This is a genomic window from Enterovibrio sp. QJM3NY_24, assembly GCF_057786035.1.
Genome location: NZ_CM173519.1, coordinates 3,342,746 through 3,400,416, shown reverse-complemented (window position 1 = coordinate 3,400,416; position 57,671 = coordinate 3,342,746). Strand labels below are relative to the sequence as shown.

The window sequence follows — 57,671 nt, the reverse complement described above, 5'->3', positions numbered from 1 at the left end:
TTGGAATGCGCCAGAAGCAATAAACAGAATATGGTCAGTTTTCACCATACCGTGTTTGGTTGATACTGTGCTGCCTTCTACCAAAGGAAGGAGGTCGCGCTGAACACCTTCACGGGAGACATCCGGGCCTGAGCTTTCGCCGCGTTTACAGATTTTGTCGATTTCATCAATGAAGACGATCCCGTTGTTTTCTGCTGCGCTGATCGCTTGCTCTTTCAGTTCTTCTTGATTAACAAGCTTCGCCGCTTCTTCTTCAGCTGCCGCTTTTAGCGCATCTTTCAGTTTCATTTTGCGCTTTTTCGCTGTGTTACCACCACCGAGGTTTTGGAACATGCTTTGCAACTGGCCGGTCATTTCTTCCATGCCAGGAGGTGCCATGATTTCCATGCTCATTTGCGGGGTAGCCAGATCGATTTCGATTTCTTTGTCGTCTAACTTGCCTTCGCGGATTTTCTTGCGGAAGCTTTGGCGTGTGTTTGAATCTGCTTTTGGCTCTTCAGATTGGCCCCAAGCATCACGTGCAGGAGGTAAAAGCACATCGAGAATACGCTCTTCTGCTAACTCTTCCGCACGGTATTTTACTTTTTCCATCGCTTGCTGGTGGGTCATCTTGATCGCGACATCAGTCAGATCGCGGATGATCGTTTCCACTTCTTTGCCGACGTAACCCACTTCAGTGAACTTGGTGGCTTCAACCTTAATGAAAGGCGCGTTCGCGAGCTTGGCCAGACGACGTGCAATTTCGGTTTTACCGACACCCGTTGGGCCAATCATTAAGATATTTTTTGGCGTGACTTCTGCGCGCAGATCTTCATCAAGCTGCATGCGACGCCAGCGGTTACGGAGTGCAATGGCAACGGCACGTTTGGCTTTGTGCTGACCGACAATGTGATTGTCGAGTTCAGAGACGATTTCGCGTGGGGTCATTTCAGACATGCTGGGGATCCTGCCTTAGTAATCTAGTTCTTCGATGGTGTGGTGCTGGTTGGTGAAGACACAGATGTCGCCAGCGATAGTAAGTGACTTTTCCGCGATTTCGCGTGCGTCTAACTCGGTGTTTTCAAGCAGTGCAATAGCAGCAGCTTGCGCAAAGTTACCGCCTGAGCCAATCGCAATCATATCGTGCTCTGGCTGAACCACATCACCGTTACCGGTAATGATGAGAGAAGCGGTTTCATCAGCCACACAAAGTAGGGCTTCTAGCTTGCGCAGTGCACGATCGGTACGCCAATCTTTAGCGAGTTCAACCGCGGCTTTGGTCAAATGACCTTGGTGCATTTCAAGCTTACGCTCAAAACGTTCGAATAGGGTGAAGGCATCTGCGGTGCCACCAGCGAAACCTGCTAATACTTGGTTGTTGTATAGGCGGCGTACTTTGCGGGCATTGCCTTTCATTACGGTATTACCCAGTGACACTTGGCCATCACCGGCGATTACTACTTTGCCGTTGCGGCGAACAGAAACGATAGTCGTCACGGAAGAACCTCTTCTTTGCTCTCTGGTTGAGCGTTATGGCTGAAACCAGTATGGGTTGTTAAAAGCAAAGGTGGGGATGGGAAAACGTAAATTCAAGGGTAAAGCCGTGAGATGTCCGGCTTTGCCCTTATTTTCTTTGTGAGGAAAGGTAAATCAGTTCCAGTACCAGATGGCGCAAGGTTCAATACCTGCACGGCGTAGCAAGTTTCGGTCACGCTCTGCTTCACGCTTAAGCGGATAAGGCCCCATGACGACGCGATACCAAATGCCTTTTTCGCCTTGGCTGGCTTTGATATGACTTTCTAAGCCTTGGAAGGCAATCATGGCTTTGCGTTCGTCCGCCTGACTGGCGCTTCGGTATGCACCACACTGCATTAGATAAGGACGACTCGACACTTCCTGCTCATTGGCCTCGACCTGAACTTGTTTATTTTCCAGCTCTTCAATGTAGCTCCATTGTTCCTCGGGCTTAGGAGGAATGACTTTTTCCTCTTTTTTCTGAGGCTTGGATGGTTTGGTTGCTGGCTTAGTCACCGTTTTGGGCGGCTCAGATTGTGCTGGCGGTTCGCTGGTAGTGAGGAAGTAGAGACCATAGCCAAAGCCGGCCACCAACGCCAATGCGATCAACGCCCATTTAAACGGGAAACCCTGTTTAGGCGGTGGCTTCTTGGCATTTCGGGTGGGTTTACGCGGTGCTTTTCCGCGTTTGACATAATCTCGGGTTGCCACTGATTCGGGTATCTTTTTCTGTGAGTTGGGGCTATATGGTACTGGCTTGCTCGAAAGCGCGCCAGTACCTAGCTTGTCAGTTTAACGTGATGGCGGTGCCACACTCTCCCTGATCACCAATTGTGCATCGAGCAAACGTGAACCTGCCTGCACATCATTGCCTTTCAGTATCTTCAACAACATGAGCATAGCCTGACGACCAATATCATAGCGAGGTTGTGAGACAGTGGTCAGAGCTGGGTCACAATACTCAGCAAACTGAATGTCATCAAAACCAACGATAGAGATGTCGTGTGGGACACGAAAGCCCAGTCGCTTCGCTTGTTGAAGTGCACCAATTGCCATGACATCAGAGTGGCAGAATACCGCTGTAGGTGGTGTGGGCAGTGACAACAAAGTGGTCATTGCGCGCGCACCCGCTGCGAAAGTGAAATCTCCCGCAACCGTATAAGCCGGATTCACCGTCACGCCGCCGCGACGCAGAGCTTGTTGATAGCCCTGAACGCGAAATCGTGTCAGTGCAGCGCTAGGATCACCTGTGATCTGTGCGATCTGCTTATGACCGACTTGAGTCAGGTAATTGACCGCTTCAAACGCTGCGGTTAGGTTATCAATGTGCACCGTCGGCAACTCTAGTTCTGGCGCGTATTCACAGGCCATCACGAGAGGGGGTAGGTTCTTTTGCTCCGGTTTGCTGACATCAAAAGGAAGATCGGTACCTAAAAGAAGCATGCCGTCAGCTTGTTTAGTAAACACCAAATTCACAAATGAGCTTTCACGACTTGCTTGCTGTCCGCTGTCGCCAAGTAGCACTAAATAGCCGTGCTCCATAGCCGCTTCTTCGATGCCACGAATGATCTCCGTGAAATAGGGATCACAAATATCTGGAACAATAGCCACAATGGTTTTCGATTCATTGCGACGTAAATTTCTTGCGAGCGAGTTAGGGCTATAGCCCGCTTCCATCACCGCCTGCTCGACTTTCTTGCGGGTCGACGCTGATACCTTCTCCGGGTTCATCAACGCACGCGAAACTGTCGCCGTAGAGACGCCAGCCAGATGGGCAACATCCTTCATTGTCGCCATAGTGCTATTCCTCTTGCTCGTTATATGTGGCAATGCATCCCGTTAGGGAACTTCAGCAATAAGACTTTATATTGTTAACAGGCCATATCTTAATCTGATGGCGGTGTATTAAACATGGTCATGTTAACAGTTATTACAAGAATATTGTGATCTTGGTCGGCTTAAGCGAATGAAATTTGTTCAGCTCATGTCTTGGGGTTCGATATCCAGCGACCAACGCACTTTCTTCGACAAAGGCAGTTGGCGTATTGCTGGCAAAGCGGCTGACAATCTTTGTTGTAACATCCGGCGGTTAGGTGCTTGAAAAATTAATTGCCAACGGTAACGACCTGCTCGTCGTGGCAATGGCGCTGGAGCTGGCCCCATGACGGCGCAGTCGTCATCAGGAACGGGAGACGCATCCAGGATGGTTCGCACTTGCTGAAGAAACTGTTCAACTTGTTCGCTGTGGTTGGCTTCAGAGCGAAACAGGGCGAAGAAACTGTACGGCGGCAGGTTGGCTTGCTGACGTTCTATCAGCGCTTCCGAGGCAAAGCAGTCGTAGCCTTTGTGAATGAGTGATTGCAACAAAGCATGTTCAGGGTGGTGAGTTTGCAGCAAGACAAACCCTGGCTTACTGGCGCGTCCTGCGCGTCCGGCGACTTGCACAAACAATTGAGCTAATCGCTCAGGGGCGCGAAAGTCATTGCTGAAAAGGGCGCTGTCGACATCCACCAGTGCCACCAAGGTCACATCGGGAAAATGGTGGCCTTTTGCCAGCATTTGGGTGCCAATCAGAATTTGATACTCTTTGTTGTGTATGGCATCCAAGTAGGCCTCTAGTGAGCCTTTTCGACGGGTATTGTCGCGATCAATACGAATCGTTTTGAACTCTGGAAATAGCGTCGCCAGTTGCGCTTCTAGTTGCTCTGTACCGACCCCGACCCCGATAAGCTGCGTCGAGCCACATTGACCACATTGATGGGGAATTGGGCGCTGAGTGCCACAATGGTGACAGCGCAGTTCATTGCTTTGCTGGTGCAAAGTGTAATAGGCATCGCAGCGTTTACACTCTGCCAACCAACCACATTCGTGACACATGAGAGCAGGAGCGTAGCCGCGTCGGTTTAAAAACAACATGACTTGATTGCCATCAGAAAGGTGTTTTCGCATCTCAGCAATTAAGGGCGCAGATAAACCAGCTTCTAAGTACAAACCGCGAATATCGAGCACACCATGTTTGGCTTTGATGGCGTTACCTGCTCGAATAGACAAGGTAAGGTGATGGTATTTGCCCGTTTTGGCATTGTGTAGGCTTTCTAAGCAGGGCGTGGCAGAGCCAAGTATTACAGGCACGTTTTCTTCATGACCGCGCATAACGGCGAGATCACGTGCGTGATAGCGAAAAGAGTCCTGCTGTTTATACGAGGCGTCGTGTTCTTCATCCACAATGATGATGCCGAGTGATTTGAACGGCGCAAACAAGGCAGAGCGAGTGCCAATGATGATAGCCGCTTCGTTGTCTCGGGCGGCGAGCCAAGCATTGAGTCGTTCGGTGTCATTTAAACCGGAATGCATCACCTCGACAGGCACATTAAAGCGACGTTTAAAGCGATTAATTGTCTGCGGCGTCAAACCAATTTCGGGCACTAAAATCAGCGCTTGCTGACCACGAGCCAGAACGGGTTCGAGTGCATTGAGGTAGACCTCTGTTTTACCTGAGCCAGTCACCCCTTCAATTAAGTAACAGCCAAATTCAGGACTGGCATTGATGGTCGCAACCGCTAAGGCCTGCTCGTGATTGGGCGTGGGTTTGTCTTCGACGACCCGATAGTTTGGCATCCAAGGTTTGGCACGCACATTCTGTACGATGTCGATCCAGCCTTTTTCCTCAGCGGTTTTGATCACAGCGGCAGTCAGATCACTTTCAAGTAAATCGCTGTGTGCCATAGCGCCGCTGCGCAACATCGTCAGGATCCGCGCTTGCTTAGGTGCACGGGTCAATGCCGTGATGGGTTGATCTTTTCCTGCTTCTGTTAGCTGCCACACACGCTCACGCTCGCGATGCGCAGGTTTACCTTTTCTTAGGCTGCCGGGCATGACGGTAGCTAGCGCGTCACCTAATGGATATTGATAGTAGCGACTCGCCCAATTTAATAGCTTATATAAAGCCGGAGCCCAAAGGGGGGCGTCATCTAATACGGCATTAATAGGTTTAAGTTGCGTTAAAGGAAAAGCAGATTGATCAGCAAGGGCCGTCACAATTCCGATTTTGTATTGCTTGCCAAATGGCACGCGAACGCGTCCACCTACAACTGGCATATCATTGCCAATGAAGTAATCAAACGTCTTGTGCAAAGGGACAGGTAATGCCACTTGAGCGATTGTTGGGATCATGAGGTGCTAGCGTCTTAGGTAAATAGACAAATCATCGCGACAGTGTACCTAGGGTAAAGGGGGGCGCAAAGGGGCGTATCACTTTCTTTTGAGCCGCGTGACGAAAGCGTCTCAGCATAACTTTCAAATGAATTGAACAAAAAAGTTGCTATCAAAGGTCTCCTTGATTAGAATTTCGCGCCTTACAAAATGTTTGTTAACGACGTGTGGTGCCCGATAGGCTCGGGAGAGCGACACGGCCTATATTAGAGGTTATCCCTATGAAAGCTGGTATCCATCCAGAATACGCTGCAGTAACTGCAAAATGTTCATGCGGCAACACTTTTGAATTCAACACTACTCTAGGTAAAGATATTAACCTGGACGTATGTGACAAATGCCACCCATTCTACACTGGTAAGCAACGTGTAGTTGACACCGGTGGCCGCGTTGACCGCTTTAACAAGCGTTTCGGTGCATTGGGTAGCAAGTAATATTGCTGACTCGAAAAAAAGGGTGCGAAAGCACCCTTTTTTTATTGCTGTTACAGCTTGTAAGACCCTTTCCAAGGTTCAATATCGGTAGACTATGACAGTTTATCTGAGCGAACCGATAGCCTCGCTACCCTCGCTGCGTTAACATTTAATAATTCCTTATATATCTTGATGTCATTGACCTCGTAGCGTCATAGACACTGCGCACACTTATCTATTGTAAAATTCACTACACTCAAGATAAGGGGACGTGCGAAGTGCTTTATTGCTATATCAATTACTTGGGATAGACGGATCGCGTTTTGGCGTGAGAAATACTTGGCACTAAGGTGACAAGATCATCTCGACATATAAAACGTATTCCGCACCTTGTTGTTCACCTTTACCTATGCTTGTGGGCTCGGTTGGCAACAAGATTAATCAGCCAATAACTAATAAAGTCAGGAAAACAGAAATGTCTGAAGACAAACGCCAACAGGCGCTGGATTATCATGCCTATCCAGTCCCTGGCAAAATCTCGGTAGAACTTACCAAACCAGCAGATACGGTTGAAGATCTTGCGTTGGCATACAGCCCTGGTGTGGCAGAGCCTGTTCGTGAAATCGCACAAGACGCTGATAATGTTTATAAATACACAGCGAAAGGCAACATGGTTGCGGTTATTTCAAACGGTACCGCTATTCTTGGTTTGGGCAACTTAGGCCCTCTAGCGTCTAAACCTGTGATGGAAGGCAAAGCGCTTCTGTTCAAACGTTTTGCAGGTCTTGATTCGATTGATATCGAAGTGAAGCACCGCACGATTGAAGAATTCGTTGATACCGTTGCGAATATCGCGGATACCTTTGGTGGTATCAACCTAGAAGACATTAAAGCGCCAGATTGCTTCGAGATAGAAAAGCAGCTGATTGAGCGTTGTAACGTCCCAGTATTCCATGATGATCAACACGGTACGGCCATCGTGACATCGGCGGGTATGCTGAATGCGTTGGAGCTTCAGGGTAAAGAGATCGGTGAAGCGGTGATTGTGTGCTTGGGGGCAGGTGCTGCTGCCGTTGCATGCATGGAACTTCTGATCAAATGTGGGGCACAGCGTGAGAAAATCTACATGCTGGACCGCAAAGGCGTGATCCACACTCGCCGTGATGACATTAACGAATACAAACAATTGTTCGCCAACAACACAGATAAGCGCACGCTTGAAGATGTGATTGAAGGTGCGGATATTTTCCTTGGTGTATCAGGCCCTGATCTGTTACCGCCAGACGCGCTGAAACTGATGGCAGACAAGCCAATCGTGTTTGCGTGTTCAAACCCTGATCCAGAAATAAAACCTGAGCTTGCGCATGCAGTGCGTGACGATTTGATCATGGGAACGGGTCGTTCGGATTACCCGAACCAAGTGAATAACGTGCTGTGTTTCCCGTTCATTTTCCGCGGTGCGCTCGATGTGCGTGCAAGTCGAATTAATGACGAGATGAAACTGGCTGCCGTTGAGGCAATTCGCACGCTGGCGAAAGAACCTGTGCCTGCGGCAGTATTGAAAGCGGCGGGTGTAGACAAGCTGAGCTTTAGCAAGGACTACATCATCCCTAAACCGATGGACCCGCGTTTGCTGCCTCGCGTAGCCAAAGCCGTTGCGGTCGCAGCAGTAGAGTCGGGCGTCGCGCGCATCGAGATGCCTGAAAACTACATGTTAGATAAGTAACTGAAGTCGGCTAAATATCTGACAGGAAAATAAGGCGAGGTGAGAAAACGCTCTGTGCTTTTTCCTCAAAAAAAGCCATTAAAAAACCAGCCAAGCGGCTGGTTTTTTTGTCATTACGATGACGGAATTAATATTCTTCTTCGTTAAACTCGATGCCAAGCTCTTTCATTATGCGCTTCACTTCTGCCGGAACGCTATCCGCTTTATCCTTGCGAATATCGTCATCTGTTGGCAGTGGTTGGCCGGTGTAAGCATGCAAAAAGGCTTCACACAACAGTTCGCTGTTGGTGGCGTGGCGTAAATTATTGACCTGGCGACGTGTACGTTCATCCGTCAGGATTTTAAGCACTTTCAGCGGGATAGAGACGGTGATCTTCTTTACTTGCTCTTTCTTTTTACCGTGCTCGGCGTAAGGGTTAATATATTCGCCATTCCACTCTGCCATCGTGCACCTTCTAAGCAGTTTCATTGATAAATCGCTGTCAACACCGGAAGCATTATGTCCAGGTTGAATGAATTTCGAATTTTAGCGATATTAACCGCTATATGTAAAGACATATAGACGTCTAGAGCTATTGACGTCTTACTATTGAGTGGTTAAGGTTAACCCTATCTGCTTGTATTATGATCGCATTTTGACAGGGAAAGACACCATGAGCGACAAGAAGTCAGCCACGATTGCCGTACGCACTGGCATCACCACAGATTCTCAGCATAATGCTGTGGTTCCTCCTATTTACCTATCCACCAACTACGAATTCCCTGAGTTTGGCACAGTACCAACCTACGATTATGCCCGTGGTGGTAACCCAACCCGCAACCTGTTGGAAACGGCACTGGCCGAGCTTGAAAACGGCGCAGGCGCGGTGGTGACCAACTGCGGTATGTCCGCCATTAATTTGCTGCTGTCTCTGCTTGGCCCTGATGATTTGATTGTCGCACCTCATGATTGCTACGGCGGCACGTACCGTTTGTTCGATTCGCGCGCCAAAAAAGGAGCGTTTAAGATTGAGTTTGTTGACCAATCTAATGTTGAAGCGTTGGAAGCAGCATTGGCTAAACAGCCAAAGCTCGTCTGGATAGAAACGCCATCAAACCCGCTACTGCGTGTGGTAGATATCGCCGACATTTCCCAAAAAGCCCACGCGGTAGGTGCTTGGGTCGGAGTGGATAACACTTTCTTGTCTCCGGTATTGCAGCAGCCATTGAACCTTGGCGCTGATTTCGTGGTGCATTCCACGACCAAGTTTATCAACGGTCACTCAGATACCGTCGGTGGTGTGGTGGTCGCGAAAGAGTCTGCACTCGCTGACGAGCTCAAGTGGTGGGGCAACTGCATTGGCGCAACAGGCAATGCCTTTGACAGCTACATGACATTACGCGGTCTTCGCACCTTGAGCGCGAGAATGCGTCAGCATGAAGAAAACAGTGCCGCGGTGTTGGCATTTTTGCTACAAGAGTCGCTGGTGGATGTGATTTATCATCCATCATTGCCCGATCATCCGGGACATGAGATTGCTAAGAAACAACAAAAAGGGTTCGGCGGTATGTTGAGCTTTGAACTAAAAGGTGGCGAAAGTGAACTGAAACTGTTCCTGGGTTCATTGAAGTTATTCTCTTTGGCTGAGTCACTTGGCGGCGTAGAAAGCTTAGTCACCCACCCAGGTTCGATGACGCATCGTGCCATGTCTGATGAAGCGCAGGCTGAGGCAGGTATCGCAGCAACACTATTGCGTTTATCTATCGGTCTGGAGGATCATACGGATTTGGTCGCCGACCTAAAACAAGCATTCAATAAAGTGAGAGAGAGTCAGTAATGAGCGCGGTTGAAGTCGTATCCCCTCAGCAGTCGCCGTCCCGCCAGCTACATAAATTTGGCGGTAGCAGCCTTGCCGATCCAGACTGTTTTCGTCGCGTGGCGAGAATTCTGGCGCAATACAGTGATGCGACAGACATTATTGTCGTTTCAGCCGCAGGTAAAACCACCAACCGTCTGATTGAATGGCTGTCTTTGCTGGATAAAGATGGGCGTCTTGCTCATGAAACCCTGCAAAGCTTGCGTAAATACCAGCAAGACTTGATTGAGAACCTGATCGAAGGTGAACAGAAACAAGCGCTGGTCGATGCGTTATACACAGATTTTAGTGCGATGGCACAGGTGGCCGAAAATCCATTAGGTGTCGCTCAGCGCGCTTGGGCGCAAGGTTTTGGTGAAGCATGGTCAGCCCGTTTGTTGTCTGCATTGCTGACTCAGCTTGATATGCCTGCCGTGAAACTCGATTCTCGCAGTTTCTTACGTGCAGAGCGTGCGGCGCAGCCAGAAGTGGATCGCGCTAGCTCTTGGCCGCTGCTTAAAGAGCAGTTGGTGCAGCACACTCATCGTCGCATTGTGATCACCGGTTTTATGGCACAAAACGCAGACGGTGAAACCGTGCTGCTTGGCCGCAATGGGTCTGATTACTCCGCCACGATTATCGGCGCGTTGGCTGACGTAAGCCGCGTGACCATTTGGAGTGATGTCGCTGGTGTCTTCAGTGCAGACCCTCGCCTTGTCGGTGACGCATGTTTGCTCCCTTTACTTCGCCTTGATGAAGCGGCAGAACTGGCGCGTCTTGCCGCGCCTGTGCTGCATACCCGCACCCTTCAGCCTGTGGCACAAAGCTGTATCGATTTGAACCTGCGTTGCAGCTACGACCCTGAGTCCGGCTCTACCCGAGTCGAGCGTGTGCTTGCCTCAGGTCGAGGCGCGAAAATCATCACGTCACTTGATGACGTGTGTTTGCTTCAGCTCGACATTCCGCGATCCCATGATTTTAGCGTCGCACGACGAGACATTGAGCGACTGTTAACGCGCAATCAAATTCAGCCGCTGGCTTCTTCCGCCAGTGCTGATCAACATCGTATTCAATTGGCCTATACCGCAGAAGTCGTCAACAGTGTGTTAGAGCAACTTCAAGACGCCGGTATTCCGGCTGACATTCGTTTGCGCGAAGGCTTTAGTTTAGTGGCGGCGGTAGGTGCTGGTGTGACGGGTAACCCGGTACATTGTCATGGCTTCTATCAGCAATTGCGTGGTCAGCCGATTGAATTTATCAGTGAATCTAACAGTGGCTTAAGCATCGCGGCTTTGCTGCGTAAGACGAACACCGCAGCGTTAGTGGCCGATATTCACTGTGCATTGTTTCAAGCACAGCGCCGGATTGGCCTTGTATTACTAGGAAAAGGCAATATTGGTAGCCGTTGGCTGTCGTTGTTTAAAGAACAAAAAAGTGCGCTTGAAAAGCGTCATGGCATGAACTTCGAATTGATCTCGGTGCAGGACAGTCATCTGCAATGGGTCGACTTCGATGGCATCGATGCTGATACGGTGATGGAGCATTTTAATGAAAATGCGAAAACGTATGAGATGGGCGAATGGCTGGTCAATCTGCTCAATCATCCGTATGACGACATCGTCGTGCTGGATGTGACCGCCAGTTCACCCTTGGCGTCGCAGTATTCCGATTTGGCCGAGCATGGCTATCACCTTATTTCTGCCAACAAAGTGGCGGGCTCTGCAAGTAGCGAGCTTTATTATCAGGTACAAGATGCCTTTGCAAAAACCGGGCGCTTTTGGCTTTACAATGCGACGGTAGGGGCGGGTTTACCTGTTAACCATACCGTACGGGACTTGCGAGAAAGCGGTGACCAAATCATGGCATTGTCGGGGATTTTCTCTGGCACTTTGTCTTGGCTGTTCCAGCAATTTAACGGTGAAGTTAAATTCAGTGAACTGCTGGAGCAAGCGTGGCAGCAGGGTTTGACAGAGCCTGATCCGCGTGAAGATCTCAGTGGCGCTGATGTTATGCGTAAACTGGTGATACTGGCACGAGAGTCGGGTCTTGAATTAGAACCTGAGCAGGTTCAAGTGCAATCTCTGGTGCCAGATGCATTGGCACAACAGTCGCTTGATGGCTTCCTTGATGGCAGTGCCTTGCTAGATGACACCTTAGAAGAATGGCTGGAAGAAGCGAAAAAGGACAACGGCGTACTTCGCTATGTTGCGCGTTTGACCCGAAATGGCAAAGCACGTGTTGGTATTGAGGTGCTTCCAGAGGATCACCCATTGGCCAACTTGCTGCCATGTGACAACATTTTTGCTATTGAGAGCCAGTGGTATCGTGAAAACCCATTAGTGATTCGCGGCCCAGGCGCAGGGCGAGATGTCACCGCAGGCGCGTTGTTGTCTGACTTGAATCGCATCGCATCCTTGCTGAAATAAGAAGAAATGAAAGTGAAAAAAGCGGAGGGTTAACTTCCGCTTTTTGCTATGTGAACAAAGCGCATAGTGATCATGAATAAATTTCACGATAAGCAAGTTGACTTTGAGTTGCTTGCAATTCAATATCTAGACATATAGACGGCTAAACGGATGTCGTCATCAAGGATTTTTTCAGTGAACTGTCACTGAAGTAGGGAGACACAATGGGTTACTCACACGCTAGCCATCTGGATTCACTGAATCAGAATCTTTCCGATTTGAACGGCGATATCAACGTCTCGTTTGAATTCTTCCCACCAAGTTCAGAAGCCATGGAGCAGACGCTTTGGGCATCGGTTCAGCGTTTGAAAAACCTTCAGCCTAAGTTTATGTCTGTGACCTATGGTGCAAACTCTGGTGAGCGTGATCGTACCCACTCCATCGTAAAAAGCATCAAGCAGGAAACGGGCATCGAAGCCGCCCCGCATTTGACCTGTATCGATGCCACGCGTGATGAACTTAAAATCATTGCTCGCGACTACTGGAACAGTGGTATTCGCCATATCGTCGCACTGCGTGGCGATTTGCCTGAGAAAGGGCAGAAGCCTGAAATGTACGCATCAGATTTGGTTGAATTGCTAAAAGGTGAAGCAGATTTTGATATTTCGGTGGCGGTTTACCCAGAAGTTCACCCAGAAGCGAAGAGTGCACAAGCGGATTTGATCAACTTAAAGCGCAAAGTCGATGCCGGGGCGAATCGCGCGATCACCCAGTTCTTTTTCGATGTAGAAAGCTATTTACGCTTCCGCGATCGCTGTGTGGCGGCGGGTATTGATGTAGAAATTATCCCAGGCATTTTACCTGTGTCGAATTTCAAGCAGGCAGCAAGATTTGCCAACATGACCAATGTGCGCATACCAAACTGGATGCACAATCAGTTTGCGGGATTGGATGACGACCCTGTCACTCGTCAAATGGTGGGTGCAAGTCAAGCCATCGACATGGTCCGTGTATTGAGCCGTGAGGGTGTAAAAGATTTTCACTTCTATACCTTGAACCGAGCAGAACTGACTTACGCGATGTGTCATACATTGGGTGTACGTCCGGGCGCTTAATATGACTGCGACCTTAGGGATAACAGAGCATTTGAGCTCGTGTATGCCATAGACATAAAAAAACCGTCGCGATTGCGACGGTTTTTGTTTTAGCGGATTCGCTTAGCGGGAGGCAAAGGCCTTTTGATTGGCCATTGTCGCTTCCATCGCTGCCAGTTCTAGCAGCACTTCATCTGCCCATGTCAGCCATGCTTCTTTGCGCAGAATATTGCGACGCAATGTCAGGCGCTCCAAGCGACCTTCTCGGGTCAGTAAAGAAGAATCTGAATATTGGTTTCGCTCTAAATCACGATATTGGCTGAGCTGCATACGTGACTCATCAATCAATGCATGCATATGCTCGATCATCGGAGTGGGTTCAAATATGCTGCATGTCAGCAGTTTGGCTGACACTTCGTCACGATCAGTCGGGTGTTTTGCAGGAAGCAAAAACCACTCGTACAGACCTTGCCTGCCGATATCGGTAATGGTGTAGACCTTGCGATCAGGTTTGCCGTCTTGTGGTTCGAGCCGACAACTTACTGCGCCCATATCGGCGAGTTTGTTGAGTTCACGGTAAACCTGCTGATGGCTGGCTTTCCAGAAGTGGCCGATGGCGTGAGAAAACTCTTTGGTTATATCGTAACCAGTTGCATCACGATGGTTCAACACCGTGAGAATTACATGCGGTAGTGACATCTCTTCTATCCAAAATCTAAAAAGGCGATCCTTAGCCCTGGGACGTCGCTCTATGGCGAATTATTTATTTCCGCAACACTGGGTGGATCGATTCGTCATTAATGGTCCTTAGTATCGCCAAAGGCCAACATTATTTACACCCAAAGTAGCGGGGCGAAAAATGGCGATACACCACGACATCAAAACGGTTAATTATACGTCGGTGTTTTGCCTTGGTCTGAGCAGTGAAAATTCTCAGACTAGACATGAAAACATATTAATAACATTATCAATCCAACAACAATCGAAAAAGCCTTTTTGAAAATAAAAAAGGCTGCAACTTAGCAGCCTTTCTTACTTTTGATTCGATTTCTCACTTATCCGGTGTTACGCATACCTGCTGCAATACCGGCGATGGTTACCATCAATGCTTCATCGAGCTCAGGGCTTTCTTGCTCTGAAGCGCGCGTGCGGCTAAGTAGTTCAGCCTGAAGCATATTGAGTGGCTCGACATAAATGTTACGCAGACGAATCGCTTCTGCGCCCCATGGGTTTTGTTCCATTAAGTGATCGCTGTTCTCGACCATCAGTATGGCTTTGATATCTTGCGCTAAGCGTTCACGAAGCTGCTCACCAAGAGGCCATAACGCTTCATCAACTAGCTTCTCGTCATAGTATTGCGAAATAGATGGACTGGTTTTAGTGAACACCATTTCGAGCATACCCAATCGGGTTGAGAAGAATGGCCATTCACGACACATCTCTTCGAGTTGCTTCAAGTGACCATTATCGATGGAGTATTGGATGGCTTGACCCGCACCTAACCAAGCAGGCAGCAGCAAGCGGTTTTGGCTCCATGCGAAAATCCATGGAATTGCACGCAAGCTTTCTACGCCGCCATTCGGGTTACGTTTTGCAGGACGCGATCCCAATGGCAGTTTGCCAAGCTCTAACTCTGGTGTGGTTGAGCGGAAGTAAGGAACGAAATCTTTACTGCCACGCACAACATCGCGGTACGCATCACAAGAAACGTCACTCAGTGTCTCCATCAGATCGCGCCATTCTTGCTTTGGTGCCGGAGGTGGCAGCAAGTTGGCTTCAAGGATGGCACTGGCATACAGATTTAAGCTGTTGGTAGCGACATCAGGGAGACCTAACTTAAAGCGGATCATCTCACCTTGTTCTGTCACGCGCAGGCCGCCTTTTAGGCTGCGTGGTGGTTGAGACAATAATGCCGCGTGTGCAGGTGCACCACCGCGACCAATTGACCCTCCACGACCGTGGAACAATACCAGGTCAACCCCAGCGTTTTCACACAGCGAAACCAGTGACTCCATGGCTTTGTACTGCGCCCAACCTGCGGCCATGACACCGGCATCTTTGGCGGAGTCCGAGTAGCCAATCATGACCATCTGGAAATTCTGGATAAAGCCGCGATACCAATCAATGTTCAGCAGTTGACTGATCACTGATTCGGCATTGTTCAAATCTTCGAGGGTTTCAAACAGCGGGCAGACATCCAAGCGGAACGGACAACCTGCTTCTTTAAGCAGAAGATGAACCGCCAATACGTCCGATGCAGTACGTGCCATCGAAATAACGTATGAACCTAGGGCTTCACGCGGCTGCTGGGCAACGATACGGCAAGTATCTAATACCTCTTGTACGTCATCAGATGGCTCCCAGTCACGAGGCAGCAGAGGGCGCTTTGAACTGAGTTCTCGGATCAAGAATGCTTGTTTGTCTTGCTCGCTCCATTGGCTGTAGTCGCCCATGCCAAGGCAGCGGGTCACTTCAGACAACACGTCAGCATGACGGGTACTTTCTTGACGGATATCGAGTTTGATGAGGTTAACGCCGAAGCAGCGAATACGACGCAACGTATCGAGCAACAAGCCATCAGCGATAATGCCCATACCGCACTCATGCAGTGATTGGTAACAGGCATGTAGCGGTGTCCACAGCTGATCAACGTTGGTCAGAATATCTTTTTCATCAATATGCTGGCCTTTGATTTGTGCATCAAGACACTCCAGCGTATTGGTGAGTGTTTTGCGCAGGGATTTCAAAATCGCACGGTACGGTTCGTGCTCATCGCCTGCCATTGCACGAACAATGTCATTGCAGCGAGTCATCGACAGTTCGCTGACGAGCTCCTGAATGTCACCGAGGTACAAGTCGGCAGCTTTCCAGCGAGACAGTAGCAGCACCTCTTGGGTCACTTCCGCCGTCACAAATGGGTTACCGTCGCGGTCGCCACCCATCCAGCTTGAAATCTGAATTGGCGCGGCGTCAACTGGAAGGCTATGACCAAGGTGGCGTGTTAGTTTTTGATCAAACTGACGCAGGAATTCAGGAACGGCTTGCCATAGGCTGTTTTCAATAACGGCATAGCCCCATTTCGCTTCATCTAAGGGCGTCGGACGTTGCTGACGAATAACATCGGAATGCCAAGCTTGCGCGATCAATTGCTCTAGGCGCAATTCTGCTTTACCGCGCTCGGTGCTGGAAAGATCATCAAGCTCTAGCTTCGACAAGCATTTGTTAATCTGAACGAGTTTATGAATGGTGGTTCGACGCGCAATCTCTGTAGGGTGTGCGGTTAACACCAGCTCAATCTTCAAATCCTCAACGGCTTTTTCTGCATCGATACTAGAGACATCGTTGCCTTTCAGGCGCTGGAACAAGTCATCCAGAGCATCAGGGCTGCAGATCAGCTCTTCGCAGTTGCGGGAAACAGAGTGATATTGCTCTGCAATATTGGTGAGGTTAAGAAACTGGCTAAATGCGCGTGCTACAGGGAGTAATTGGTCATTGGGAAGACTCTGCAATACGTCAATGAGCTTGGCGTGATCGTCTTTGTTTCCAGCTGATGCCGATTTAGAAAGCTGTCGAATCTCTTCTACTTTTGCAAGCAATTCATCGCCGTGGGCGCCCTTGATGGTATTACCCAGCAAGTGACCCAGCATACTGACGTTGCTTTTTAGAGCGTCATACTTGTCATTCATAAGTCATCCATTTCGTAACTTTGTTACATCCAAATTGCAATCGTAATGGCTCAATCTAGCCAATGAGAGGGCCTAAGGTCAATCTTATACGTACTGAAAGTGATACTTTTTCACGTCCATCCCCATACGACTTGGGCGCGCTGGGAGTTGTAACAAAATTACAATAAAGTGAACGCGATACATTATCTGTGAGCGAGTGAGAATCTTGGCGGTTTTATTTTGAGTATACTGTTGACATTAGTCACTTATCACGCTAAAAAGCACATATAAATTCATTTTAAATGAATAAACAATTATAAAGCTCATTGGATGCAGCGAAAGGTACGATACGAAATGGATAAGTTCTCAACCCCCCTTCTCCAGCGACGACGCCGACGTTAATCATAACGTTGGGTGCGTGTGCCCCTCCTGCAGCTGAGTGAGCTGAATGTTTCATCTAGTCATTACCAGACAGCAAAACGGATTTTTATGTTAAAGACAGTGATCGTCGGTGCCAGCGGTTATACCGGTGCCGAGCTGACCAGAATGGTTCACCTCCATCCCCAACTTGAATTGACCGGTCTTTATGTATCTGAAAACAGTACAGATGCGGGTAAGCCGATCAGCGATCTTCATGGCACATTAAAAGGTTTGATTGATTTGCCATTGTTGCCGCTCAGCAGTGTTGAGAGCGTGGCGCAAACAGCAGATGTCGTGTTGCTGGCGACAGCCCATGAAGTCAGCCACGATATCGCGCCTGTGTTTTTGGCGCAGAGCTGCAAGGTGTTTGATTTGTCGGGCGCGTTTCGCGTTCAGTCTGATAGTTTCTACACCACCTTTTACGGTTTTGAACACCAGTATTCAGATTGGCTAGATAAAGCCGTTTACGGTTTGGCAGAATGGAACCATGAAGCGATTGCAACTGCCGATCTCATCGCTGTGCCGGGCTGTTACCCAACGGCATCACAATTGGCTCTTAAGCCGCTGATTGATAATGGCTTGTTGGATCTAAACCAATGGCCAGTGATCAATGCAGTGAGCGGCGCTTCCGGTGCAGGACGTAAAGCATCGATGACGAACAGCTTTTGCGAAGTTAGCCTACATGCCTATGGCATATTCAGCCACCGCCACCAGCCAGAGATTGCAACGCACCTTGGCTGTGATGTGATATTTACGCCTCATCTTGGTAATTTCAAACGCGGTATTCTCGCAACCATTACAGCAAAGCTAGCGGATGATGTGACAGAATCTGCGGTGTCTGATGCACTTGAAAGCGCTTATCAAGATATGCCATTGGTGCGTCCACTGGGTGCAGGCCAAAGCGCGAAATTGCAATCGGTTCAACACACAGGTTTTTGTGATATCGGCTGGTCGGTGAAAGGGCAGCACGTGATTTTGACCTCTGCTATCGATAATCTGCTTAAAGGCGCGGCGAGCCAAGCCATGCAATGCATAAACATTCGTTTTGGGTTTGCGCCGTTAACGGCCATTGTGTAGGAGAGTCATGATGAGTTTACGTCCTTTAGTGGTGAAACTGGGTGGTGCAGCGCTTTCTTGCACTGAGACACTAGAAAAACTATTTAACGCCATTGCTGCATACAAAGCGTCTGCGCATCGTGAGATTGTGATTGTTCACGGTGGTGGCTACTTGGTCGATGACCTGATGAAAGCACTGAACCTGAAGGTCGAGAAAAAGCAGGGCCTACGTGTCACACCAAAAGATCAGATTAATGTGGTCGCCGGTGCACTCGCAGGAACGGCAAACAAATTGCTACAAGGGCAAGCAGTTAGAAGCGGCATTCACTCTGTCGGTCTGAGTTTGGCAGATGGCGGACTTTGTAAGATTACCCAACTTGATCCTGAGTTGGGCAATGTGGGCAAAGCGGCGCCTGGTGACGCTAAGTTACTGCAAGCGATTTTGGCGACAGGTTGCGTGCCCATTATCAGCTCGATTGGCCTTGATGCTGATGGCGAACTGATGAATGTGAATGCGGATCAGGCGGCGGTTGCGGTTGCCGCTGCGCTGGATGCAGAGCTGGTCTTGTTGTCAGATGTGAGTGGCGTGCTTAATGGAAAAGGCAAGCTGATGCCGGCACTTGATGCAAAATTGGCTGATGAATTAATTGAAAGCGGCGTGATCACGGACGGCATGGTCGTCAAAGTGAAAGCGGCGTTTGAAGCGGCAAATGCGCTAGGTCGTCCGATTGAAGTGGCGAGTTGGCGTTATCCTGAGCGGCTGGCTGATTTATTCAGCGGCGGCAACATCGGTACCCGTTTTACTGTTTAACTGAATTTATATCCCTATATTTATGTCGTTCACCGCCTGTACTGACCGTCAGAGCGGTAACAAGGAGAGTTACTATGAGCACTATTAAGAAGGTTGTACTTGCGTATTCTGGCGGTCTCGACACGTCGGCGATCATTCCATGGCTAAAAGAAAACTATGACTGCGAAGTCATCGCGTTCGTGGCCGATGTGGGTCAGGGCGAAGAAGAGCTGGTTGGTATTGAAGAAAAAGCCATCGCTTCTGGTGCATCAGCGTGTTACATCGCTGACCTGAAAGAAGAAATGGTCTCTGAGTATATCTACCCGAGCCTGAAAACCGGTGCCATGTACGAAGGCAAATACTTGCTAGGTACATCAATGGCGCGTCCTATCATCGCGAAAGCGCAGGTTGAATGTGCGCTAGAAGTGGGTGCTGATGCGTTGTGTCATGGTTGTACGGGTAAAGGCAATGACCAAGTACGTTTTGAAAGTGCATTTGCTGCATTGGCACCGCATTTGAAAGTGATTGCGCCATGGCGTGAGTGGGATCTTCGCAGCCGTGAAGCCCTGTTGGATTATTTGGCAGAGCGCAAAATCCCTTGTACTGCAAGCCTTGAGAAAATCTACAGCCGTGATGCTAACGCTTGGCATATCTCTACTGAAGGCGGCGTTCTGGAAGATACGTGGAACCAACCTAATGAGCTTTGCTGGGTTTGGACGGTTGATCCTGAGCAAGCGCCAGATCAAGCTGAAACAGTCACCTTGATGGTCGAAAAAGGTGAAGTGACCGCAGTGGATGGTCAGGCAATGTCACCGTATCAAGTCCTCACAACGTTAAACGAAAAAGGTTCACGCCACGGTGTGGGTCGTATCGATATTGTTGAAAACCGTTTGGTCGGTATGAAGTCTCGCGGTTGTTACGAAACACCCGGCGGCACCATCATGATGGAAGCACTGCGTGGTGTAGAACAACTGGTATTGGACAAAGATTGCTTCGAGTTCCGTGAAGAGCTTGGTCTAAAAGCCTCTCACCTTATTTATGATGGTCGTTGGTTCACCCCACTGTGCAAGTCAATTTTGGCAGCAGCCGATGAGCTGGCTGAAGCCGTGACCGGTGAAGTGGTAGTGAAACTGTACAAAGGACAGGCTACAGTAGTGCAGAAGCGCTCGATCAATAGCTTGTACTCAGAAGAGTTTGCGACCTTTGGTGAAGATGATGTTTATGATCACAGCCATGCAGGTGGCTTTATCCGTCTTTACTCGCTATCAAGCCGCATTCGTGCGCTAAATGAAAAAAAACAAAAATAGATAGCTGGAAGCAATAGAGATTAAGGAGAAGTAAATATGGCGTTATGGGGCGGAAGGTTTAGTCAGGCAGCCGACACACGTTTTAAGCAGTTTAATGATTCGTTGCGTTTTGACTATCGCCTCGCGGAGCAGGACATTGTGGGCTCCATCGCTTGGTCTAAAGCGTTGCGCTCAGTGGGTGTTCTGACAGAGCAGGAACAACAACGTTTAGAGTTGGCGCTGAACGAAATTAAGTTAGCTGTGATGGAAGATCCAGAACAGATCCTGCGCTCCGATGCCGAAGATATTCACAGCTGGGTTGAGCAACAGTTGATTGCCAAAGTCGGTGACTTGGGTAAAAAACTGCACACAGGTCGTTCGCGTAACGATCAGGTGGCGACTGATCTCAAGCTTTGGTGTCGTCAGCAGGGTCAGCAGCTTCTCCTTGCTCTTGATAAGCTACAAAACCAAATGGTTCAGGTAGCAGCAGTGAATCAAAGCACCGTATTGCCTGGCTACACGCACTTGCAACGCGCCCAACCGGTGACGTTTGCACACTGGTGCCTCGCGTATGTAGAAATGTTTGAACGTGATTATTCTCGTTTGAGCGATGCGCTAAATCGCCTCGATACCTGCCCATTGGGTTCAGGTGCATTGGCAGGAACTGCGTATCCTATCGACCGTGAAGCGCTAGCGCATAGCCTGGGTTTTCGTCGTGCAACCCGCAATAGCTTAGATTCCGTGTCTGATCGTGACCATGTGATGGAGCTGATGTCGGTGGCAACCGTCTCTATGCTTCACTTGTCACGTATGGCAGAAGACCTGATTTTTTATAACTCGGGCGAATCGAACTTTGTTGAGTTGGCCGATACGGTGACATCAGGTTCATCTTTGATGCCACAAAAGAAAAACCCAGATGCTCTTGAGCTTATTCGAGGCAAGACTGGCCGTGTTTACGGCGCAATGTCCGCCATGATGATGACAGTGAAAGCGCTGCCATTGGCGTACAACAAAGACATGCAAGAAGACAAAGAAGGCCTGTTTGACGCGTTGGATACTTGGTTTGATTGTATCGAGATGGCAGCACTTTGTTTCGATGGCATCAAAATCAACAAAGAACGTACCTTGGAAGCGGCGATGCAAGGCTATTCTAACGCCACAGAGCTAGCTGACTACTTGGTTGCAAAAGGCATTCCTTTCCGTGAAGCGCACCATATTGTGGGTGTTGCAGTTGTTGCCGCCATTGAAAAAGGTTGTGCACTGGAAGAGTTATCGCTGGATGAGATGAAAGAGTTCTCGTCCGTGATTGATGAAGATGTCTATCCGATCCTAACTATTGAATCCTGCCTTGAAAAACGCAGTGCTTTGGGCGGCGTAGCGCCAACCCAAGTGGAATATGCCATCAGTCAGGCAGAGAAGCGTCTAGATAAGCGTTACTCTCCACGGGTGAAAGTGCGTGGTGCAAGGCTGACCGATCTCGATGCCATTGAAGGCATGGTGGTTTACTGGGCGGGGCTGGGTGAAAACTTGCCGCGTGAACGCAATGAATTAGTACGTGATATTGGCTCGTTTGCGGTGGCAGAGCATCAGGGCGAAGTCACAGGCTGTGCATCATTGTACGTTTATGACTCAGGTTTGGCAGAAGTGCGCTCATTGGGTGTGGAAGCAGGCTGGCAGAACCAAGGGCAAGGTAGCGCTATCGTGCAGAACTTGTTGAAGAAAGCCAAAAACATGGCTATCAAGAAAGTGTTTGTACTGACACGTGTTCCTGAGTTCTTTATGGGACAAGGCTTTATTCCAACCTCAAAATCTTTGCTGCCAGAGAAAGTGATGAAAGATTGTGAACGTTGTCCGCGCTTACATGCGTGTGATGAAGTGGCACTTGAGTTTACTTTTGACCAAGACAGACTGATTGCCAAAGCAAACGTTGCGTAAATGGCGAGAATAACAAACATGAAAAAACCGGCTTCGGCCGGTTTTTTGTTTTTAGTCCGCTATGACTGAGTGTCTGAATCGCCTCGGCGAAAAGGCATCAAAATCAAATGAAGTGCGAGCAAGATGGCACTCGCGCCACCTGCAAATAATAACGTAATTGATTCAATGGATTTGGGTGTGTTGCTGAACCACACAAACCAAATTGGCCAAAGCAGCAAATTCATCACTGCAAGCTGAATCATGCAGCGTTTACAGCGCCCAAGTTTGGCGCGTATGGAAAGGGATGCATCTTGGCAGAATCGGCAACTCATTTGCGTTTAGCCCTAAAACAATCAACTGCTTGCAGACTACAAATAAAAAAGCCCTCCGTAAAGGAGGGCAAAGTGCAAGTTTACAAATAGACGAATACGTCAGTATTCCAATAAGGGGTGGATTAGCAGCCCGGACCGCAGTCCAGACAATGTTTAATCATTTCAGGACCTAGGTGCAGTTTTGCATTTAGGTCACGAAGGGCGGTGCGCACGCCTTCTTCAATCACAGGATGGTAGAACGGCATGTCAAGCATCTGCGAAATGGTCATTTGGCTTTGGTGTGCCCATGCAAGCAGGTGTGCAAGGTGCTCAGCATTTGGCCCCATCATTTCTGCGCCCAAGAAACGTCCAGTGCCTTGCTCGCCGTAAACGTTTAACATGCCTTTGTTACGCAGCATCACACGTGAGCGGCCTTGGTTTTCAAACGACACGGTACCAATTTCAAAGCAACCACAGGTGCCAAGACGAGAGGTGATGTCTTTGTAGGTTTCACCTACCATTGCGATTTGTGGATCCGAGAATACCGCCGATATTTTACTGCGACGTAGACCTGCACGGATGTCAGGGAAGCGACCCGCGTTGTCACCCGCAATACGGCCTTGATCGGCAGCTTCGTGAAGCAAAGGCATCTGATTGCTTGAATCACCTGCAATGAAGATGGAATCAACACTGGTTTGCATCGTGTAATGATCGGCTGTCGGTACGCCGCGCGCATCCAATTCCATACCCGTTTTTTCAATGTCTAACTTGTCGACATTTGGACGACGACCTGTTGCGGCCAACACGTAATCAACGACCATGTGTTGCTCCTCGCCTTGCTTGTCGAGGTAACGAATATGAACTTTCTCGCCCTCACGGACCATCTCTTCAACCTTGGCATCGGCATCCAAATAAAACTCTTCATTGAAGGCTTTGTCTGCATAAGCCATTACCGTTGGATCTGTCAGTGGGCCAACTTGTCCGCCAACACCAAACAGTTTCACGTTTACGCCAAGACGATGGAGTGCTTGACCTAACTCTAGACCGATCACGCCAGGGCCAAATACTGCGACGGATTCAGGCAGGTCGTCCCATTCGAACACATCGTCGTTAATGATTAAGCGGTCGCCCAAGTCATTCCAAGGTGCTGGCCATGTCGGGCGGGAGCCGGTTGCAATAACAACGCGCTTTGCTTCGATGCGAGTGTGGTCATCGACCATCAGTGTATGGCTGTCGATGAATGTTGCGTAGCCTGCCACTTTGTCTTCAGCAGGGATTTCATCAACGCCTTCCAACACAAAGCCGACAAAGCGGTCGCGTTCACGTTTAACGCGATCCATCACTTCACGACCATTGATGTTGATTTCACCTTGAGGATAAACGCCGAAGCCTGGCGCTTTCTCGATGTGATGAACAGCTTCAGCGGCGGCAATCAGCAGTTTGGATGGCATGCAACCGACACGGGCACATGTTGTTCCGTAAGGGCCACCTTCAATTATTACAACATTGTCAGTGTGTGCCTTTGCGGCGCGATAAGCACCAAGTCCTGCGGTACCACCACCAATTACAGCTACATCAACATTCAAGGTTTTCATTGTTCTTCTCCAGATGAAACAAATTCCAGAAGGCGCGATAAATCGATAAGGCTTCTAAATAATAAGGGCTGCATGTGCAGCCCTTGGATGACGATTGATTGAGATTAAGCGAAGTACGCTTCCAACTCGTCGCTACCACCAATGTGCTTACCACCGATGAAGACTTGCGGTACGGTTGCACGGCCGCTTATCGCGCGGAGGCTAACGGTAGTGGCATCTTGACCAAGTACAATTTCTTCGAACTGTAGCTTGTTATCGATCAGCAGTTGTTTTGCTTTCGAGCAGAAAGGACAACCTGGTTTGCTGAATACCGTAATGGATTCTTGCAGTTTATGGTCTGGTGCAATGTATGCCAGCATGGTGTCAGCGTCAGACACTTTGAACGGGTCGCCTGGCTCGTTTGGCTCGATGAACATTTTCTCTACTACGCCATCTTTGACTAGCATGCTGTAACGCCATGAGCGCTCACCAAAACCAATGTCATCTTTGGCGACTGCCATGCCCATGCCGCGAGTAAACTCTGCATTGCCGTCTGGGATGAAGGTAATGTTCTCTGCGTCTTGGTCTGCTTTCCATGCGTTCATCACGAAGGTGTCATTCACGGAGACACAAAGGATGTCATCAACGCCGTGCTCTTTAAAGACAGCGTGCAGCTCGTTGTAGCGTGGCAGGTGAGTGGATGAACACGTTGGCGTAAACGCACCTGGCAGGCTGAATACAGCGACTGTCTTGCCAGCAAATAGTTCGTCAGTTGTGACGTTAACCCATGCATCGCCTTGGCGAGTTGGGAACGTTACGTTTGGGATTTTTTGACCTTCTTTGTTAATCAGTTCCATGGTGTTACCCCTTAAATAATTATTGTTTTTTAGTTCTTTAATCCGGTGTTCCCGGTTGATGTGATTATATTATGCCGAGAGGGGTAGATAGATCTAATTGATTAGGTTTATCATTTTAATAAGTGAAATCTATCAAAGGGGCATTTGGCGTGAATATCCGAGATCTCGAATACTTGGTGGCTTTGTCTGAGCATCAGCATTTTCGCAAGGCTGCAGAGGCATGTTTTGTCAGTCAACCTACTCTGAGTGGACAGATACGCAAGCTTGAAGATGAGCTTGGCGTGATGTTGCTTGAGCGTACTAGCCGAAAAGTGTTGTTTACTGATGCGGGAATGCAGCTTGTTAGGCAAGCGCAAAAGATCCTGATGGAAGTAAAAGTGCTGGAAGAAATGGCGAGTCAACAAGGGGAGGAGATGTCGGTCCCTTTGCATGTTGGGTTTATTCCCACGATTGGTCCGTATCTATTGCCGTATATAGTGGCTGCCATTAAGCAGGCTTTCCCTGAGTTAGAGCTATTTTTGCACGAGGCGCAAACCCATCAATTGGTGCAACAGCTCGATGAAGGCAAGCTTGATTGCATTATCGTCGCGACAGTCAAAGAGACCGAGCACTTTAAAGAAATTCCGCTTTATCTCGAGCCGATGTTGGTGGCTGTGCCAGAAAGCCATCGTTGGGCAAAAGAAAAAGAAATCACTATGCCGTCATTGCATGGAGAAAACTTATTAATGCTTGCTGATGGGCACTGCTTGCGCGATCAGGCGCTGGGGTTTTGTTTTGCGGCAGGTGCAAAAGAAGACACACGATTCCGAGCAACCAGCTTGGAAACGCTGCGTAACATGGTCGCAGCCGAAACGGGGATCACCTTGTTGCCTAAGTTATCCGTCCCGAAAAGTATGCACCGTGATGGCGTGGTTTATATCAAAGCGGTTGATCCGGAGCCAACACGGTTGGTTACCTTGGACTATCGTCCTGGCTCGCCGTTGCGAACACGCTATGAAAAACTGGCTGTTGTGATTGCGGATTCGATGAAAGAAGTGTGCCATCCGGTAAGCAGGTAGAAAAGCGGGTGGGTTCAATACAACAAAGGCGCCAATCGGCGCCTTTGTTTATGGTAAGTATTGATGTGAGCGGTTAAGTGTTAGAACAGCTCCTCGCCTTCAGACTCATAAATATTGCCGCCATTTGATGCCGCCGCTGAGACATACTCTGTCGGCTCGGTTCCTTTTTGAAAGTACTCAAACATCGAGCTGGCATCATTCTTACGAGTGAGTAGGCCGGTGTCTCTATCGATACGCACTTTCACGATATCTGATGGTACAACCTTGCGTTGTTCTGGCACATCAACCAGTGCGTCTGACATAAAGTCTATCCACGCAGGCTGTGCTGTTTTAGCGCCCGCTTCGCCACCTGAGACTTGATCATTTGCCAAGTTGGCGTTGCGTGACGTTTTGCCCAACTTACGTGAGTGATCATCAAAACCTACCCAGACGGTTGCCACTAGACCTGGGGAGAAACCCGTGTACCACGCATCTTTTGAGTCGTTAGTCGTCCCTGTTTTACCGCCGATATCACGTCGATTTAGCGGTTTTTGCGCGCGCCAACCTGTGCCGTTCCAGCCAGTGCCTTGACGCCAGTTACCGCCACCCCAAATGTTTGCTTCCAGCATTTCTCTGACCAAGAATGCGTTCTGCTCACTCACGACCTTAGGTGCAAACTCGGGTTCATTTTCCATGCCTGCGGTTTGCTCTAGTAAATTTTCCTCTTCCGACAAGTTCGCTGAGTCACGCTTGCTGGTTGGGTTATCACAATTTTCATGGCAGATGGTTTGCGGGGTTGCGCTGTATTCTAATTCGCCAAATGCATCTTCGACTTTTTCAATGTAATACGGCTTGAGGTAATAACCGCCGTTTGCAAATACACCAAATCCTTGCGCCATTTCCATTGGCGTCAAACTACCTGCGCCCAATGCGAGTGCTTCTGCGCGCGGTAAGTCATCTTGCTTAAAGCCAAAACGGGTGAGGAAGTCGATTGTTTCATCCAGCCCAACACGACGAAGGACACGCACAGCCATGACATTCTTTGATTGTGCCAAACCGATGCGAGCACGGGTTGGGCCATCATAAGTCGGTGGCGAATTCTTCGGACGCCATGCGACACCCTGACTCGCGTCCCATCGATTGATAGGGGCATCATTAACCAGTGTTGCCAGTGTCATGCCTTGATCAATGGCTGCTGAGTAGATGAATGGTTTAATGCTTGAACCTACCTGACGGATAGACTGTGTTGCGCGGTTGAACTTGCTGTGGACGAAGTTAAAGCCGCCCACCAATGCCTTGACGGCACCATTGTCAGGAGAGATAGCAACCATGGCCGTATTGGCATCCGGCACTTGGCTGAGGTGCCAAGTGTCATCGATATTCCGGACCCAAATTTGTTCACCAGCACTCAATATGTCTGCGGCTTGTTTCGGCGCAGAACCTTGACGGGTATCGGTGACATAGCGACGAGCCCATTTCATGCCATTCCAAGGCAGGGTAGCTATATCGCCATTTTGAAGTTCAACCTCGGCGGTTTTTGCGTCAACGTTTGTCACGACAGCAGGTTTGAGATCACCATAGGATGGTTGCTTCTTGAGGTGTGCTTGGATTTTATCAGCATCCCAAGGCGTGGTTTTATCCTTCCACAATGTCGCAACAGCGCCGCGGTAACCATGGCGTTGGTCATAAGAGAGCAAGTTGTTAACAGTAGCTTCTTGTGCTGAATTTTGCAGACGAGAATCGACCGTGGTGTAAACCTTCAAGCCTGATTCATAAACGTCTGCACCGTATTTATCTACAGCCCATGCACGTGCCAATTCTGCCACATAGGGTGCGTTTAGCTCGATTTCAGCGCCATGGTAGCGAGCAACCAGTGGCTCATTTCGAGCCTGCTCATATTCAGAACGGGTAATGTAGCCCTCGTCCAACATACGTTTTAGTACGACGTTACGGCGATGGGTTGCGCGCTCTACCGAATAAATCGGGTTCATTGTTGATGGTGCTTTTGGCATGCCAGCAAGGGTGGCGATTTCACTCAGGGTGAGTTCGTTCAACTCTTTGCCAAAATACACGCGTGCAGCAGCGCCAAATCCGTAGGAGCGATAACCCAAGAAAATCTTGTTGACGTATAGCGTCATGATTTCTTGTTTTGTCAGCAATTGCTCAATGTGGATGGCGATGAAAATCTCTTTGATTTTCCGCATGATTTTCTTCTCATTAGAGAGGAAGAAATTACGTGCCAATTGCTGAGTAATGGTACTCGCGCCTTGTTTGGCGGAGCCAGACATCGCGACCACAATTGCCGCGCGAGTAATGCCAATCGGATCAATGCCAGGATGCTCGTAAAAGCGGCTGTCTTCGGTGGCGATCAATGCATTCATTAAATTTTGAGGAATTTGATCGTAAGTGACTGGTATACGACGTTTTTCACCAAATTGAGAGATAAGTTTGCCGTCTGCGCTAAATACCTGCATTGGTGTTTGCAACTCGACATCTTTGAGGGTGGCTACATCTGGTAACTCTGGTTTTACATAAATATAAAACCCAAAGATTGTACCCACTCCAAACAATATGCAAATCAATGCAATGATAAGCAGCCGCTTAATGAACTTCACTTGATATTTCCCGTCACGTTTTTTGTCGAACCGTCAGATCGATTAGTGTCGTTAGTATAAAGACAACTGAACAAAAAATAACGGATCCGCAAAGAGAACTTTCAAAAAAGTTACTTGATGCTGACTTTTAAGAAGGTAGCGCTGCAAATGTTTGGTGTAACAACAACAGTGGGCATCGATATTGGCACAAGTGCTGTGCGAGCGGCCTTACTTCAGCAAGGTAGCAAATCAGTCGCGTTAAAAACGCTCTTGGTTGTGCCTTACGAAGTAGAAACATTGGAAGCGGTACTACGAGGGTTAAAAAAGCAGATTAGTAAAGCTTGCTCAATGCCTTGGCATTGGCCAAAACACCAAATCATGGGCGTACCGCAAAGCAGTGTTGCGGTAAAACGTTTTCCGCCACTCGCTGACGTGCCAGATCATGAGCAATTTGTGCAAGTGGGCTTGCAGCTCTCTGAAAGCCTTGGACTGCCTATTGACGAACTGCTTTATGATTATCACGTGCTTGACGATAAAAGTGCGACCGAGGTGTATGCCTGTCGAAAGTCCATGCTTAACGAGACGCTCAATGGGCTTGAAAGTGCGGGTTTTGAGCTTTCTGTGATCGAATTACATACTCAAGCTTTAATGCGTTTATATCGCGAGCAGTCAGGCCATCAGTTGATGCAAGGCATAGGCTTGTTGGTCGATGTGGGTAGTGAGCGGTTACAGATTTGTATGGGAGACGGTCAATCGGGACAGTTTTACCGAGAGTTACCCGCCCCGGTACTGTCTGGAGCCTCTGATGCCAAACTGGCTCGACAGCACTTTACTGAACAGCTTGCTGATGTCATTAAGCGTCATTACCAACTTGCTGCGACACAGCTTTCAGGTGCAGAAGTTTCACATGTTTGGCTATCAGGAGAGAGCGCGAAAAGCGTTGATATTTCATTACTTGAAACGTGTTTGTCTTGGCCTACTCAGGCGCTCAACCCCTTACAGGGGCTGGTCTACTCCCCGAATATCATTGAGCAACTCAACGAGCCAGTCAGTGCTTGGTCTACCGCGATTGGTTTAGCACTTCGAGGAGTCTCGCATGATCGTCAGTATTAATTTACTGCCATGGCGTGATAGTAAACGCTTGGCTATGCGTCGACGATTTTTCCACAAAATAATGATTGCGATTTTAGTCGTGGCTGGATGTGTAGGGATGTCGCGTTGGGTGATTTATCAGCAATTAAACACCCAAGAAACGCGTAACGCACGCTTGCAAACTGAAATCGACAGTTTGAATAGCACCTTGCGCACCTTTGCAAAAAGAGAAATCGAGCGAGATGCGCTTCATCGTCGTTTAACCTTGGTCAACTCGCTGCAAAAACAACGCAATAACGCCACCATGCTGTTCAATCTCCTGCCTCAGATAACGCCTGATGGCGTTGTACTCGATAAAGTATCTATGACTTCAGCCAAGGTAAGCATTGAAGGGCGCAGTCGCTCAAATGCCCAACTGGCTAGCTTGCTGGCATTGCTTGAAGATGATGTTGGCGCAGATAACGTGCAAATTCATTCCATCATTAGTGATTCATCGCGCCCTACGTTGGTGGAAAAGCGATTTAAGGCAACGTTTGAGCTTGTGGGATATGTCATTCCCAATTTGCCGCAGGAGAAAAAAAATGACAGCTGATTGGCGTGATTGGGAACTCGATGAGATCCCTGAATGGTCCCCCGTCGCGCAAAACATCTTGCTTGGCGTTTTGGCTGTAACCCTTTTCGCCGCTTCTATTTTCTTTGTTGTGCTGCCAGCACAGGAAGAAGTAAATGCAGCAAAACAAGAGGAGAGCCTGCTTCGTACGCAGTTTCGTATTAAAGCGGAGCAAGTTGCCGCGTTACCCGACGTTGAAGAGCAAGTGCAGGAGCTGCAGCGTTACTATGCGCGCTTAACTCAGCAGCTTCCTGCACAAGATGAACTCGCCCTTTTACTCGCAGGTATCAATGATACTGGGCTCCAATATAACTTGAATTTTGCCCGTCTCAATTGGCGGAGCGGTAAACGTGTCGGTTGGCTTCACCAAGTACCCCTTGAGATTGAACTTAATGGTAGCTATCGCGATATTGGTCAGTTTTCTGCTGCATTGGCTCGTTTACCACGTATTGTCGCGCTGCAAGATTTCACTGTCTCACGCGTTGATAAGCGCAGCGATCTGCGTTTTGTGGTGACAGCGCATACCTATCGATATGAAAACAGGGAATTCGGGGGGGAGCAATGAGATACCTTTCTGGGCTGGCAGTGACACTGGCGTTAACGGGTTGCATGCAACATGAGACATCTCAAGATTTGGATCGCTTCATTGTGCAGACTTACGCTTCTGCGAAGGTGACTGCGACGCAATTGCCACCAGAGCCTAGCTATTTGGCAATGTCGTTTGAGCCCACTGTTGATTCTGATCCCTTTGTATTACCCATCGCAGAGCAAGAGGACACCTTGGCAAAAGGCGATTGCTGGCAACCTAATGATTTACCGAACAATAGAGACGCCTTGGAGGGGTATGAGCTGGCGTCGTTAGATTTTAAAGGTGTAATTGGCTTACCTGGCAGTTATTGGGCCTTAGTTGAAGCGCCAGATAACACGCTACATCGTGTAGGGCTGGGACGCATGATTGGAAATCATAGAGGTCGTGTCGACAGTATTAGCCAGCACACATTATCTCTCACAGAACATTTGCCGGATGGCCTAGGTTGCTGGCAAGTACGTAACGTCAGATTGGCACTAAATAACAATAAATAAGGGTAAAGAATGAGAAGCCTGAGGAAAGGATGCCAAGGCAACGTAAGCGGAGGTGTGCATTGGATTATTGCTTTAGCATGTCTGTTGCTGACGCCCGTTGTGTCTGCGGCCAACCAGTTACAAAACTTGGAATTTGCAAAGGGGGATAATGGTCGAACACTGCTGACCCTGACATTTGCGGATAAATCCGTTGTTACAAACTTTGATAAGAAAGACAAGACATTGACGATAAGTGCCAAAGCGACACAAATCGAAGATAACTTGATTGGAGCAAGAAGCCTTGACCAGATCGAAACCATCGCAACCTCGTTGGATGTGCAGACGGTTGACGACGACACGCAATTAACGCTAAAGACCAAGGGCTTTTTTGGTTACGACTATTATCAAACCAATAATGTGCTAACGGTAGAAATTATCCCGTTCTCATCGCTGCCTAGCGGTCAGTCTAAAAAAGATAAAGCAGCGAAGAAAAACGCCAATATATCGATTAACTTTCAAGATATTTCTGTGCGTTCAGTCCTGCAGATGGTGGCAGAGCACAATGGGTTTAACTTGGTGGTGTCTGATACGGTAAATGGCAATTTAACGCTTAGGCTCGATGATGTTCCGTGGCAAAAAGCACTAGACACCATCTTGAATGTAAAAGGCTTAGATAAGCGCCAGATGGGCAATATTTTGCTGGTGGCACCCAAAGCTGAGCTTGATGAGCAAGAGCGCTTGGTGCTTGAAAAACGTCGCACCGAAAGAGAGCTGGCATCACTGCGTTCAGAAGTGCTGCATATTAAGTACGCCAATGCCGTCGATCTTAAAAACATGCTTGATGGCGACGAAGATGAAGGGATCAGTCTACTGACTGAGCGAGGCAGCATCGCTGTCGACTCACGGACGAATGCCCTAGTGATCAGAGATTTGGCCGACAATATTGATGTGGTGAAGTCACTCATCGCATCATTGGATATTCCTGTTCAGCAAGTGGAGATAGAAGCGAGAATCGTGACCGTTGATGAGGGAACGTTGGAAGAGATTGGTGTGCGTTGGGGTGTCGCTAATCAAAACGGTAATTTCAATGTGGGAGGGTCGATTGAAGGAAATTGGCAACATTCAGATCGCATAGATTTCGGTGCAGATAATGAACCTGATGCTATTGAAATCGATGACTTCCTCAATGTAAACCTTGGCGCGGTGAGTCCTAATGCGGCAAGCATTGCTTTTCAGGTGGCTAATCTAGGCAAAGACTTGCTGTTAGATCTTGAGCTGTCAGCGCTTCAGGCTGAGTCTCGCGCTGAGATCATTTCGTCCCCTCGTTTGCTGACAACCAACAAGCGAGCAGCGTACATTGAACAAGGGACAGAATTGCCTTATCTGGAAGCGTCTTCAAGTGGCGCGGCGGCTGTGTCATTTAAAAAGGCGGTATTGAGTTTATCAGTGACACCTCAAATTACCCCTGACAACAAATTAGTGTTGGATTTGGAGGTCACCCAAGATAAGCCAGCTGGCACAGTAAAAGCGGGTACGGGTGAAGCAATGGCTATCAATACTCAGCGAATTGGTACACAAGTTCTCGTTAATGATGGTGAAACTGTCGTGCTCGGTGGTATTTATCAACACGAAATGATGGAAGGTGTCGATAAAATCCCCCTACTTGGTGACATTCCTGGACTAGGGCAACTCTTTCGCCGTAACTATGAAACCATGGGCAAACGGGAGCTTCTTATCTTTGTTACACCAAGAATTATGGCTCAATAAAGTCATTTAAGTCATTGTGTTATAATTGTTTACCGTAACAAATCGCATGAACAGGCAGAAGTGAGCACCAAGTGCACATTTCAGCCTGTTTCCTTCTTAACCACACTGTGCCCGTAAATTTAAACAGCCCTAAAGGCGTATTTTAAGTTGCCAAAGGGCTAGTTGACCTGAGATAATTTTTGGTCTGATCACGAATTATCTGTGAGGAAATTGGCGCCTCGGGCTTTCAAGTAGCGAGCCTGCGGGCGGTGTTGTTTTCATTAACCGCGCGTATATTGCTTAACATGGCTGAAAAACGAAATATCTTTCTTGTAGGTCCAATGGGGGCTGGCAAAAGCACAATTGGTCGACACCTAGCACAACAACTACACATGGAATTTTTTGACTCGGACACCGTGATTGAAGAGCGCACTGGTGCTGATATCGCATGGGTGTTTGATGTTGAAGGTGAAGAAGGATTCCGTGTTCGCGAAGAGAACGTCATCAACGACCTGACTGAAAAGCAAGGTATCGTGTTGGCGACTGGCGGTGGTTCTATCCTTAGTAAGGAGAGCCGTAATCGTCTGTCTGCTCGTGGCATCGTTGTGTATCTAGAGACCACTATCGAAAAGCAATTGGCACGTACTCAACGTGACAAGAAGCGTCCATTGCTGCAAACCGATCAACCTCGTGAAGTGCTGGAAGCATTGGCGGAAGAGCGTAATCCTCTTTATGAAGAAATCGCTGACTACGTAGTTCGTACTGATGATCAAAGCGCCAAGGTTGTGGCAAACCAAATCATCGAACTATTGGAAAATCACTAAGCACGAAAAAGGCATTCCATGGAAAGGATCGACGTTAACCTAGGCGACAGAAGCTACCCCATATCAATTGGTGCTGGATTGCTCTCAGATCCCACCTTCTTTTCTGATGCTAAAGGTCGTCAAGTGGTGGTTGTCACTAATGACACCGTTGCTCCGCTGTATGCGGATCGTCTCCTGGAAACCTTGAGAAAAGCTGGTGGTTTGCCAGCTTTGCTTACCCTTCCCGATGGTGAGCAGTACAAAACACTAGAGACATTCAACACCATCAATACCTTCTTGCTTGAAGGTAATTACGCCCGTGACGTTTTGATTGTCGCGTTAGGTGGTGGTGTGATTGGTGATCTGGTGGGCTTTGCTGCGGCTTGTTATCAGCGTGGTGTGGACTTTATTCAAGTACCTACTACCCTGTTATCGCAAGTGGATTCCTCTGTGGGGGGGAAAACCGCGGTGAACCATCCTCTTGGTAAAAATATGATCGGCGCGTTTTATCAACCTAAAGCGGTCGTGATTGATATTGACGTGATGAAAACCTTACCTGCACGTGAATTTGCAGCGGGTATGGCTGAAGTTATTAAATACGGCATTATTGTCGACAGTGCCTTTTTTGCATGGCTCGACGAAAACCTCGATGTACTCAACCAGCTTGATTCATCGGCTTTGGTGTATGCCATCAAGCGTTGCTGCCAGATTAAAGCGGATGTTGTTGCTGAAGATGAAAAAGAGTCTGGCGTTCGCGCGTTGCTCAATCTTGGTCATACTTTCGGTCATGCAATCGAAGCTGAAATGGGATACGGCAATTGGTTGCATGGCGAAGCGGTTGCCGCCGGTACCGTGATGGCTGCCAAAACGGCTCAGATTCAACAACTGCTTTCGCAAGAAGATGTTAGCCGTATCACTTCTTTGCTTGAAAAAGCGAATCTCCCCGTGAAAGCACCAGCAAGCATGGACTATGATGCGTTTATTAAGCATATGAAACGCGATAAAAAAGTGCTTTCAGGGCAACTGCGATTCGTGCTGCCAACATCGATTGGTACGTCCGAAGTGGTTGCAAACGTAACATCCGAGACGCTTGCTGAGGTCATTAAGACACACTAAGCGGGTTTGTATATGACAGGCTCCCATGACATGATCGCGCTGGATTTGGACAGTCAGATCCAGCTTTTGTCGAGAATTCAGTTTCTTACTCGATTCAGTTCTAACCTTGTTCAAATCACTGGCGAGCCTGGTGCAGGTAAGACGTGGTTGAGCGAACGCTATCTCGAGAATTGGGCGAACGAGCCCACCCAATCCCTTCTTATCTGCAACCATAGTCAGCAAGATGCGCAACATCGCGCAATCATCTTGCGTCAAATCGTGCGTGATGGCGTGTTCAATGAGCATGATTCCATGCTCCAAAGTCTCGAATATATGCTGGAAGGCAATGGGGTTCATGCCCTTATTGTCATTGATGATGCGCAACGTTTGAGTGCCTCGTTAATCGCTGAACTATGGGCATTGGTGACGCAAGCGCAACAGAGAGATGATTGGCAAATCAATGTGTTGCTGTTTAGTTTGCGTGGTAAATTGAACAAGTGGTTGCACAAAGTCTCTTACGGTCAAGGTGTTAAACCGTTAGAGTTAGAAATCAGCCCACTGGCTGATAATGAACGCGAGATGTTCATCGAAGTCATGATGGTCAACCGCCAATTGGATGCAGCGCAGCGCAGAGCGCTAAAGCAAAAAGCTGCCTCTTTGCCTTCTTTACCCGGCGCTTTGAGAGGGCTGGAACAGCAGGAGACTTCTCTGATGGAAGAGAAAAAACGTCGCTCACCTTTGCCTTTGATTATTCTATTGTTCCTTCTTTTTGCATTAGGTGGTGGTTTGGTGTGGTGGTCAATGGCACCTCAAACTTCACAAGAAGAAATCGTTGTTGAAACACCGGATGGTGTGAAAGAGTTGGCTGCGATGTTGGCCGAAAAAGAAAAAGAGCTAGCGCAACAAACCGCGGAACAGCAGGGGGAACCGGCGCTATCGGATACCTCCGAGGTCACTGATGACATGATTTTTCTGCCCGTCGCACCCGTTGTAGAAGGCATGACTGTTGGGCGTCGCGACCAAGACCGAAGAATTGTTGTTCCAGACAAAGTGGTTGATGCCATCATGGATGATCAAGAAATTGGTGGAGACGGCACCAATGCAGTGACCGAGCCATTAATCCCTGAATTAGCAACACCACAATCAAACACCGCCGCCCAAGCCAATACACAAACAAGCGGAGAAGCGCTCGTTGAGCAAGTGGCTGTGGATGAGACGACGGCATTAGTGACTGAATCAGTCAACGCGAGCTCTGACGTGCCGATGGCAAACAATCTACTGCTGACTGTCCCCGCGTCGCGTTATGCGCTGCAGCTTGCCGCGTTACAGTCTACCCAAGCGGTAGACGAGTTCTTATTGCAATATACTTTGCTAGGTCGTGCTTTGGTGTATGAAACGCGCCGAAACGGTGAGGCTTGGTATATGGTATTACTCGGTGACTACCCAAGTGTGGCAGAGGCTCGCCGTGCAGAATTGGCATTGCCTGCCAATATTCGCAACCTGAATCCATGGGCGAAATCCTTCACTCAAATTCATAAAGAGATTGGACTGGTTAATTAAGCGCAACTTGGCTTCACGTCAGGCGCGAAATTACGCTGATTGATGACAAAAAATGAGATACAATCCGCCACCTTTCGAACAGCTGTGGTAGTGGATACACATTAATGAAAAAGCATCGTGCCTTTCTTAAGTGGGCCGGGGGTAAATACTCTCTGGTTGAGGATATCCGCAAACACCTGCCGGAAGGCAAAAAGCTGATCGAACCTTTCGTTGGAGCAGGCTCTGTATTTCTGAATACAGACTTTGAACATTATCGCCTTGCTGACATCAATCCGGATCTGATTAATCTGTATAATTTGGTCAAACAAGAGCCTCAGCGCTATATCGATGACGTGCGAACCTTGTTTACTCAAGAGTACAATCAAAAAGAAGCCTATTTGTCGATCCGCGAAGAATTTAACGCCACCACAGATCCGTACCTGCGTTCATTGTATTTCCTGTATATGAACCGACATGGATTTAATGGCATTTTTGCCGCTACAACAAGAAAGGCGGCTTCAATGTGCCGTTTGGTTCTTACAAGAAACCTTATTTCCCGCAAGCGGAGCTTGAGTTCTTTTCAGAGAAATCAAAAAAAGCGATCTTTGTGTGCGAAGGATACGAGCAGAGCTTTAAGAGTGCGCGCCGTGGTAGCGTGATGTACTGCGATCCGCCATACGCACCGCTTTCTTCTACTTCCAATTTCACCACCTATTCCAGTGGTGGGTTCAGTCTTGATGATCAAGCCTTACTGGGTGAGTATGCCCGTAAAGCGGCAATGGATAAGAGTGTGCCTGTGCTGGTTTCAAACCATGATACGCCGCTAACGCGAAGTCTTTATCATGGTGCGTATCTCAATGTGGTGCGAGTGAAACGAACCATTAGTCGAAATGGCAGTGGCAGAAACAAAGTGGATGAGCTGCTGGCATTGTTCGCAAGTGAAAGTCCCGAGTCACCTTAATGCTCGGGCTGCACCAATCAGTGATCACTCATTGGGCATGATCAGTGACACAACCCCAATCAACCCCATGACAAACAAAACCACAAAAACAACACCGACAAAAATATAAGGCAGCATGCTCGATTGCTTAAAGTCCCGCTGCCTATTTTTGTCGGACTGTACGCCAAGCATCGCAGCGAACACACTTTTCACTACCTCCCAAATAGTGACCTTTTCTTCTTTTTGCTCGGTGTCGTGCATACACATTCTCTTTGATATTTGCCTGATCTGACTCCAGCTTAGTCTATTCGTCTGGGTGTCACTTGCGCCATCTGTAAAACTGCCGCGTTATGGTATCAATCAGCGGATCTGATAAGACACACGGTCTTTGATGGGGTAGAATTGCGCCGACGTTTGGGCTAGTGAGGCTATAGGATGAAGGATTTTCTGATTGCACCGTCAATACTCTCGGCGGATTTCGCACGTTTAGGTGAAGATGTCGCAAATGTACTGGCAGCGGGCGCTGACGTGGTGCATTTTGATGTGATGGACAACCATTTTGTACCAAACCTGACGTTTGGTGCGCCTATCTGTCAAGCACTTCGTGACTATGGCATCACCGCGCCAATTGACGTTCACCTGATGGTGAAGCCCGTTGACCGCATCATTCCTGATTTTGCCAAAGCCGGCGCAACGATGATCACCTTCCATGCAGAAGCAAGTGATCACGTAGATCGCAGCCTACAGTTAATCAAAGATCATGGCTGTCAGGCCGGATTGGTTTTCAACCCAGCTACGCCGCTGCACTATCTTGATCATGTGATGGACAAGCTCGACATGATTTTGTTGATGTCGGTTAACCCTGGTTTTGGCGGCCAGTCCTTCATTCCTGAAACATTGAATAAACTGCGCGAAGTGCGTCGTCGTATTGACGAAAGCGGTCGCAATATTCGCCTCGAAATTGATGGCGGCATTAAAGTAGATAATATCCGCGAAGTGGCAGAAGCCGGTGCTGACATGTTTGTCGCAGGCTCAGCTATTTTCAGTCAGCCTGATTACAAAGCAGTGATTGATGAAATGCGCGCGGAACTGAGTAAAGTAGGAAAATAATTCGTGACGGCAACCTTTGAAACCATCAAATACATCGCTTTTGATTTAGACGGTACGTTAGTCGACAGTGCCCCCGATCTTGCCGAAGGCATTCGCATGGCGCTAGCTGACCTTAACCTGCACACGGTGACGGATAACGACGTACGTGGTTGGATTGGCAATGGCGCGGAAATCATGCTCAAGCGTGCTTTAAGCCAAAGCGTTAATATCAACCCAGAATTGGATGAAGCGCTGTACCAAAAAATCCGTGCACGTTTTGATTTTCACTACGCGAACAACGGTCATGACAAAACTGTCGTGTACCCAGGTGTGAAAGACACGCTTTCAGCCTTGAAAGAGGCGGGTTATACGATGGGTATTGTGACCAACAAGCCGTATCAGTTTGTGCCTGAAATTTTGGAAGACCTCGGTTTGGCGCATTACTTTAGTGATGTGATTGGCGGGGATTCTTTGCCAACGAACAAGCCGGATCCAGAAGGGTTGGTTAGCCTACGTGACAAGCATGGTTTGAGTGATGTGCAAATGATGATGGTAGGTGACTCGAAAAACGATATCCTAGCCGCCAAAAATGCTGGCATTATCTCTGTTGGCCTGACATACGGGTATAACTATGGCGAGCCCATTAGCGACAGCGCGCCGGAATTTGTCGCAGACCAATTTAACCAGCTTTTAACGGTTCTCAGCACCGAAAAAACAGCGTAAATTAAAGATTCGAATTTTCTCGAACATACAGCCAGCGTTTAGTCACGCTGGCTGAATTGACTGACAGGAACAGAAAGAACATGAGTAATCCTACGACCAAACCCATTGTACTTAGCGGTGTTCAACCTTCTGGTGAACTCAGTATCGGCAACTACATTGGAGCTTTGCGTCAGTGGGAACAGATGCAAGATGACTACGATTGCCAATACTGCATCGTTGACTTGCATGCCATTACGGTACGTCAAGAAGCGTCAAAGCTTCGTGAAGCCACGCTGGACTCGCTTGCATTGTGCCTTGCTGTGGGTGTTAGCCCAGAAAAGAGCAACCTGTTTATTCAATCTCACGTGCCAGAGCATGCACAATTGGGTTGGGTGCTGAATTGCTACACCCAAATGGGTGAGTTAAATCGCATGACCCAGTTTAAAGATAAATCATCTCGCCACGCTGAAAATATTAATGCGGGTCTGTTTGGTTACCCCGTATTGATGGCTGCTGACATTTTGCTGTATCAAGCGAACCAAGTGCCTGTTGGTCATGACCAAAAGCAGCACCTTGAGCTAGCACGTGATGTCGCACACCGTTTCAACAATGTGTATGGCGAAGTGTTCTCTGTACCAGAGCCTTACATCCCACAAGTGGGTGCACGCGTGATGAGCTTGCAAGATCCGACTAAGAAGATGTCGAAGTCGGATGATAACCGCAACAACGTGATTGGTTTGCTAGAAGATCCAAAAGCCATTGCGAAGAAAATTAAGCGTGCCATGACGGATTCAGAAGAGCCGCCACGTGTGCTGTTCGACATCGAAAACAAGCCGGGTGTCGCGAACTTGATGGGCTTGATGTCTGTTGCGACGGGCAAGACGTTTGCTGAAATTGAAGCAGACTACGCCGACAAAATGTACGGTCACCTAAAAACCGACACGGCAGACGCCGTGGTGGCGATGCTTGAGCCTGTACAGGCGCGTTATAAGCAGTTCCGTGAAGATCGTGACTATCTTGATCAGGTTATGAAAGCGGGCGCTGAAAAAGCCTCCGTACGTGCAGCCGTGACACTGAAGAAAGTGTACGAAGCTGTGGGTTTTGTGACCCGTCCATAGTCATAGTCTTCGCCAACATCGATAAAAAGCAGCCAAACCGCTGCTTTTTTTGTCTCCAAATCCTCCCAATCTCAATCTGTTTGCGACGCACTTAACGATTTCGGTTTGTGTTGAAGCTTGAATCAGTGTCCTATTTCAAAAAGAAACGCCCTCTCTCTATTAGAAGAACTGCGGCTTTCATCACTTAAATGAAATCTCAGGCTGTTAAATCATTTGTTGTGTTTATGACTTCACACGCAAAAAAGGACAGCAAATGAAGACTTCAACATGGAGCTCTCTGGCTCTAGCTTTAAGTGTCGCTCTGCCCGCCAGCGCCGATGTATTGATCACGGAATATGTCGAAGGCTCGTCAAACAACAAGGCGATCGAAATTTCCAACCTCGGTACGTCCAGTGTTGCGCTGGATAATTGGGTGTTGAAATTGGCGTTCAACAGTAACGAGACGTTCTCATCCACCATCGCCCTTTCTGGCTCATTGGCCGCAGGGGAGAGTGTTGTGGTGGGGAACAGCAACGCGTCTGCTGATGTCACCGACGTTAGTCAAATCACTTCTGGTTCGTTAAGCTTTAATGGCAATGACGTGATGGCATTGGTTGATGATAACGACAATGTAGTCGACAGCTTAGGTGAGCTTGCCTTGGGGTCGACGTATGCCGCCAACACAACGTTGCGTCGCAAAGAAGGCAGTACTGGCCGTACTGATGTCACCGGCGCGTTTGACCCCGCAGTGGAGTGGCAAAGCTTCGCTCAAGATACGTTTGATGGCCTTGGTTGTAGTGGCCTTGAGGCATGTGATGGCGGCGGGGGGGGTGGCACTACCTTTACATGTGTCGATGAAACCTTAACACCAACCTATGCCGTGCAAGGTAGCGGGGCGCGCAGTCCACTTGTCCCAGATGGCAGTTTTGAGAGTACGGACGACTACTTTGTTTCCGGTGTGGTCACAGCAGTGACGACAGGGTTGTACAAAGGCTTTTGGCTGCAAGATGCCAACGGCGACAATGACGCTGCTACCTCTGATGGTCTCTTTGTTTTCACGAGCCAAGCACCGACTGATGTGGAACCCGGCATGCAAGTCTGTGCTGGTGGTAAGGTCAAAGAATTCTTCAGCTTTACCGAGTTGGACGCATCAGGTAACAACTGGGAAGTGATCGATACTGTCGGTGAATTGGCTGCCACGGATCTGGTGGTAGATGAAGGTGAAACTTTAGATGACGCACTGGAACGCCACGAAGGCATGAAAGTCCGTCTGACACAGACCAGCGATATGGTTGTCACGCGTAACTTTGGTTTCGATTTTGACGCGTTCCGTAACAATATGGTGCTGTCACATGATGAGCCACTGTTCAAGCCGACTCAGCTTCACATTGCAGGCTCGCAGGAGGCGGCGGATTTAGTTGCAGAAAATGATGCCAACCAACTGTTTATTGAGTCTGATCTGAAAGCGCCAGATGGTGTAGTGCCGTATTTCCCTGACCTGGATGCTGAGCAAGGTTACATCCGTATCGGTGATACCGTGACCAACCTTGAGGGCGTGATTGGTTATAGCTTTAGTGACTATCGTCTCGTGACAACCAACACGATTACTGCGGGTGATTTTGTGCGCGAGCAAGACCGCACCGCCGCGCCGCAATCCTTCGACGACACCAATTTGAAGGTTGCTAGCTTTAACGTGTTGAACTACTTCACCAGTGCCAGCGCTATTGGTGGTGACTTGAATGTCACCTGTGACGATCAGGCGGATGCGGATGCATCTCGCGGCTGTAACCGAGGTACCAAAGACGCGGCAGAGTTTGCGTTGCAACAGGCGAAAATCGTTAATGCATTGCAGGCAATGAATGCAGATATCGTTGGCTTGATGGAAATCGAGAACAATGGCTTTGCTGATTCTGGCGCATTGGCGAACTTGGTGACCGAGCTAAACAGTCGTTTTGCTGATGAAACGGATCATTACACCTATGTGACACCAGCAACCAATGATCTGACCGAAGGGGCGTTCCTAGGTGGTGACGCGATACAAGTGGCGTTGATTTATCGTCCTGAGAAAGTCACACCAGCTTCCGACGCCGTGGTCGTGCGTATGCCTGAGCAGCACATCAGTGGTGCTAACCCTGATGGTGAGGAGCGTCAATTAGATAAGTTCCAACGTGATAGCTTACTGCAAACCTTCAGTGTGGTTGAGGGTGAAAATCTATCCGTTGCCGTGAGCCACTTTAAATCGAAAGGCTCTGGCTGCTATGAAGATTGGGTTGCGGGCGAATTCAATGATGACCCCGCCGATCTGCAAGGGCGCTGTAACGAATTCCGTGTGTCAGCAGCAGAAACACTCGGGAACGCGTTAATCGATGTGCAAGGCGATATCATTGCGCTTGGCGACTTCAATGCCTACGGACAAGAAGATCCCATGCGTGTAATGACCGATTATGACGCTGCCAATGCATCGCGCAAAATTGTCACGGCGGCTGGCACCTCGATTGCGGGTGTGACGCTGGATGAAATGGCGCGGGAAGTGGGTGATGGCTTCGGCTATGTCAATCTGGCGACTTACGCTTTAGGTGATGATGCCTTCTCTTATACCTTTGACGGTGAGCTAGGTAGTTTGGATCACGCTGTCGGTAATACGAGCGTGGTTGAAAAGCTGACTGGCGTGGAAGATTGGCATATCAACTCGGTAGAAAGCACCTTGTTTGAATATTCAGGCCGCTTTACCGGTGATTTGGTTAAATCGGATAATCCGTATTCATCCTCTGATCACGATCCTGTGATTGTCAGTTTGAATTACGTCGAGGCTCCACAGAAATTCACGTTGAGATTCAAAAACAAAAGCTTCTTCTGGGTACAACCCACCATTAACGGTGACGTTAACCCCAATCGTCCTTGGCTGCGTTGGAAGAGCAATCGTAAGTACAATCAAAACAGCGAATTTCTTACCAATGAAGGTATTGGCTACGGAGATTCGGTATCACTCGGCATTCGTCTTTGGGGCTTTATTGATATCCCATGTGGACAGGTCACACTCGATGAGAAAACAACCGCTGTTTTCCGTCGCTTTACCTGCAACATCAAATAATGAGGTTTTAATCTAAAAATAGGCTCCTGCGGGCGCCTATTTTTTACCCTTCTTTTAATGGGTTGCCCGCTGATTCTTTACTACGCTTATAAGTGTCTCACTTGAGCGGCGAATATCTCTTTATTGAGCGGTGCTTAAGTGCGTATCTCCTTGAGCTGAATCGGTAGCGTGCATGTCAATCATTGAATCACTGTCATTATTTTTCCTGCCTTCGGTCACTTATCAGCCATTGCCCCATAGTTTTACTGGCCCATGGGTGTTGCTGCTTGCGTCAGTCGCTACGTTTATCACGGCGACACTCGCCTTTTTGCATCGCCCGTTGCAGGCAAAACGTGTGGCGCTTATCCAGTTTTCTCCTATCTTAGTCAATGCTCTGACATTAACGGTCGGTATGGCTTTATTGCCCATCGCCACTGTGTTGTCTGTGTCATCATTTCAAGATCAAGGTTTCCTCCCCCTCTTGTTTGTTTTGCCATTGGCCTTGACGTTTTTTTTGAACTTAACGGCGCTTCGAATGATCGCTTTTACGTTCAATCCGCCGCTCAAAATATTCATCGCAGCAGGATTAATGACACTGTCCTTGATTGTGCAAAACATACTGGTTTATGCCGGTATTAATGGCGTCGCGATCGCACATTTTGACCTGGCGGTGTTCACCATGGCACTAGGAGTAGGGGCACTATTAATCGCATTTGCTCTTTGGTTTCGTTTTTCTAAACAAAAAAATATGCTTTGGGAACGTGATATTTCCGGAGCCCTAGCGAGTGGGCTTTGCGTCACGGTAGCGCTACTCGTGAGTGCGATTTTATCGTGTGAAGCCATTTTGTTATCTGCGCAACCTAACCGTATTGATGCACTTCCTTTTGCGGTGCGCGATGTGCTGATGATTTTGATCTTTAGCTTCACCTTCGTTGTGATGTTCAGCCAACTCGCCAATACGTTGTTTGATGTTAAAGCCAAAGCTAATCGCTTAGGTGAAAGCGAGAAAAAGCTTGATGCGATTTTACATACCGCGACTGAGGCGATTATTTCGCTTGATGGCAAAGGTACCATCACGTTTTTCAACCAGGCTGCAGAAAATGTATTTGGTTGGCATGCCTCTGATGCAACGGGGAAAAACATTCGTATTTTGGTCACTGACGAACATCAGCATCGTCATGATATGTACATTCATAATTTTTTGGAAAATAGAGAGTCAGGCGTAGTAGGCAGTGTTCGCGAAGTGATGGCCAAGCACAAAGACGGTTCCGTATTCCCTGTTAGGTTAGCGATTGGCTATCACCAAGATGCAACAGGGCATCATGAATTTGTAGGTGTTCTTTCTGATATTTCCGAACAGCGACACCTCGCATGGGCTTTAAGAGAAAACGCGAAACAGTATCGCTCGTTAGTGGCTAATTTACCGTGCATGGCTTTTCGTGAAATGACGGGTGCAACGCGTCATATGGTTTATATCAGTGATGCAGCAAAATCGATTACGGGTTACAGCGCATCTATTCTGACGGGTGAAAACGGGGTCTCTCATTTTATTGATCGTATTCATCAAGAAGACACCGCTAGTTATCGCAAAGCACGTGAATTAGCGGCGAGACGAAACGGTAAATATGACTGTGAATATCGCTTTATAAGCCGCGATGAAGAAGAAAAATGGTTCTGGGAGATTGGACACAGCTATCGTGCCGAAGACGGCAGCACCTGGATTGATGGCGTCATTATCGACATCACCGACAAGCGCGAAGCCGAAGAAGAGTTTGAAGAGAAAATACGCTTAGCTGAAAAAGCGTCACAGTCGAAGGCCTCTTTCTTAGCCAACATGAGTTACGAGTTTCGCTCGCCGATGAATTCCATATTGGGGCTGACAGAAGTCTTGATTGATGAAGAAAACAACCCCGTTCATCGTCATCATTTGGAGGTCATCAGAGAGTCGGGTAACAGCTTGTTAAAACTAATCAATGACATTCTGGACACTTCCAAACTCGAAAGTCAGTCGCTGCCGCTCGATATTGGCGACTTCTCCTTAGTGCAACTTTGCCGCCAAATCGAGTTTATTGCTCGCGAGACCGTGCAGGCGAGAGATCTGCACGTTACCTTGGATTACAGCGATCATTTATGGGAGCACTACGTGGGCGATTCACGCCGAATCAAACAACTGCTTCAAAACATGATGCGAAGTGCATTGACGAAAACTGACAAAGGTAATGTTGCCTTGCATGTATTGCCTACGGACAACATGGTTCGTTTTGCGGTGGCAAGTTACTCGTTAGAAAGTGCCCATTCACTGTCTAAGAACAACGAAAAGTCCGGTCAAACCTTGTCCGCAACCCTTGTCACTCAGCTTATCGAGCTTATGAATGGCAAGCTTTGGTTTGACGGGGAATCTATTCATGGTTCGGTGATTTATGCTGATTTACCCATTATTCCTACTCAAAGTAATGCGGGGCTCAACAGTGAACCTATCCGCTATGCCTTACCGCCGCTGGAAGTCTTGGTGATAGATGATGTTCAGCGCAACCAGCAGGAGTTGCGCGATATGTTATTGCGCCAAGGGGTGAAAGTGCTGACCTATACGGATATCGATTCCGCTCAAGATGTGATCAAGACTCAGCCAGTGGATGTGGTTTTGTTTGATGCTTATCTTGATGAGCAGCATTACCCAACACCGAAGATCTTGCGGGAATGGTCAAAACAAAGCGGTATAGAGTCGTTAAACGTGATAGCAATGAAGCTTGTGGTTGATCCAACTACCGACGCTGATTGGGAAGAAAAAGGGTTTGATGCTGTGATTGAAAAGCCCTTTCGTAGCGATGCCATATTTGAGGTGTTGAAAAACTGCTGCGGCAGTGATGAAAACGACAACAATGTAGCAATCTTGAATAGGGTTGAGCAGGAAAAAGAGAAAGACTACTTCAATGATTCATGGGCATTTCGTCATTGGCCGACATCGGAAATATTACTCAGTGTAGTGGGCGAATATCGCGCCAATTATGCCAATCTTCCGCAGCGTATAGAACAACTTCTCCATGAGCAACCTGAGGTGTTAGAGCGATTGCTAGCAGAAGCGATAGACGGCGCTCACCACATAGGCTTCCAGCGTGTTGAGCAAGAGTTGACGCGTTTGCTCGCTTACATTGAAGGCGGAGACATGGGGAAAGCGGAATCAAACGTACGAGCATTAGAAGCATGCTTCGTGGCGACGTTTGAAAGAGCGTTGGCTTACCTTGGCGTGCGTGCTGAAGAGCTAGATAAAGATCTGGAATTGATGAAGCTGACGGCTGATGCGTTCGCCCGTAAAGCTGAATTGTTCATTAGCCGATTATCAGAGGGTCAGTTTGATGATGGCTTGTACAAAGAATTGGTGCCCGCATTGGCGGCGTTTGTTACTCCGTCACTGCTCGCGCAGTTTGTTGGGGCGATTGAAAATTTTGAACTGGATGAGGCGTACGATTTGATCTTAACCATGATGGATGAAATGCCGACATCGCAGCACAGTGGAGTACAAAGTTATGGCGTATAAAATCCTGGTTGTTGATGACGAACCTAGCAATCTGCATGTGATGCGTACCATCTTGCAAGAGCAGTACACCTTGATTTTCGCCAAGAGCGGGGAGCGCGCGATTGAACTGACGATGCAGCAACGACCTGATTTGATCTTACTTGATATTATGATGCCGGGAATGAATGGCTACGAGGTGTGTCGGCAGCTAAAAAGTGAACGAGGTGTCAGTCATATTCCTATCGTGATTGTCTCGGCGCTCGACGAATATCAAAGCGAAGTCGAAGGGCTAAAAAGCGGTGCAGCGGATTTTCTCATTAAGCCTGTTTCACCAGAGTTAGTGAAGAGTCGTGTGGCCAACTTGCTGGGGGAATCTCGCGCTAATACCATGCGTGAAAATTACCAACTGGTCATGAATCAAATCGCGGCGGTGGCTGCGCTTCACAACAACGACGTCGAAATTGCAGCGCCTCGTATCGCCGAACTCAGTGAATGGTTAGCGATGCAATATGGTTTGACCAAATCGAAAGCGGAAGATATTTCTTTGGTTTACCCACTTTGTTCGATTGGCGAGCTTTGGGATGATGGCGGCAATAATACATCGGCAGACAGTCGAAGCATGTTGCTCTTATCTGAAGCAACAAAAGGCTTTGCCTGTGTCTCGGTGACTTTGCTGACGTACAAAAACACTCGTTGGGATGGGTCGGGTTTTCCTGAAATTGAAGGAGAGAAAATTCCAGAGGAGTGTCGTGTTGTGTGTGTGGCAGAGCTATTGGACAAAGAAGTGGAGAGGCGACAGGGCAGCGTTGAAGATCGGGTCTTTGGCGCGATTCAGGCTATCTCTCAAGAAGCCGGCACTTTGATTGATCCTCGCCTTGTCCATATTCTAGACACCAATAGCGGCGAATTATCAAAGTTATACCAAGGTTGGCTCGCCATGCCTTGGCCAACGCCAATTCTGCCTATCAGTGAGTTCTGATGCAGCCATCTAATGCAGCGCGCAGATTGCTGTGGTAGCATTTGCGCCCAGTCTCGCTGACGTAGTGCGAGAAGGATGTGGCGGAATCGACTGTGCTGTTAATTATTGATAATTACGACTCTTTTACTTACAACCTCTATCAGTACTTTTGCCAGTTAGGTGCAAAGGTTGAAGTGCACCGCAACGATGCCATCACCCTTGCCGATATCGATGCCATGGCGCCGACTCACCTCGTGATTTCCCCAGGACCTTGCACGCCGGATGATGCTGGTATATCCCTTGAAGCCATCGCACACTATGCAGGAAAGCTGCCTATTCTTGGTGTTTGCCTTGGGCATCAAGCCATGGCGCAGGCATTTGGCGCTCAGGTGGTGCGCGCGAGGCAAGTCATGCATGGAAAAACCAGTCCAGTGACACATCGAGGCATCGGAGTGTTTGAAGGGTTGAATCACCCCCTGACCGTCACGCGCTACCATTCATTAGTGGTAGATGCGGATTCTCTGCCCGATTGTTTTGATGTCACGGCATGGACAGAACGCGATGGTGTGTTTGATGAAATTATGGGGATTCGCCATCGCACCCTTGCACTTGAAGGGGTTCAATTTCATCCGGAAAGCATTTTGACCGAGCAAGGTCATCAACTTCTCGCTAACTTCCTTTCTTCTTCTGTCATGTCTTAGCCGTTGCTTCTGAGTTTGGGCGATAACCTTCCCTCTGTGATGCTTTGAATTCTGACGCTGACGAGCAAAACGATCTGTATCACTAAATTTACATTTAAATCACGCGGTTTTCTCACCGTTCACAGTGAAACCTTATTCATCTTCAATCCTTCATCTTCGCTTTGTTTCCCGCTAGGAAAGACACTCTTACCTCTTGCTCTATTAATCATTTTGCCGAAATTGCGCATAACTATGGCACTGTGATGAATTTACCCATCTTTACAGCCTAAGGGTTTGATATTTTCTGCTATTGATGTGGTTAACGAAATGTAAATACTATGCTTAAAGCAGAATCGACAGAAGGATATGAGCGATGACAGCCGGACATAAAGTAGAACGTAAACTGTTCGATGAAGTAATGGTGCCCTGTTATGCACCAATGACAATGATTCCAGATAGAGGCCAAGGCTCTCGTATTTGGGATCAAGACGATCGTGAGTATATCGACTTTGCTGGTGGGATAGCAGTGAGTTGCCTTGGCCATTGTCACCCTGTGATGGTGAATGCCCTAAAAGAACAGGCCGACAAGCTGTGGCACCTGAGCAATGTGATGACCAACGCCCCCGCGCTGCGTTTGGCGAAAAAACTGACGGAAGTGAGCTTTGCAGAACGTGTGTTTTTTGCCAATTCCGGCGCAGAAGCCAATGAAGCCGCACTGAAGCTGGCCCGTCGCTGGGCAGTGGAAGAACATGGTCCAGAGAAAAGCGAGATCATCGCATTTGCTCAAGGTTTCCATGGGCGTACTTTCTTTACGGTGACCGTTGGTGGGCAAGCCGCTTACTCTGATGGCTTTGGCCCGAAACCGGGCAATGTCACCCATCTGCCATATAACGATCTTGAAGCATTGGCTGCGGCCATGTCTGACAAAACGTGCGCCATTATGATGGAGCCTTTGCAAGGTGAGGGCGGTATTGTCACGGCAGATTCAGCCTTCTTGCAAGGTGTACGTGAGCTTTGTGATAAGCACCATGCATTGCTGATTTTTGATGAAGTGCAAACCGGTAATGGCCGTACGGGTACCTTCTATGCCTATGAGCAAACGGGGGTGACACCGGACATCCTCAGCACAGCAAAATCACTGGGCGGTGGCTTCCCTATTGGGGCCATGCTGACCACAGAAGCTCTGGCAGCGCACATGAAAGTCGGTACGCACGGTTCAACGTACGGCGGTAATCCACTGGCGTGTGCAGTAGCAGAAGCGGTCGTGGAAGAAGTGAGTAAGCCTGAAGTACTTGCTGGTGTGAAAGAGCGCGAAGGTTGGTTCCGTGACGGTCTTGAAGCGCTGAATGCCAAATACAATATGTTCAGTGAGATCCGTGGTAAGGGCTTGCTGATTGGCGCAGCTCTTAACGACAAATGGAACGGCCGAGCGCGAGACGTATTGCTGGCTGCAGGTGATGAAGGCTTGCTGCTGCTGGTAGCCGGTGCCAACGTGGTTCGCATGACGCCATCACTGGTTATTACCAAAGAAGAAGTAGAAGAAGGTTTAGCGCGTCTGGATCGTGCGCTGGCGAAACTGGCGGCGGCTTAATTGCCGTCCTGTTTTGACCATCCATTGCAGCAGGAGGAAGTAAGATGTTGGTAATTCGTCCCATAAAGAAAACTGATTTTGATGCGCTGATGCTGTGCGCCGTAGAGTCGGGTCACGGATTCACGTCGCTGCCGGTCAATGATGAATTGATCCAAGGCCGTATCGACCACTCGGTAGACAGTTTTGGCCGCGATGCCCAAGCGCCAGGCACCGAAGGTTACCTCATGGTTGCTGAGGACACTGAAACGGGAGAGATAGCGGGTACGACGGGTATTGAAGCAGCGATTGGGATGGACAATCCGTTTTACAGCTACCACATCAGCAAGGTGGTGCATCACTCACGCCGGTTAAATGTCCACAACGTGGTAGAAGTGCTGACCTTTGGCAATAACTACACGGGCGCGACAGAAATATGCACCCTGTTTTTACGCCCAGAGTTTCGTGGTGGTCTCAATGGCAAGTTGCTGTCGAAATGCCGCTTCTTGATGTTGGCGCAGTTCCCCGAGAAATTCTCTGACGTGATTTTCGCTGAAATGCGCGGCGTGTCTGATGAAGAAGGTAACTCACCGTTTTGGAAGTGGCTGAAAGAGCATTTCTTTTCGATTGATTTTACGCTGGCAGATTATTTAACCGGCATTGGACAGAAAGGCTTTATCGCGGATTTGATGCCCAAGTTGCCGATTTACGTCAACCTGTTGAGTGATGAAGCCCGTGCAGTGATTGGTCAGGTGCATGAAAAAACCCGTCCAGCGCTGCGTTTGCTTGAAAAGGAAGGCTTCACGCGTCGTGGCTACGTCGATATTTTTGATGCAGGACCAACGGTGGAGTGTCTACGTCAGAACATTGATTCTATTCGCCGCTCGTTCACTGCAAGGGTCAAGATTGCGGAGCACAGCAGTGCGCAGGATTACCTGATTTGTAACAGTGACTTTCAAAATTTTCGCGCCACGTCCGCCAAGATTGGTGTGGACGAAGAGCGCAATGAAGCGTTGATCAGCCAAGAAGTCGCCGATGCGTTGAGTGTCAAAAATGGTGATAACGTGCGACTCGTGTCGGTGTAGGAGTAGATGATGACACAATGGATTGATAACCAACCCATCGCGGGTGATGGTGATATGTTTGATTCACTGAATCCGTTTAACAGTGAGTCAATATGGCAGGGACGAGCAGCCACATCTCCACAAGTGGAAGCGGCTGTGAGTTCGGCGAGAGACGCGTTTGCCACATGGAAGCACACCGCTTTCGCAGAACGTCAGGCACTGGTCGAACGTTTTGCCGAGAAGCTAAAAGAAAACAGCGAACACATGGCACAAGTGATTGCCGAAGAAACCGGTAAGCCACTGTGGGAAACCCGCACTGAAGCTGCTGCCATGGTCGGGAAAATTGCCCTTTCACTGCGTGCTTATCAAGAACGAACGGGTGAGCGCAGCAAAGATGTTGCTGGCACACAGGCGGTGCTGCGCCATCGCCCTCTAGGGGTGATGGCGATATTTGGGCCTTACAACTTCCCCGGACATTTGCCGAACGGTCATATTGTTCCCGCGTTGTTGGCGGGGAATACCGTGGTATTTAAACCCTCGGATTTAACGCCAAAAACAGCAGAAGAAACCATTAAGCTTTGGATTGAAGCGGGACTGCCGAAAGGCGTGATCAATATGATCCAAGGCGGGCGTGAAACGGGCGAGGCGCTGGCACAATCTAAAGGCATCGATGGTCTGTTGTTCACAGGTAGCGCTAACACAGGTCATATTCTGCATCGTCAATTTGCGGGAGAGCCGGGCAAAATGTTGGCGTTGGAAATGGGCGGAAACAACCCGATGGTGATTTCCGATCAATACGGCGATCTTGATGCCACCGTGTATACCATCATTCAATCCGCATTTATCAGTGCAGGGCAGCGTTGCACCTGTGCTCGTCGTCTTTATGTACCGAAAGGCGATCGCGGTGATGCATTGCTTTCGCGTTTGGTTGAGATGGCCAAAAACATCAAAGTGGGTGGTCAATTTGATCAACCTGCCTCGTTCATGGGGTCACAAATCTCTGTGCGCGCAGCAGAAGGCATTCTTGCTGCTCAGGGCAATCTCGAATCACTGGGTGGGCAGCCGCTTCTAAAAGCCCAGTTGCTGCATGATGCCGTCGTCACTCCGGGCATTATTGAAGTGAGCCAAGTGGCTCAATTGCCTGATGAAGAATATTTCGGGCCACTACTTCAAGTGGTGCGTTATGACTCTCTTGAAGACGCAGTCACGCTGGCCAATGATACCCGCTACGGTTTGTCGGCAGGGTTAATTTCAACCGATGACGCAGAATGGGCGTATTTTCTTGACCATATTCGCGCAGGTATCGTTAATCGCAATCGCCAGCTAACGGGCGCGAGTGGTGATGCACCTTTCGGCGGCCGGGAGCATCAGGCAATTTACGACCAAGTGCTTACTATGCCGCTGACTATTGCGCTTATCCCATGGCGTCAATGGAAGGTGAGGATGTGTCCTTGCCTGATCAACTCAGCCCTGGGCTGTCGTTGTAACAAAAGATAAGTAACTACCGAACACTCAATGTAGGAGGATGTGATGGAGCGCGTTCAGGCTTTATTTGATGAGCTTTGGAAAGACTATATCGATAGGTTATGCCCGTCGGCAGCAAAAGTGCATGCGTTATTAGAAGAGGGCAGTCCGCTTCTCAATGACCACATTGCGTTGCGCACTTTTGCGTTACCCAAGGTGGGGCTAGATCGTTTGGCTGCGCCGTTTATCGCCATCGGTTATACCCCTAAAGGGGAGTACCATTTCAAAGCGAAAAAACTGTACGCGCGGCATTATGAGCATCCTAACCCTGATGCACCCAAAGTGTTTATCAGTGAGTTGCTGGTGGGACAGTGTTCCACGGAACTGCAGCAGGCTGTTCGTGCTTTGGTTGATCAGGTAGATGACACAGCACTTAATGATCCCGCGTTCTTGTATGGTGGTCGTTTGTGGGGCATTGACACGGCAACTTATCATCAGTTAGCGGCGGAAAGTGAATATGCAGGTTGGCTGTCTGCTCATGGCTTTGGCGCCAATCATTTCACGGTGAGTGTGAATCAATTGAGTACGCTCCATGACGTGTTGGATGTGAACCAATTGCTGCGAGAGTCAGGTTTTGCGATTAATGAATCTGGCGGTGAAGTGAAAGGGGATCCGCAAGTGCGCTTGGAGCAATCGGCAACCATGGCGGACAAAGTGACGGTGCGCTTTAGTGATGAAGAACTGATGATCCCGGGTGGTTTTTATGAGTTTGCCAAACGTTACCCGTTACCGAACGGAAGCCTGTATCAAGGGTTTGTTGAGGCCTCGGCAGATAAAATCTTTGAAAGTACCGATAAGTAGGGACCGTTAGTGGCTCATGCAGTCGCTACTCCTGTAGCGATTGCCCATCGCGTGTACCGTTCGCCGATCTAATTGCGCTCTGATACCAAGTTTGATGACCACTCTTCGTGAGAGGTCGGTGTTGATTTGCGTCCGTCATCACCGAGCATGCGCTGTAGCTGATAGTGAGACATACCAGCAAAGCCAGTCAATTCGGTGCTGACCTGACCCCAAGGGACGACGGCAGGTGTCGTATTTATGCGGCTAAACGCTTGATGTTCCAAGTCCATATCGATGCTCCATCATCGCAAAAAAACGTTGCACGTAAATGTATACATGCTTTGCATTGAAAGGTAGCACTGGGAAAGGGGTTTTGTGGATTTTTTGACGTGATAGTGATCATGCTCAAACAAAAAAGCCACCATAATGGTGGCTTTCATTTCAAAGCAATAATGCTTAGCGAGTACCGTATACCACGATAGTTTTACCGTGTGCAGAAATTAGATTCTGCTCTTCCAGCATCTTCAGAATACGACCAACGGTTTCACGTGAGCAACCTACGATTTGACCGATTTCCTGACGGGTGATCTTGATTTGCATACCGTCTGGGTGAGTCATAGCATCTGGTTGTTTCGCCAGATTAAGCAGTGTTTGCGCGATACGACCAGTCACATCTAGGAATGCTAAGTCACCAACTTTTTGGCTAGTGATTTGCAAACGACGAGCCATCTGGGAAGAAAGGCGCATCAGAATGTCTGGATTCACTTGAATCAGCTGACGGAATTTTTTGAATGAGATTTCAGCGACTTCGCATGGAGATTTAGCGCGAACCCAAGCTGTACGCTCCTGATCTTCCTCAAATAAGCCCAGTTCGCCAATGAAGTCGCCCTGGTTGAGGTAAGAAAGGATCATCTCTTTGCCTTCTTCATCCTTGATCAGTACAGCCACAGAGCCTTTCACGATGTAATAAAGCGTTTCAGCTTTCTCACCAGCATGAATCAGCGTACTTTTTGATGGGTACTTATGAATGTGGCAGTGTGAAAGGAACCACTCTAGTGTTGGGTCTGTTTGAGGTTTTCCTGGAACCATATCTCTCATTTCCTCTGCAGTTGTTGCCTGATGAGTCTTCCTTAGCCCACCGTCCTGCGGCACAAGTCCGTGGGATAGCATAAAGTGTCAACCGTCAGGCTACAAGCTCTCTGTTTGAGTCATTGAGTTTATCCTTTTTCCAGCACGATTTCTTGATTTTGATATGGACTTCCCCCCCTATTAAAGGCTAAAAACGTGGACAAGATCACGACACTGAAAGTAAACAGGAGAAATAGATGCGAGCAAGCGTCAAGTGGTGCGGAAAAGAGACGTTTTTAGGGCAGTCGAATTCAGGTCATAGCATCGTGATGGATGGGAATGGCGGAGAAAAAGCCCCGAGTCCAATGGAAATGGTGCTGATGGGGGCCGGTGGATGCAGCTCTGTCGACGTTGTTGCAGCGCTTAAAGCGGCTAATCAAGCAGTGTCATATTGTGAAGCCGAACTGACGGCAGAGCGCCGAGAGCAAGCACCGCGCTTGTTTACCCAGATCAATATTCACTTTGTGGTCACAGGTACCGCATTGGATGAAGCATTGGTGGCTTCTGCGGTCAAAGACAGCCTAGAGAAATACTGCTCGGTGTGTTTGATGTTGGGTGCCAGTATTGAAATGACCCACTCTTACGAGGTTCGTGAGGCGGCTTAATGGCGTGTTTGCGGTTTTGTTGGAAGTGACCATAAAACAAAGGAGGGCATGCCCTCCTTTTTTGCTATTGGCTGTTTATCAATGGATTGCCAAGATCTTCATACAGAAAAGGGAGGCTCTCGTGGGCTTAGCTTATCTTGCCCGTTTCGATTAACTGCTGAATAAGCGGTTGGATGATCAACTCCATGGCGAAGCTCATTTTGCCCCCAGGCACAACCAAGGTGTCATGCCGTGACATGAAAGAGCCTTGGATCACGGCCAGAAAATAAGGGAAATCCACTTTCTTGATGCCGCGAAAACGTATCACGACAAAGCTTTCATCAAGACTTGGAATGCCTTTAGCGTTAAGCGGGTTAGAGGTATCAACGGTCGGTACGCGCTGGAAGTTAATGTGTGTGCGACTAAACTGCGGCGTGATGTAGTTAAGATAATCGTCCATTGAGCGCACGATGGAGTCCGTCACGGCTTCTCGTGAGTGGCCGCGGTCGCGCGTGTCGCGAACAAATTTCTGAATCCACTCCAGGTTCACAATTGGCACCATGCCAATGAGCAAATCAACATGCTGAGCCACGTTAATTTCGCCGTCGGCAATACCGCCGTGAAGCCCTTCATAGAACATTAAGTCGTTATTCTCTGGCAAATCTTGCCATGCCGTAAACGTACCTGGCATTTGGTTATACGGCACTGCTTCATCAAACGTATGCAAGTAACGGCGGAATTGTCCCGTACCGTGTTTGCCATATTCATCGAAAAAGGATTCTAGTCTTGGGAAATCATTGGCTTGAGGGCCAAAATAGCTGATGTGACGACCCTGCTCTCTGGCCTTGCGAATTTCAACGTCCATTTCAGGACGCGTAAAACGGTGAAAACTGTCGCCTTCAACCCAGGCCGCGCGGATGTCCATCATATTGAATATCTTCCGAAATGCGTCGGAAGTGGTGGTGGTTCCTGCCCCAGATGAACCGGTGACTGCAATAATCGGGTGTTTTGCAGACATGACAAACCCTGTCAATTTTTAAAATGATGTCAAACAATTAACAGGGTGTAGCGTATTGGTCAAGCAGACGTTAAGCGCTGAGTGATCGCGCGTGCTTGATATCGACCGTTTCGTGTAACTCAGAATAGACCACCATGGCTTCTTTGTTCTTGAGCAGGACATAGACTTGTTCGACTTTTTCATCGAAGCTTGCTTCTTGCTCGCCATAGTCTGTGCCCTCGCGCAGCACAAAGTGCTCAACCAAGTTTTTCAGGGTCTCTTCTGGGATTTCTTGCCAAGGGATGATCATCGCGATACCTACAACATAAAACGGTGGCGGAAAGTGGCACTAAACACGATATCGGTGCTGTTATCGTGGTTAAACATGTTTTCTAGTGCCAACAATTCTATCGCACTGGTATCAAAAAGGTAGCGATAACCTAGCGCGAACTCATGAACGGGTGATGTGAGCTCTCCCAACTCCTTACTGTCAGTTTTAGCTTGTGAGATAAGGTATTCACCAATGAAGTCATGGTTTTCTCGCCATCGATACTGGTAGCTAATTCCTCCATTCATTCCGACGGACTTTACCGGAGCGAAATGTTGCTGTTTGTTGGGTCGATGCACCATCGCAATAGTCGCTGTTACGTGATGATTTTCTTGTTGGTAGGCGTAATTGACCTGCAAAGACTGTTCAAAAGACGTGTTGGTAAAAATGCCGTGGCTGACGCGATTGAAAAACAAGGTGACGCCTAGGCTAATGGCATGGTGCGTTGTGCGGTAGAGGGTCTGTTCACCATAGAGGTTAATGGCGCTTAGCAATGGGTCGCCGACAAAATCTTCCATTGGATCGTTGTTGTCGCTGGGATAGTCGATATAAAAGCGGTTTTCATTGACCTCGGTGCGCCCATTTTGATCAATGCCAAAAACGCTGTGAAACTTTTCCGTCAGCCCATCTAGACGATTATTGGCAGCATAACGGTATTGATACCAAACACCGAACTTTGTCTCTTCACTGAGTGCATGCATGAAACCGAGCATGAATTGATTGTGGTAATAATCGAATTGATATTCTGGGGTATTCGCCCACACGCTTGCCATCGTTGCAGAGGCAAATACCTCCGTTTCATCCGCTTGCAAAAGCGTGGGGTCTTGCATGATGGGCGTTAACCCTGTGATTTGCAGTGGCGCTTGGCTTTGTGAAATGAGTGGCCCAAAGCGCATGGTATCGGCATGGGCACTGGGCACAAAGAAAGATATCGCCAATAGCGAAAAAGCAGTGCGAGATAATGTCATATTTCACCTCTCTCGCCCTGCGTGTTGTGGCTATTCTAAGTGCAGGGCTAA

General features: G+C 48.5%; 48 protein-coding genes and 2 pseudogenes (2 of these 50 running past the window's edge). 31 read left to right on the top strand and 19 right to left on the bottom strand.

The window, feature by feature from the left end:
* From hslU to priA, 5 genes are all read right to left on the bottom strand, one after another.
* Positions 1-936 carry the 5' portion of an ATP-dependent protease ATPase subunit HslU gene (gene hslU, locus AC3CIC_RS15265; protein WP_016961939.1) on the bottom strand. Its footprint begins 399 nt before the window's first position, so 936 of the gene's 1,335 nt are visible here — the first part of the coding sequence; the start codon lies at positions 934-936; its stop codon lies off the left edge, out of view.
* A gap of 15 nt (positions 937-951) precedes the next feature.
* Complete coding sequence (gene hslV, locus AC3CIC_RS15260) at positions 952-1,476, bottom strand: ATP-dependent protease subunit HslV (protein ID WP_016961940.1); 525 nt, start codon at positions 1,474-1,476, stop codon at positions 952-954.
* Between the two features lie 153 nt (positions 1,477-1,629).
* Complete coding sequence (locus AC3CIC_RS15255) at positions 1,630-2,205, bottom strand: SPOR domain-containing protein (protein WP_016961941.1); 576 nt, start codon at positions 2,203-2,205, stop codon at positions 1,630-1,632.
* A gap of 81 nt (positions 2,206-2,286) precedes the next feature.
* Positions 2,287-3,315 carry a DNA-binding transcriptional regulator CytR gene (cytR, locus tag AC3CIC_RS15250; RefSeq protein ID WP_488515926.1) on the bottom strand — a complete coding sequence of 343 codons (1,029 nt, stop codon included), beginning with the start codon at positions 3,313-3,315 and terminating at the stop codon, positions 2,287-2,289.
* Positions 3,316-3,471: 156 nt separating this feature from the next.
* Complete coding sequence (priA, locus tag AC3CIC_RS15245; RefSeq protein ID WP_488514982.1) at positions 3,472-5,667, bottom strand: primosomal protein N'; 2,196 nt, start codon at positions 5,665-5,667, stop codon at positions 3,472-3,474.
* Between the two features lie 260 nt (positions 5,668-5,927).
* Here priA and rpmE point away from each other — a divergent pair, with 260 nt between their 5' ends.
* Both rpmE and AC3CIC_RS15235 read left to right on the top strand, forming a co-directional pair.
* Entirely contained in the window at positions 5,928-6,140 is a 213-nt protein-coding gene (gene rpmE / locus AC3CIC_RS15240) for a 50S ribosomal protein L31 (RefSeq protein WP_016961944.1), read from the top strand.
* A gap of 454 nt (positions 6,141-6,594) precedes the next feature.
* On the top strand, positions 6,595-7,845 hold the full coding sequence (locus AC3CIC_RS15235; RefSeq protein WP_394212484.1) for a malic enzyme-like NAD(P)-binding protein: 1,251 nt from the start codon (positions 6,595-6,597) through the stop codon (positions 7,843-7,845).
* 127 nt (positions 7,846-7,972) lie between these two features.
* Here the strand turns inward: AC3CIC_RS15235 and metJ are convergent, their stop codons facing one another.
* Complete coding sequence (metJ, locus tag AC3CIC_RS15230; protein WP_016961946.1) at positions 7,973-8,290, bottom strand: met regulon transcriptional regulator MetJ; 318 nt, start codon at positions 8,288-8,290, stop codon at positions 7,973-7,975.
* A gap of 208 nt (positions 8,291-8,498) precedes the next feature.
* Between metJ and AC3CIC_RS15225 the strand changes: the two genes are divergently transcribed.
* From AC3CIC_RS15225 to metF, 3 genes are all read left to right on the top strand, one after another.
* Complete coding sequence (locus AC3CIC_RS15225; protein WP_016961947.1) at positions 8,499-9,662, top strand: O-succinylhomoserine (thiol)-lyase; 1,164 nt, start codon at positions 8,499-8,501, stop codon at positions 9,660-9,662.
* Positions 9,662-12,106: a bifunctional aspartate kinase/homoserine dehydrogenase II gene (locus AC3CIC_RS15220; RefSeq protein ID WP_488514981.1), complete on the top strand. Its 2,445-nt coding sequence runs from the start codon at positions 9,662-9,664 to the stop codon at positions 12,104-12,106. The genes AC3CIC_RS15225 and AC3CIC_RS15220 overlap by 1 nt, the downstream gene beginning before the upstream one ends.
* Positions 12,107-12,309: 203 nt before the next feature.
* Entirely contained in the window at positions 12,310-13,200 is an 891-nt protein-coding gene (metF, locus tag AC3CIC_RS15215; RefSeq protein ID WP_488514980.1) for a methylenetetrahydrofolate reductase, read from the top strand.
* Positions 13,201-13,302: 102 nt separating this feature from the next.
* Here metF and AC3CIC_RS15210 read toward each other — a convergent pair whose 3' ends face one another.
* Both AC3CIC_RS15210 and ppc read right to left on the bottom strand, forming a co-directional pair.
* Positions 13,303-13,878 carry a PadR family transcriptional regulator gene (locus AC3CIC_RS15210; RefSeq protein ID WP_016961950.1) on the bottom strand — a complete coding sequence of 192 codons (576 nt, stop codon included), beginning with the start codon at positions 13,876-13,878 and terminating at the stop codon, positions 13,303-13,305.
* A gap of 356 nt (positions 13,879-14,234) precedes the next feature.
* Positions 14,235-16,865 carry a phosphoenolpyruvate carboxylase gene (gene ppc, locus AC3CIC_RS15205; protein WP_017002692.1) on the bottom strand — a complete coding sequence of 877 codons (2,631 nt, stop codon included), beginning with the start codon at positions 16,863-16,865 and terminating at the stop codon, positions 14,235-14,237.
* A 468-nt stretch (positions 16,866-17,333) separates the two neighbouring features.
* On the opposite strand from ppc, the gene argC reads away from it, so the two are divergent.
* The 4 genes from argC to argH all read left to right on the top strand — a co-directional run bounded on the left by argC (position 17,334) and on the right by argH (position 22,331).
* Positions 17,334-18,341: an N-acetyl-gamma-glutamyl-phosphate reductase gene (argC, locus tag AC3CIC_RS15200; protein WP_488514979.1), complete on the top strand. Its 1,008-nt coding sequence runs from the start codon at positions 17,334-17,336 to the stop codon at positions 18,339-18,341.
* Positions 18,342-18,351: 10 nt separating this feature from the next.
* On the top strand, positions 18,352-19,131 hold the full coding sequence (argB, locus tag AC3CIC_RS15195) for an acetylglutamate kinase (protein ID WP_488515925.1): 780 nt from the start codon (positions 18,352-18,354) through the stop codon (positions 19,129-19,131).
* A 74-nt stretch (positions 19,132-19,205) separates the two neighbouring features.
* Positions 19,206-20,417 (top strand): argininosuccinate synthase, encoded by a 1,212-nt coding sequence (locus tag AC3CIC_RS15190; RefSeq protein WP_016961954.1) that lies wholly within the window; start codon positions 19,206-19,208, stop codon positions 20,415-20,417.
* A gap of 36 nt (positions 20,418-20,453) precedes the next feature.
* Positions 20,454-22,331 (top strand): argininosuccinate lyase, encoded by a 1,878-nt coding sequence (gene argH / locus AC3CIC_RS15185; RefSeq protein ID WP_016961955.1) that lies wholly within the window; start codon positions 20,454-20,456, stop codon positions 22,329-22,331.
* Between the two features lie 59 nt (positions 22,332-22,390).
* Here the strand turns inward: argH and AC3CIC_RS15180 are convergent, their stop codons facing one another.
* From AC3CIC_RS15180 to AC3CIC_RS15170, 3 genes are all read right to left on the bottom strand, one after another.
* Positions 22,391-22,642 (bottom strand): DUF3624 domain-containing protein, encoded by a 252-nt coding sequence (locus AC3CIC_RS15180; protein WP_026024139.1) that lies wholly within the window; start codon positions 22,640-22,642, stop codon positions 22,391-22,393.
* A gap of 122 nt (positions 22,643-22,764) precedes the next feature.
* A complete protein-coding gene (locus AC3CIC_RS15175; RefSeq protein ID WP_016961957.1) occupies positions 22,765-24,216 on the bottom strand; it encodes a dihydrolipoyl dehydrogenase in 1,452 nt (483 codons plus the stop codon).
* Positions 24,217-24,320: 104 nt separating this feature from the next.
* The gene (locus tag AC3CIC_RS15170; RefSeq protein ID WP_016961958.1) at positions 24,321-25,052 is read right to left on the bottom strand and encodes a glutathione peroxidase; all 732 of its coding nucleotides are present in this window, start codon (positions 25,050-25,052) and stop codon (positions 24,321-24,323) included.
* A 149-nt stretch (positions 25,053-25,201) separates the two neighbouring features.
* Between AC3CIC_RS15170 and oxyR the strand changes: the two genes are divergently transcribed.
* Positions 25,202-26,110 (top strand): DNA-binding transcriptional regulator OxyR, encoded by a 909-nt coding sequence (gene oxyR / locus AC3CIC_RS15165; protein WP_488514978.1) that lies wholly within the window; start codon positions 25,202-25,204, stop codon positions 26,108-26,110.
* 80 nt (positions 26,111-26,190) lie between these two features.
* Here the strand turns inward: oxyR and AC3CIC_RS15160 are convergent, their stop codons facing one another.
* The gene (locus AC3CIC_RS15160; RefSeq protein WP_394212497.1) at positions 26,191-28,704 is read right to left on the bottom strand and encodes a penicillin-binding protein 1A; all 2,514 of its coding nucleotides are present in this window, start codon (positions 28,702-28,704) and stop codon (positions 26,191-26,193) included.
* A 117-nt stretch (positions 28,705-28,821) separates the two neighbouring features.
* On the opposite strand from AC3CIC_RS15160, the gene pilM reads away from it, so the two are divergent.
* From pilM to AC3CIC_RS15115, 9 genes and pseudogenes are all read left to right on the top strand, one after another.
* Positions 28,822-29,796 (top strand): type IV pilus biogenesis protein PilM, encoded by a 975-nt coding sequence (pilM, locus tag AC3CIC_RS15155; RefSeq protein ID WP_017002694.1) that lies wholly within the window; start codon positions 28,822-28,824, stop codon positions 29,794-29,796.
* Positions 29,780-30,367, top strand: coding sequence for a PilN domain-containing protein (locus AC3CIC_RS15150; RefSeq protein ID WP_016961962.1), 588 nt, complete (start codon positions 29,780-29,782; stop codon positions 30,365-30,367). Before pilM ends, AC3CIC_RS15150 begins: the two co-directional genes overlap by 17 nt.
* Positions 30,357-30,950: a type IV pilus inner membrane component PilO gene (locus AC3CIC_RS15145; RefSeq protein WP_017002696.1), complete on the top strand. Its 594-nt coding sequence runs from the start codon at positions 30,357-30,359 to the stop codon at positions 30,948-30,950. The genes AC3CIC_RS15150 and AC3CIC_RS15145 overlap by 11 nt, the downstream gene beginning before the upstream one ends.
* Positions 30,947-31,468, top strand: coding sequence for a pilus assembly protein PilP (locus tag AC3CIC_RS15140; RefSeq protein ID WP_017006888.1), 522 nt, complete (start codon positions 30,947-30,949; stop codon positions 31,466-31,468). Before AC3CIC_RS15145 ends, AC3CIC_RS15140 begins: the two co-directional genes overlap by 4 nt.
* A gap of 9 nt (positions 31,469-31,477) precedes the next feature.
* Positions 31,478-33,214: a type IV pilus secretin PilQ gene (locus tag AC3CIC_RS15135; RefSeq protein ID WP_488514977.1), complete on the top strand. Its 1,737-nt coding sequence runs from the start codon at positions 31,478-31,480 to the stop codon at positions 33,212-33,214.
* A gap of 284 nt (positions 33,215-33,498) precedes the next feature.
* Positions 33,499-34,017, top strand: coding sequence for a shikimate kinase AroK (aroK, locus tag AC3CIC_RS15130; protein ID WP_026023777.1), 519 nt, complete (start codon positions 33,499-33,501; stop codon positions 34,015-34,017).
* A gap of 18 nt (positions 34,018-34,035) precedes the next feature.
* The gene (gene aroB, locus AC3CIC_RS15125; protein WP_488514976.1) at positions 34,036-35,112 is read left to right on the top strand and encodes a 3-dehydroquinate synthase; all 1,077 of its coding nucleotides are present in this window, start codon (positions 34,036-34,038) and stop codon (positions 35,110-35,112) included.
* A 30-nt stretch (positions 35,113-35,142) separates the two neighbouring features.
* The gene (locus AC3CIC_RS15120) at positions 35,143-36,651 is read left to right on the top strand and encodes an AAA family ATPase (protein ID WP_488515924.1); all 1,509 of its coding nucleotides are present in this window, start codon (positions 35,143-35,145) and stop codon (positions 36,649-36,651) included.
* A 104-nt stretch (positions 36,652-36,755) separates the two neighbouring features.
* A pseudogene (locus AC3CIC_RS15115) lies at positions 36,756-37,591 on the top strand (Dam family site-specific DNA-(adenine-N6)-methyltransferase).
* Between the two features lie 24 nt (positions 37,592-37,615).
* Here AC3CIC_RS15115 and AC3CIC_RS15110 read toward each other — a convergent pair.
* Entirely contained in the window at positions 37,616-37,831 is a 216-nt protein-coding gene (locus AC3CIC_RS15110; protein ID WP_488514975.1) for a DUF2970 domain-containing protein, read from the bottom strand.
* Between the two features lie 174 nt (positions 37,832-38,005).
* On the opposite strand from AC3CIC_RS15110, the gene rpe reads away from it, so the two are divergent.
* The 11 genes and pseudogenes from rpe to AC3CIC_RS15055 all read left to right on the top strand — a co-directional run bounded on the left by rpe (position 38,006) and on the right by AC3CIC_RS15055 (position 53,636).
* Positions 38,006-38,680, top strand: a complete 675-nt coding sequence (gene rpe, locus AC3CIC_RS15105) for a ribulose-phosphate 3-epimerase (RefSeq protein WP_017006890.1) — start codon at positions 38,006-38,008, stop codon at positions 38,678-38,680.
* Between the two features lie 3 nt (positions 38,681-38,683).
* Positions 38,684-39,382 (top strand): phosphoglycolate phosphatase, encoded by a 699-nt coding sequence (locus AC3CIC_RS15100; RefSeq protein WP_016961972.1) that lies wholly within the window; start codon positions 38,684-38,686, stop codon positions 39,380-39,382.
* Positions 39,383-39,462: 80 nt separating this feature from the next.
* Positions 39,463-40,479, top strand: a complete 1,017-nt coding sequence (gene trpS / locus AC3CIC_RS15095) for a tryptophan--tRNA ligase (RefSeq protein WP_016961973.1) — start codon at positions 39,463-39,465, stop codon at positions 40,477-40,479.
* Positions 40,480-40,732: 253 nt separating this feature from the next.
* Positions 40,733-43,549 (top strand): ExeM/NucH family extracellular endonuclease, encoded by a 2,817-nt coding sequence (locus AC3CIC_RS15090; protein ID WP_488514974.1) that lies wholly within the window; start codon positions 40,733-40,735, stop codon positions 43,547-43,549.
* Positions 43,550-43,721: 172 nt separating this feature from the next.
* Positions 43,722-47,063, top strand: coding sequence for a PAS domain S-box protein (locus AC3CIC_RS15085; protein ID WP_488514973.1), 3,342 nt, complete (start codon positions 43,722-43,724; stop codon positions 47,061-47,063).
* Positions 47,053-48,021, top strand: a complete 969-nt coding sequence (locus AC3CIC_RS15080) for a response regulator (RefSeq protein WP_488514972.1) — start codon at positions 47,053-47,055, stop codon at positions 48,019-48,021. The genes AC3CIC_RS15085 and AC3CIC_RS15080 overlap by 11 nt, the downstream gene beginning before the upstream one ends.
* A 92-nt stretch (positions 48,022-48,113) precedes the next feature.
* Positions 48,114-48,701 (top strand): aminodeoxychorismate synthase component II, encoded by a 588-nt coding sequence (locus AC3CIC_RS15075; protein ID WP_026023778.1) that lies wholly within the window; start codon positions 48,114-48,116, stop codon positions 48,699-48,701.
* Positions 48,702-49,053: 352 nt separating this feature from the next.
* Positions 49,054-50,271: an aspartate aminotransferase family protein gene (locus AC3CIC_RS15070; protein ID WP_394212518.1), complete on the top strand. Its 1,218-nt coding sequence runs from the start codon at positions 49,054-49,056 to the stop codon at positions 50,269-50,271.
* Between the two features lie 44 nt (positions 50,272-50,315).
* Positions 50,316-51,332, top strand: a complete 1,017-nt coding sequence (gene astA, locus AC3CIC_RS15065; RefSeq protein WP_394212519.1) for an arginine N-succinyltransferase — start codon at positions 50,316-50,318, stop codon at positions 51,330-51,332.
* A 9-nt stretch (positions 51,333-51,341) separates the two neighbouring features.
* Positions 51,342-52,798, top strand: a pseudogene (gene astD / locus AC3CIC_RS15060) (succinylglutamate-semialdehyde dehydrogenase).
* Positions 52,799-52,841: 43 nt separating this feature from the next.
* Positions 52,842-53,636, top strand: a complete 795-nt coding sequence (locus AC3CIC_RS15055; protein WP_394212521.1) for a DUF1338 domain-containing protein — start codon at positions 52,842-52,844, stop codon at positions 53,634-53,636.
* Positions 53,637-53,704: 68 nt separating this feature from the next.
* Here the strand turns inward: AC3CIC_RS15055 and AC3CIC_RS15050 are convergent, their stop codons facing one another.
* Complete coding sequence (locus tag AC3CIC_RS15050; RefSeq protein WP_488514971.1) at positions 53,705-53,905, bottom strand: hypothetical protein; 201 nt, start codon at positions 53,903-53,905, stop codon at positions 53,705-53,707.
* A 166-nt stretch (positions 53,906-54,071) separates the two neighbouring features.
* A complete protein-coding gene (gene crp / locus AC3CIC_RS15045; RefSeq protein WP_016961983.1) occupies positions 54,072-54,704 on the bottom strand; it encodes a cAMP-activated global transcriptional regulator CRP in 633 nt (210 codons plus the stop codon).
* Positions 54,705-54,940: 236 nt separating this feature from the next.
* Here crp and AC3CIC_RS15040 point away from each other — a divergent pair, with 236 nt between their 5' ends.
* On the top strand, positions 54,941-55,348 hold the full coding sequence (locus AC3CIC_RS15040) for an OsmC family protein (RefSeq protein WP_016961984.1): 408 nt from the start codon (positions 54,941-54,943) through the stop codon (positions 55,346-55,348).
* Between the two features lie 127 nt (positions 55,349-55,475).
* Here the strand turns inward: AC3CIC_RS15040 and AC3CIC_RS15035 are convergent, their stop codons facing one another.
* The 4 genes from AC3CIC_RS15035 to AC3CIC_RS15020 all read right to left on the bottom strand — a co-directional run.
* The gene (locus AC3CIC_RS15035) at positions 55,476-56,345 is read right to left on the bottom strand and encodes a phosphoribulokinase (protein WP_016961985.1); all 870 of its coding nucleotides are present in this window, start codon (positions 56,343-56,345) and stop codon (positions 55,476-55,478) included.
* 70 nt (positions 56,346-56,415) lie between these two features.
* Positions 56,416-56,634 (bottom strand): YheU family protein, encoded by a 219-nt coding sequence (locus AC3CIC_RS15030; RefSeq protein WP_017002705.1) that lies wholly within the window; start codon positions 56,632-56,634, stop codon positions 56,416-56,418.
* Between the two features lie 8 nt (positions 56,635-56,642).
* Positions 56,643-57,620: a DUF3187 family protein gene (locus tag AC3CIC_RS15025; protein ID WP_016961987.1), complete on the bottom strand. Its 978-nt coding sequence runs from the start codon at positions 57,618-57,620 to the stop codon at positions 56,643-56,645.
* Between the two features lie 30 nt (positions 57,621-57,650).
* On the bottom strand, positions 57,651-57,671 hold the end of the coding sequence (locus tag AC3CIC_RS15020; RefSeq protein ID WP_016961988.1) for a hydrolase. It continues 948 nt past the right edge of the window; the window shows 21 of its 969 coding nt (coding positions 949-969); its start codon lies off the right edge, out of view; its stop codon occupies positions 57,651-57,653.

Coding starts and splice junctions, on each gene's coding strand:
- priA (WP_488514982.1), bottom strand. CDS start 5,667: ATGATCCCAACAATCGCTCAAGTGGCATTACCTGTCCCTTTGCACAAG.
- rpmE (WP_016961944.1), top strand. CDS start 5,928: ATGAAAGCTGGTATCCATCCAGAATACGCTGCAGTAACTGCAAAATGT.
- AC3CIC_RS15235 (WP_394212484.1), top strand. CDS start 6,595: ATGTCTGAAGACAAACGCCAACAGGCGCTGGATTATCATGCCTATCCA.
- metJ (WP_016961946.1), bottom strand. CDS start 8,290: ATGGCAGAGTGGAATGGCGAATATATTAACCCTTACGCCGAGCACGGT.
- AC3CIC_RS15225 (WP_016961947.1), top strand. CDS start 8,499: ATGAGCGACAAGAAGTCAGCCACGATTGCCGTACGCACTGGCATCACC.
- AC3CIC_RS15220 (WP_488514981.1), top strand. CDS start 9,662: ATGAGCGCGGTTGAAGTCGTATCCCCTCAGCAGTCGCCGTCCCGCCAG.
- metF (WP_488514980.1), top strand. CDS start 12,310: ATGGGTTACTCACACGCTAGCCATCTGGATTCACTGAATCAGAATCTT.
- AC3CIC_RS15210 (WP_016961950.1), bottom strand. CDS start 13,878: ATGTCACTACCGCATGTAATTCTCACGGTGTTGAACCATCGTGATGCA.
- ppc (WP_017002692.1), bottom strand. CDS start 16,865: ATGAATGACAAGTATGACGCTCTAAAAAGCAACGTCAGTATGCTGGGT.
- argC (WP_488514979.1), top strand. CDS start 17,334: ATGTTAAAGACAGTGATCGTCGGTGCCAGCGGTTATACCGGTGCCGAG.
- argB (WP_488515925.1), top strand. CDS start 18,352: ATGAGTTTACGTCCTTTAGTGGTGAAACTGGGTGGTGCAGCGCTTTCT.
- AC3CIC_RS15190 (WP_016961954.1), top strand. CDS start 19,206: ATGAGCACTATTAAGAAGGTTGTACTTGCGTATTCTGGCGGTCTCGAC.
- argH (WP_016961955.1), top strand. CDS start 20,454: ATGGCGTTATGGGGCGGAAGGTTTAGTCAGGCAGCCGACACACGTTTT.
- AC3CIC_RS15180 (WP_026024139.1), bottom strand. CDS start 22,642: ATGAGTTGCCGATTCTGCCAAGATGCATCCCTTTCCATACGCGCCAAA.
- AC3CIC_RS15175 (WP_016961957.1), bottom strand. CDS start 24,216: ATGAAAACCTTGAATGTTGATGTAGCTGTAATTGGTGGTGGTACCGCA.
- AC3CIC_RS15170 (WP_016961958.1), bottom strand. CDS start 25,052: ATGGAACTGATTAACAAAGAAGGTCAAAAAATCCCAAACGTAACGTTC.
- pilM (WP_017002694.1), top strand. CDS start 28,822: ATGCTGACTTTTAAGAAGGTAGCGCTGCAAATGTTTGGTGTAACAACA.
- AC3CIC_RS15150 (WP_016961962.1), top strand. CDS start 29,780: ATGATCGTCAGTATTAATTTACTGCCATGGCGTGATAGTAAACGCTTG.
- AC3CIC_RS15145 (WP_017002696.1), top strand. CDS start 30,357: ATGACAGCTGATTGGCGTGATTGGGAACTCGATGAGATCCCTGAATGG.
- AC3CIC_RS15140 (WP_017006888.1), top strand. CDS start 30,947: ATGAGATACCTTTCTGGGCTGGCAGTGACACTGGCGTTAACGGGTTGC.
- AC3CIC_RS15135 (WP_488514977.1), top strand. CDS start 31,478: ATGAGAAGCCTGAGGAAAGGATGCCAAGGCAACGTAAGCGGAGGTGTG.
- aroK (WP_026023777.1), top strand. CDS start 33,499: ATGGCTGAAAAACGAAATATCTTTCTTGTAGGTCCAATGGGGGCTGGC.
- aroB (WP_488514976.1), top strand. CDS start 34,036: ATGGAAAGGATCGACGTTAACCTAGGCGACAGAAGCTACCCCATATCA.
- AC3CIC_RS15120 (WP_488515924.1), top strand. CDS start 35,143: ATGATCGCGCTGGATTTGGACAGTCAGATCCAGCTTTTGTCGAGAATT.
- AC3CIC_RS15110 (WP_488514975.1), bottom strand. CDS start 37,831: ATGCACGACACCGAGCAAAAAGAAGAAAAGGTCACTATTTGGGAGGTA.
- rpe (WP_017006890.1), top strand. CDS start 38,006: ATGAAGGATTTTCTGATTGCACCGTCAATACTCTCGGCGGATTTCGCA.
- trpS (WP_016961973.1), top strand. CDS start 39,463: ATGAGTAATCCTACGACCAAACCCATTGTACTTAGCGGTGTTCAACCT.
- AC3CIC_RS15090 (WP_488514974.1), top strand. CDS start 40,733: ATGAAGACTTCAACATGGAGCTCTCTGGCTCTAGCTTTAAGTGTCGCT.
- AC3CIC_RS15085 (WP_488514973.1), top strand. CDS start 43,722: ATGTCAATCATTGAATCACTGTCATTATTTTTCCTGCCTTCGGTCACT.
- AC3CIC_RS15080 (WP_488514972.1), top strand. CDS start 47,053: ATGGCGTATAAAATCCTGGTTGTTGATGACGAACCTAGCAATCTGCAT.
- AC3CIC_RS15070 (WP_394212518.1), top strand. CDS start 49,054: ATGACAGCCGGACATAAAGTAGAACGTAAACTGTTCGATGAAGTAATG.
- astA (WP_394212519.1), top strand. CDS start 50,316: ATGTTGGTAATTCGTCCCATAAAGAAAACTGATTTTGATGCGCTGATG.
- AC3CIC_RS15055 (WP_394212521.1), top strand. CDS start 52,842: ATGGAGCGCGTTCAGGCTTTATTTGATGAGCTTTGGAAAGACTATATC.
- AC3CIC_RS15050 (WP_488514971.1), bottom strand. CDS start 53,905: ATGGACTTGGAACATCAAGCGTTTAGCCGCATAAATACGACACCTGCC.
- crp (WP_016961983.1), bottom strand. CDS start 54,704: ATGGTTCCAGGAAAACCTCAAACAGACCCAACACTAGAGTGGTTCCTT.
- AC3CIC_RS15040 (WP_016961984.1), top strand. CDS start 54,941: ATGCGAGCAAGCGTCAAGTGGTGCGGAAAAGAGACGTTTTTAGGGCAG.
- AC3CIC_RS15035 (WP_016961985.1), bottom strand. CDS start 56,345: ATGTCTGCAAAACACCCGATTATTGCAGTCACCGGTTCATCTGGGGCA.
- AC3CIC_RS15030 (WP_017002705.1), bottom strand. CDS start 56,634: ATGATCATCCCTTGGCAAGAAATCCCAGAAGAGACCCTGAAAAACTTG.
- AC3CIC_RS15025 (WP_016961987.1), bottom strand. CDS start 57,620: ATGACATTATCTCGCACTGCTTTTTCGCTATTGGCGATATCTTTCTTT.